Raw genomic sequence first — 57,230 nt, forward strand, 5'->3', positions numbered from 1 at the left:
TCTCTCGCACTACACCGACTGGACCATCGGCCACGTACACGCCGGCGCGCTCGGCTGGGTAGCGATGATCTCGATCGGCGCGATCTACCACATGATCCCGAAACTGTTCGGTCGCGTGCAGATGCACAGCATCGGCCTGATCAACACCCACTTCTGGCTCGCGACCATCGGTACCGTTCTGTACATCGCTTCGATGTGGGTCAACGGCATCACCCAGGGTCTGATGTGGCGTGCAATCAACGACGACGGCACCCTCACCTACTCGTTCGTCGAAGCGCTGCAAGCCAGCCACCCTGGCTACATCGTTCGCGCCCTGGGCGGTGCGTTCTTTGCCAGCGGCATGCTGTTCATGGCCTACAACGTATGGCGTACCGTACGTGCCTCGAACCCGGCTGAAGCCGAAGCCGCCGCTCAGATTGCTGTAGTTGGAGCTCACTGATGAAGCATGAAGCAGTCGAGAAGAACATTGGCCTGCTGGCCTTCTTCATGGTCATCGCCGTCAGCATCGGCGGCCTGACCCAGATCGTCCCGCTGTTTTTCCAGGACGTTACCAACAAGCCGGTCGAAGGCATGAAGCCTCGCCCGGCGCTTGAAGTCGAAGGACGCGACGTCTTTATCGCCAACGGTTGTGTCGGCTGCCACTCGCAGATGATCCGCCCGTTCCGTGCTGAAACCGAACGTTACGGCCACTACTCGGTCGCCGGTGAAAGCGTCTGGGACCACCCGTTCCTGTGGGGTTCCAAGCGTACCGGTCCGGACCTGGCCCGTGTCGGCGGTCGTTACTCCGATGACTGGCAGCGTGCGCACTTGTACAACCCGCGCAACGTAGTGCCTGAGTCGAAAATGCCGGCCTACCCGTTCCTCGTGGAAAACAAGCTCGACGGCAAGGACACCGCCAAGAAACTCGAAGTCTTGCGCACGCTCGGCGTCCCTTACACCGACGAAGACATCGCCGGCGCCAAGGATGCCGTGAAGGGCAAAACCGAAATGGACGCGCTGGTGGCCTATCTGCAAGGCCTGGGCACCATCATCAAAAGCAAACGGTGATTTAGATGGATATCGGGATGATTCGTGGCCTGGGCACCGTTGTCGTGATGGTTGCCTTTATCGGTCTGGCGTTGTGGGTGTTCAGCCCCAAGCGCAAGTCGGAGTTTGAAGACGCGACCTTGCTGCCTTTTGCGGATGATCCCGAAGCCATCAAGCACGTCGAGCAAGCTTCTAGGAGTAACAAAGAATGACTACGTTCTGGAGTCTGTACGTCACAGTCCTCAGTCTGGGTACTATCTTCGCCCTGACCTGGCTGCTGCTGTCCACCCGCAAGGGCCAGCGCAGCGAAGCCACCGAAGAGACTGTTGGCCACTCCTTCGACGGGATCGAGGAGTACGACAACCCACTGCCGAAATGGTGGTTCATGCTGTTCGTGGGCACCATCATCTTCGCCCTGGGCTACCTGGTGCTGTATCCAGGCCTGGGTAACTGGAAAGGCCTGCTGCCGGGCTACAACTACCTCGATAACGACAAGCAGACTGCGTTCGCCAACGGCCAGACCGGCTGGACCGGCGTTCACGAGTGGGAAAAGGAAATGGCCAAGTCGGACGCCAAGTTCGGCCCGATCTTCGCCAAGTTCGCTTCCATGCCAATCGAAGAAGTCGCCAAGGACCCGCAAGCCCTGAAGATGGGTGGCCGCCTGTTCGCCTCCAACTGCTCGGTCTGCCACGGCTCCGACGCCAAGGGCGCTTATGGCTTCCCGAACCTGACCGACGCCGACTGGCGCTGGGGTGGCGAGCCGGAAACCATCAAGACCACCATCATGGGCGGCCGTCATGCGGTCATGCCAGCGTGGGCTGAAGTGATCGGCGAGCAAGGCGTGGCAGACGTTGCCTCGTTCGTGCTGACCAACCTCGATGGTCGCAAGTTGCCGGAAGGCACCAAGGCCGATCCGGTTGCCGGGCAGAAACTGTTCGCCGCCAACTGCGCCGTGTGCCACGGCCCGGAAGGCAAAGGTACGCCAGCGATGGGCGCGCCTAACCTGACCCACCCGGCGGCGTTCATCTACGGTTCGAGCTTTGCTCAACTGCAGCAGACCATCCGTTACGGCCGTCAGGGCCAGATGCCTGCGCAAGAACAGCTGCAAGGCAACGACAAGGTTCACCTGCTGGCCGCTTACGTCTACAGCTTGTCTCACGGTGAGAAAGCTCCGGCGGCGGATGCCCAGTAAGGCAGACGCTTGAAGCAACAAAAAACGGCCCCGCCAATGTGAATTGGCGGGGCCGTTTTGTTTGTGCGCGTTGCACGCCTGACGACCAGTGGTAACCGCTCTGGCTCTTGGAAGGTTGCGAGGCCGACCGACGAGTAGTAACGTTGCTACAAAGCACTTACAAGAGGCGCCGCCATGATGGCCATCACCACGATTTCCAGCCGTGAATTCAACCAGGACACAAGTAGTGCCAAAAAAGCCACGCGTCAGGGCCCGGTAATCATCACCGACCGTGGCAAGCCTGCTCACGTACTGCTAAGCATTGAGGAGTATCAAAAACTGACCGGCATTAACGCCAGTATTGTCGACCTGTTGGTGATGCCGGAAGCGGCAGACATTGACTTCGAAACCGAGCGCGCCGTAATTACTCATCGACCCGTGGACTTGTCCTGATGTTCCTACTCGACACCAATGTGATTTCTGAACTGCGCAAACCTCAAGCTGACGCGAACGTTGTCGCCTGGGCCAAAAGTGTCATCGCACCCCGCCTGTTTATTTCGGCAATTACCCTGAAGGAACTGGAGACGGGAGTCCTGCGAATGGAACGTCGCGATCCCGCTCAAGGGAAGGTGCTGCGCACCTGGTTGAAGCGCCATGTCATACCGGCCTTCGATGCCAGAATCCTGCCAGTCGATGCCGCCGTGGCGTTGCGCTGTGCCCGCTTGCACGTTCCCGACCAAGCCAACGAAAGCGATGCTCTGATTGCTGCTACCGCACTGGTTCATGGCCTGACCGTAGTCACCCGAAACATCGGTGACTTTCAATCCAGCGGTGTCGCATTGATCAATCCATGGGATAAATGAACTCGCCGCACCGGCAAAACCGTCCATAATTCACAAGTCAATTGATTCAAGTCATTACACCATCAATTGATTTCCCCCAACGCGACCAAAGGTCGCACCCTTGAGCTAGAGCGACAGGCGTATCATTGCGCCACTGCAACACCTCTTTTTGACCGCGGTCGGCACGTACTGACCGAGGCATTTTTCCACTGCCGTGGGATGCAATGATGAGCAATCAGATTCCGGTACACGACGTTACCCCGCCTGCCAAGAACGCAAACAACAGCGTTGACCTCTACGCCTCTCGAGAAAAGATCTACACCCGCGCCTTCACCGGTCTTTTCCGCAACTTGCGGATGATGGGCGGGGCCGGTTTGTTCCTGCTGTATTTCGGCACGGTGTGGTTGAACTGGGGTGGCCACCAGGCCGTCTGGTGGAACCTGCCGGAGCGTAAATTCTTCATCTTCGGCGCGACCTTCTGGCCTCAGGATTTCATCCTGCTCTCGGGGCTGCTGATCATCAGCGCCTTCGGCCTGTTCTTCATTACGGTGTACGCCGGGCGCGTGTGGTGCGGTTATACCTGCCCGCAAAGCGTCTGGACCTGGATTTTCATGTGGTGCGAGAAGGTCACCGAAGGCGACCGCAACCAGCGCATCAAGCTCGACAAGGCGCCGATGAGCGCCAACAAATTCCTGCGCAAGTTCAGCAAACACTCGATGTGGCTGTTGATCGGTTTTGTCACCGGCATGACCTTCGTCGGGTACTTCTCGCCGATCCGCGAGTTGACCATCGACTTCTTCACCGGCGAGGCGGATGGCTGGTCGTACTTCTGGGTCGGTTTCTTCACCCTCGCCACCTACGGCAATGCCGGCTGGTTGCGCGAGCAGGTGTGCATCTACATGTGCCCGTACGCGCGCTTCCAGAGCGTGATGTTCGACAAGGACACCCTGATCGTCTCCTACGATCCACGTCGCGGTGAATCCCGTGGCCCGCGCAAAAAAGGCGTGGACTACAAGGCTCAGGGCCTGGGCGACTGCATCGACTGCACCATGTGCGTCCAGGTCTGCCCGACCGGTATCGACATCCGCGACGGCCTGCAAATCGAGTGCATCGGTTGCGCCGCGTGTATCGATGCCTGCGACAGCATCATGGACAAGATGGAATACCCGCGCGGCCTGATCAGCTACACCACCGAGCACAACCTGTCCGGGCAGAAAACCCATAAACTGCGCCCGCGCCTGATCGGCTATGCGGTAGTGCTGCTGGCCATGATCGGCTTGCTGGTGACCGCGTTCTTCATGCGTTCACTGGTGGGCTTCGACGTCAGCAAGGACCGTGTGCTGTACCGCGAGAACGCCGAAGGCCGGATCGAAAACGTCTACAGCCTGAAGATCATGAACAAGGACCAGCGCGACCACACCTACCTGCTGGAAGCCAGTGGCCTGCCGGACCTCAAGCTGCAAGGCAAGCGCGAGATCAAAGTCGCCGCCGGGGAAATTTTCAGCCAGCCGGTGGAATTGTCCAGCGCGCCGGAGCAATTGCCATCAAGCACCAATGAGGTGAAATTCACCCTCAAGGATGCCGATGACGACAGCGTCCACGTTGAAGCCAAGAGCCGATTCATCGGCCCACAAATTCGTTGAGAGAAGTGATCATGCCCGCAGCAACTGCCGCAAGCCCTTGGTACAAGCATCTTTGGCCGTGGATCATCATCGGGATTCTGGCCTGCTCGGTGACCCTGACCCTGTCCATGGTGACCATCGCCGTGAACAATCCGGATAACCTGGTCAACGACAACTACTACGAGGCGGGCAAAGGCATCAATCGTTCGCTGGACCGCGAACTGCTGGCCCAGACCCTGCAATTGCGCGCCAATGTGCATCTGGATGAACTGACCGGTGAAGTCGACCTGCGCCTGAGCGGCAACAGCCAGCCCAAGACCGTTGAACTGAACCTGATCTCGCCGACCCAGCCGGAGAAGGATCGCAAGATCACCCTGACCCGCAGTGAAACCGAACAGGGCCGCTATATTGGGCAGATGAGCGACCAGGTCGAAGGCCGTCGCTTTGTCGAATTGCTGGGTGTGCAGGACGACAAGACCTGGCGCATGTTCGAAGAAGAACAGGTCAGCCATGACAAAGAACTGCTGCTGGGCGATGAACCGCTGCAAGGCGCGGAAGATTTGAAGAAGTAATACCTCGATCTCCTGTGGCGAGCGGGCTTGCCCGCGTTCGGCTGCGCAGCAGCCGCAAGACCTGTGCACTCGATCTATCGGAAATTCGTGGTCGCAGGGTTTGGGACCGCTACGCGGTCCAACGGGGGCAAGCCCCCTCGCCACAGGGACTGAGTTGGACTTGCCACAATTGTTTCCATGGCGACAGACATGACCACCCCAACCCCCTGCTACCACTGCGCCCTGCCCGTCCCGGCCGGCAGCCGCTTCACCGCCGTCGTCCTCGGTGAAACCCGCGAGCTCTGCTGCCCGGGTTGCCAGGCTGTGGCTGAAGCCATCGTGGCCGGAGGTCTGGAAAGTTATTACCAGCATCGCAGCGAAGCCTCGGCCAATCCCGAATCCCTTCCCGTGCAACTGGTGGACGAACTGGCGCTGTATGACCGCGCCGACGTCCAGCAACCCTTCGTCCGTCACGAAGGCGAGCTCGCTGAAACCACACTGTTGATGGAAGGCATCAGCTGCGCCGCCTGCGGCTGGTTGATCGAGAAACACCTGCGCAGTTTGCCAACAGTGGCCGAGGCGCGGCTGAACCTGTCCAACCATCGCCTGCATGTGCGCTGGGCCGACGCCCAATTGCCGCTGAGCCAAGTGCTTGGCGAACTGCGCCACATCGGTTACGTCGCCCACCCCTATCAGGCCGACCGCGCCAGCGAACAACTGGCCAGCGAAAACCGTCTGGCCCTGCGCCAACTCGGCGTCGCCGGGCTGCTGTGGTTCCAGGCGATGATGGCGACCATGGCCACCTGGCCGGAATTCAATATCGACCTCAGCCCGGAACTGCACACCATCCTGCGCTGGATCGCGCTGTTCCTGACCACACCCATCGTGTTCTACAGCTGCGCGCCGTTCTTCAAAGGCGCGATGCGCGACCTGCGCACCCGCCACCTGACCATGGACGTTTCGGTGTCACTGGCAATCGGCAGCGCGTATCTCGCCGGGATCTGGACCTCGATCACCGGAGTCGGCGAGCTGTATTTCGATGCGGTCGGCATGTTCGCGCTGTTCCTGCTGGCCGGGCGTTACCTGGAACGTCGCGCCCGAGAACGTACCGCCGCGGCCACCGCGCAACTCGTCAATCTGTTGCCTGCTTCTTGCCTGCGTCTAAGCGCAGACGGTCAGAGCGAGCGAATCCTGCTCAGTGAATTGCGCGTCGGCGATCATGTGCTGGTGCATCCCGGTGCAGTCCTTCCGGCCGACGGCAAGATCCTCGACGGCCAGTCGAGCATCGACGAATCCCTGCTCACCGGCGAATACCTGCCGCAACCGCGCACGTTGGGCGATGCGGTCACCGCCGGGACTTTGAACGTTGAAGGCGCGTTGACCGTGGAAGTATTGGCCTTGGGGCATGACACGCGACTCTCCGCGATTGTTCGCCTGCTCGACCGCGCCCAAGCCGAAAAACCGCGCCTGGCGGAAATCGCCGACCGCGCCGCCCAATGGTTCCTGTTGCTGTCGCTGATCGCTGCCGCCGCCATCGGCCTGTTGTGGTGGGAACTGGATTCCTCGCGGGCGTTCTGGATCGTGCTGGCCATGCTGGTGGCGACTTGCCCGTGCGCCTTGTCGCTGGCCACGCCGACTGCGCTGACCGCCGCCACCGGCACGCTACACAAACTCGGCTTGTTGCTGACCCGAGGTCATGTGCTGGAAGGCCTGAATCAGATCGACACAGTGATTTTCGACAAGACCGGCACGTTGACTGAAGGTCGACTGGCGCTGCGTTCGATTCGCCCGCTCGGCTCACTCGGCAGCGATGAGTGCCTGAGCCTCGCGGCAGCCTTGGAAAACCGTTCCGAACACCCGATCGCCCGGGCATTTGGCCGCGCCCCTCTGGCCGCCGAAGAAGTCCTCAGTACGCCAGGGCTAGGCCTTGAAGGCTTGGTCGGTGAGCAACGCCTGCGCATCGGCCAGCCAGGTTTTGTCTGCGAACTCAGCGGCGCCAGCGTGCCGTTGATGCCGGATGAAGCTGGGCAATGGCTGCTGCTCGGTGACGGCTTCGGGCCGCTGGCGTGGTTTGTCCTCGATGACCGCTTGCGCGCCGACGCCCCGGCCCTGCTCGCGGCGTGCAAGGCGCGCGGCTGGCGCACGTTGTTGCTGTCCGGCGACAGCTCGCCGATGGTCGCCAGCGTCGCCGCCGAATTGGGTATCGACGAGGCCCGTGGCGGCTTGCGTCCCGATGACAAGTTGCAGGTGTTGCAACAGCTGCACAAGGAAGGCCGCAAGGTGTTGATGCTCGGTGACGGGGTCAACGATGTGCCAGTGCTGGCCGCCGCCGATATCAGCGTGGCCATGGGTTCGGCCACCGACCTGGCGAAAACCAGCGCCGATGCGGTGCTGCTGTCCAACCGCCTCGACGCCCTGGTGCAAGCCTTCAGCCTGGCGCGCCGCACCCGGCGGGTTATCATCGAGAACCTGCTGTGGGCCGGGCTGTACAATGGCCTCATGTTGCCGTTCGCCGCCCTCGGCTGGATCACTCCGGTGTGGGCCGCGGTCGGCATGTCGATCAGTTCGTTGACCGTGGTGCTCAATGCCCTGCGCCTGACTCGTATGCCGAGCACGCCCAAGGCCAGCGCCACGCCAGAAACCCGCCCGCTGCCGGCCTGAGCCGCGCGGGCATGGAGCCTTCCCATGCCAGCTCTTTACGTGATGATCCCGGCGGCACTGCTGATCGTGGCCATCGCCGTCTACATCTTCTTCTGGGCGGTCGACAGCGGTCAGTACGACGACCTCGACGGCCCGGCCCACAGCATTCTGTTCGACGACCAGGACCCGAACCACACCGCGGCGGTCGATGAGGCCAGCGGCCATCCGGCCAAACCGGACGACAAGGCCCCACCCCATGCTTGAACTGGCGCCACTGCTGGTGTCTGCGGTGATCCTCGGCCTGCTCGGCGGCGGGCATTGCCTGGGCATGTGCGGCGGCTTGATGGGCGCGCTGACCCTGGCGATTCCCAAGGAACAACGCAGCCGTCGCTTCCGCTTGCTGCTGGCCTACAACCTAGGGCGAATTCTCAGCTACGCCACTGCCGGCCTGCTGATCGGCCTGGCCGGCTGGGCGGTGGCCAACAGCCCGGCGGCGATGTTCATGCGCGTCATCGCCGGGTTGCTGCTGATCAGCATGGGCCTGTACCTGGCCGGCTGGTGGAGCGGACTGACCCGCATCGAAAGCCTCGGTCGCGGCCTGTGGCGGCATATCCAGCCGATTGCCAACAAACTGCTGCCGGTATCGAGCCTGCCCCGCGCCTTGTTGCTGGGCGCGCTCTGGGGCTGGTTGCCGTGCGGGCTGGTTTACAGCACGTTGCTGTGGGCGGCGAGCCAGGGTAATGCGCTTGATAGTGGGTTGTTGATGTTGGCATTCGGGTTGGGGACCTGGCCGGTGTTGCTCGCGACAGGACTGGCGGCCGAGCGCGTCACGGCGTTGTTGCGCAAGCGCAGTGTGCGCATGAGTGGCGGGCTGCTGGTAATTCTGTTCGGGATCTGGACATTGCCGGGGCCGCATCAGCATTGGCTCATGGGGCATTAGATCGCAGCCCTGTAGCAGCTGCCGAGCCTGCGAGGCTGCGTTCGGCGGCGAAGCCGTCGTGAAATCAGGCAGTGCGGTGTATCAGGATGATCTGGTTTTCAGGGTTTACGACGGCTTCGCCGCCGAACGCAGCCTCGCAGGCTCGGCAGCTGCTACAGGGCGATGGTTGGCAATGACACCGTTGATGCAAATCAAGATGCCCCAACGCCGCACCCCATAGACTCGCAGCCACTGCAAGCCTATCCGGGGGAATGCCCGCATGCTCGACGCCATTCGTTGGGACACCGATCTGATTCGCCGTTACGACCTGTCGGGGCCGCGCTATACCTCGTACCCGACCGCCGTTCAATTCACCAGCCAGGTCGGCACGTTCGACCTGTTTCATGCCCTGCGCGACAGCCGCAAAGCGCTGCGGCCGCTGTCGCTGTATGTGCACGTGCCGTTCTGCGCGAACATTTGCTATTACTGCGCCTGCAACAAAGTCATCACCAAGGACCGCGGTCGCGCACTCCCCTACTTGCAGCGCCTGGAGCAGGAGATCCAGCTGATCGCCTGCCACCTGGACCCCGCGCAGAAAGTCGAGCAACTGCATTTCGGCGGCGGTACACCAACCTTTCTCAGCCACGACGAACTGCGCCAGTTGATGGCTCAGTTGCGCAAGCATTTCAATCTGCTGGACGATGATTCCGGCGACTACGGCATCGAAATCGACCCACGTGAGGCCGACTGGTCAACCATGGGTCTGCTGCGGGAGCTGGGCTTCAATCGGGTCAGTATCGGCCTGCAAGACCTCGACCCGGCGGTGCAACGCGCGGTCAATCGCCTGCAAAGCCTGGAAGAAACCCGCGCCGTGATCGACGCCGCGCGAACCTTGCAGTTTCGTTCGATCAACATCGACCTGATCTACGGCTTGCCGCGCCAGACGCCCGAAAACTTCGCCCGCACGGTGGATGAAGTCATCGCCCTGCAACCGGACCGTCTCTCGGTATTCAACTACGCGCACCTGCCGGAACGCTTCATGCCGCAGCGGCGGATCAACACTGCCGAACTGCCAACCCCGGCGCAGAAACTGGAGATGCTCCAGGGCACCATCGAACAACTGACCAAGGCTGGCTACCGCTACATCGGCATGGACCACTTTGCCCTGCCCGACGACGAACTGGCGGTTGCCCAGGAAGAATTGTCCCTGCAACGCAACTTCCAGGGCTACACCACCCACGGACATTGCGATTTGATCGGGCTTGGGGTTTCGGCGATCAGCCAGATTGGCGACCTGTACTGCCAGAACACCAGTGATTTGAACCTGTACCAAAACACCCTGGCTTCGGCACAACTGGCGACCAATCGTGGCCTGCTGTGCAACGCCGACGACCGCTTGCGACGAGCAGTTATTCAGCAGTTGATCTGCCATTTCAGCCTGGAATTCGCCGGAATCGAACAGGCCTTCAACATCGATTTCCGTGGCTACTTCGCCGAACTCTGGCCGCAATTGCAGGCAATGGCCAAGGACGGCTTGATCGAACTGGACAGCGAGCGGATCACCGTTCTACCGGCCGGACGCTTGCTGGTGCGCTCGGTGTGCATGGTGTTCGATGCCTACCTGGAACAGCAGAATCGTCAGCGCTTCTCGCGGGTGATTTAAGACTTCATGGCCAGCGACGCCGCTTTGAGGACTTGCTCCGGCGTCAGGCCTGCTTGCTTCATCGCTTTACTGAGCGCGTTGTTGGCGACGATCAAACCTCCGTTGAGGTTGTTGATAAACGCTTGCAAGGCTCCGAGCTTGGCTTTTCTTTCTTCGGGGCTCAGCCGTTTATCTTTCATCACCGCCTGCATTTCGGCGAGTTTTTCGGCGATCTGCTGCTGCAGTTTACGAATCATCTTCAGGATCTGCTGAATGTTGTCCGGCAAACCGCTTTGTTCGATGTCGCTGTTTTCACCCTTGGCCTCGGCGGCTTTTTCGATGCCGGCACCGGACAGCGAGACCTTGATGCCTTCGACTTTAGTCGGGGTGTCGACACTCTGCGCCGTGACATCCGAGTCATTGACCGCAGGCAGTCTGGAGGTGTCGAGCAACGACGATAAGCCGCTGCTACCGGGGTTCAACGTGCCAATGGCGGACATGAATGCGGTTCCTTGCAGGCGATCAGTTGACAGGTTATCGGCCACCCGAGCCGTGGCTTTACACGCCTGCGGCAAAATTGCCGTGCGCTGGCCTGAATGTCCTCCCGTGAGTTACCCTTACGGCTTATGTGTGTTTTCCCACAAGGATTAAAGAAATGTCCGAGCCAGTTAAACTGCGCGCTCACAGCCAGGCCCATTGCAAGGATTGCAGCCTGGCCCCTCTCTGCCTGCCACTTTCTCTGAATCTGGAAGACATGGATGCGCTGGACGAAATCGTTAAACGTGGTCGCCCGCTGAAAAAAGGCGAGTTCCTGTTCCGCCAGGGCGACACCTTCGATTCCGTTTATGCAGTACGCTCCGGCGCCCTGAAGACCTTCAGCCTCAGCGATGGCGGCGAAGAACAGCTCACCGGTTTCCACTTGCCGAGCGAGCTGGTCGGCCTGTCGGGCATGGACACTGAAAAGCACCCGGTCTCGGCGCAAGCGCTGGAGACTACATCGGTCTGCGAAATTCCTTTCGAACGTCTCGACGAACTGTCCATTCAACTGCCGCAACTGCGTCGTCAGTTGATGCGAGTGATGAGTCGCGAGATTCGTGACGATCAGCAAATGATGTTGCTGCTGTCGAAGAAGACCGCCGACGAGCGCATCGCCACCTTCCTGGTCAACCTGTCCGCGCGCTTCCGCGCCCGCGGCTTCTCGGCCAACCAGTTCCGCCTGAGCATGTCGCGCAACGAAATCGGCAACTACCTGGGCCTGGCGGTGGAAACCGTGTCCCGGGTGTTCACGCGCTTCCAGCAAAACGAACTGATCGCCGCCGAGGGCAAGGAAATTCATATCCTCGACCCGATCCAGCTCTGCGCCCTGGCTGGCGGCTCTCTCGACTGACTAGTGCAATTGCGGCTGAGCGAAACGGTTCAGCCGCCGTTATACTGCGACGTTTGCAGCCCTGCCAGGACAACTCGACGATGGTCTTCGACTCCTTCGACATCAAATCCCTGATCCGCCCCGTGATCGACTTCCCCAAGCCGGGCGTGATCTTTCGCGACATCACTCCGCTGTTCCAATCGCCGACGGCCTTGCGCCTGGTGATGGACACCTTCGCCCATCGTTACGTTGAGGCCGACTTCACCCACATCGGCGCGATGGACGCCCGTGGCTTCCTGATCGGTTCGGTGTTGGCGTATCAGTTGAACAAGCCGCTGGTGCTGTTCCGCAAGCAAGGCAAACTGCCGGCGGACGTGCTGGCCGAAGGCTACGCGACCGAATACGGCGAAGCCTTTCTGGAAGTGCATGCCGACAGCCTGTGCGAGGGCGATTCGGTGGTGATGTTCGATGACCTGATTGCCACCGGCGGCACGCTGATCGCGGCGGCGAACCTGATTCGACGCATGGGTGCGCGGGTGCATGAAGCGGCGGCGATCATTGACTTGCCGGAGCTGCTTGGGTCGCAACGGCTGGAAGATATGGGGATCCCCACCTTCTGCCTGACGCAGTTTGCGTTGTCGGAAAAGTAAGCGGCGCTTTGACTGGCGCCTTCGCGAGCAGGCTCGCTCCCACATTTGATCTTTGTCGTTCACAGAGTTTGTGCACAGAGGAGATCTACTGTGGGAGCGGGCTTGCTCGCGAAAGCGCCGGCCGCCACACCGCAAAAACTAAAGCCCCATCTGCTTGCTGATAATCTCGTTCATCACTTCCCGCGTCCCGCCGCCAATCGACAGAATCCGGTTATCCCGATACAAGCGCTCCACCAGGCTTTCGCGCATATAACCCAACCCGCCCAGAATCTGCACCGCATCCGTGGTGATGCGATCCGCCGTGTCAGTGGCGAAATTCTTGGCCATGGAAATCTCCTTGATCACGCTCTGCCCCGCCGCCATTTTCGCCGCCTGGCGGTAGGTGAATTCCCGTGACACTTCCAGCGCCGTGGCCATTTCAGCGAGGCGATGCTTGAGCACCTGGAACTTGCCAATCGGCTTACCGAAGGCCTCACGCTGACGTGCCCATTTCAGGCTTTCTTCAAGGGCAAGCTGCGCGGTCATATTGGCCATCAGCGCCAGGGCCAGGCGTTCGCTCTGGAAGTTGCCCATGATGCAGGCGAAGCCCATGTTCTCGGCGCCGATCAGATTGCCTACAGGCACCAGGCAATTGTCGAAGAACAACTCGGCGGTGTCCGACGCCCACCAACCCATTTTCTTCAGTTGTCGGCCGACGGTGAAGCCATGGGTGCCCTTCTCGATCAACAACAGGCTGATGCCGCCAAAACCCGGCTCGCCAGTGCGCACCGCAACGGTGTAGTAATCCGCACGCACGCCGCTGGTGATAGAGGTTTTGCTGCCGCTGACCCGGTAGAAGTCGCCGTCGCGCCAGGCGCGGGTTTGCAGGTTGGCCACATCGGAACCGCCGCTGGGTTCGGTGATGGCCAGGGCGCTGATTTTCTCGCCGGACAACACTAGCGGCACCACTCGGTCGCGGACTTCGGGCCGCGCCCACTTGAGGATCGGCGGCAAGCCAATGTCCAGGGAACCGAGGCCCGCGACCAAACCGCCGAAGCCGCAACGCATCAGTTCTTCGCTGGCGGCGACTTTGGCGAACAGATCACCTTCATGGCTGCCGCCCAGGGCTTCGGGGTAACCGATCCCCAGGATGCCGGCGGCACCAGCCTTGCAGTAGAGCTCGCGGGGGAAGCTTTCAGATTCTTCCCACTGATCGATGTCCGGCAGGATCTCGCGCTCGACGAAACGCCTGACGCTGTCGCGGACCAATTGGTGGCTGGGGTCGAAGTATTCCTGAAAGGCAGGCATCGGCGAACTCCACTGAAGGGTTCAGCGACGTTAACCGAGCGCTTGCTTGGTTTTCAACAGGATTGTGTGAATCAGGTGGACCGTGGTGAATTCTTCGCGGGCAAGCCTCGCTCCTACAGGTCATGTGGCGTTCGCAAATATGCGGCTCGACGCGAAAACCCTGTAGGAGCGAGGCTTGCCCGCGAAGGCGCCCGCCCAGGCACTACAAAGCGATCGGCTTACGCCCCGCAAACGAATGCGCCAACGTCCCGCCATCTACCAATTCCAACTCGCCACCCAACGGCACGCCATGGGCGATACGCGAGGCGACCAGGCCTTTGTTGCTCAGCAACTGGGCGATGTAATGCGCGGTGGCTTCACCTTCCACGGTCGGGTTGGTCGCCAGGATAACTTCGGTAAACGTGCCGGCTTCTTCGATCCGGGCGAGCAATTGCGGAATGCCGATAGCCTCTGGCCCGAGGCCGTCGAGTGGCGACAAATGGCCCTTGAGCACGAAGTAGCGACCCCGGAAACCGGTCTGCTCCACCGCGTAGACGTCCATCGGCCCTTCCACCACGCACAGCAAGGTGTCGTCACGCCGGGTGTCGGCACATTGCGGGCAGAGGTCGTCTTCGGTCAGCGTGCGGCACAAGCGGCAGTGACCGACCCCTTCCATCGCCTGGCTCAGGGCCAGGGCCAGGCGCGAGCCGCCGCTGCGATCGCGCTCGAGCAGTTGCAACGCCATGCGCTGGGCGGTTTTCTGACCCACGCCCGGTAACGTTCGCAGGGCATCGATCAGTTGGCGAATCAGAGGGCTGAAGCTCATGGGGAAAAGTCCGACAAAACAACGAGACGCGGTTTATACCCGCGCCTCTGGCCAGCGTCAAATACTCAGTCCTGGGCGACCCGCACCACCAGTTTGCCGAAGTTGCGTCCTTCCAGCAGACCGATGAACGCCTCGGGCGCCTGCTCCAGGCCATCGACGATGTCTTCGCGGAACTTGACCTTGCCGTCGCGCACCCACGGCGCCATGGCACTGACGAATTCCGGCTGACGATCACCGTAGTCATCGAACACGATAAAGCCCTGGATGCGTACGCGCTTGGTCAGCAAGGTGCGCTGCAATTGCGGCAGGCGATCCGGCCCGCTCGGCGCTTCATGGGCGTTGTAGCCGGCAATCAGGCCACACAGCGGAATCCGCGCCTTTGGGTTGAGCAACGGGATGATCGCGTCGAAGACCTTGCCGCCGACGTTCTCATAATAGATGTCGACGCCTTTGGGGCAGGCCAGCGCCAGATCTTTGGCAAAGTCCGGGCTCTTATGGTCGATGCAGGCGTCGAAGCCCAGTTCCTCGACCACGTAGCGGCACTTCTCAGCACCACCCGCCACGCCAACCACTCGCAGGCCTTTGATCTTGGCCACTTGGCCGACCACCGAACCCACGGCACCGGATGCAGCGGCAACCACCAGGGTTTCACCGGACTTGGGCTGGCCGATGTCCATCAGGCCCATATAGGCCGTCATGCCCGGCATACCGAGCACTCCCAACGCCATCGACGGGCTCGGCAATCCGGACGGGATCGGAATGATGTTGCGGCCATCGCTGATGCTGTGGCTCTGCCAGCCCGTGGCGCCGACTACCAGATCACCTTCGTGAAATTTGGGATTGAGCGAACGCTCGACGCGACTGACGGCGCCACCGGTCATCACCTCGTCGATTTCCACCGGCGCGGCGTAGGACGGCGCGTCACTCATGCGACCGCGCATGTAGGGATCGAGGGACAGGTAAAGGGTCTTGAGCAACACCTGGCCGTCGGCCAGATCCGGCAGCGCGACGCGCTCCAGGCGGAAATTCTCCGGGGTCGGCGCGCCCACCGGGCGGGACACCAGGACGATACGTTGGTTGAGGGTCAATGCTTGTGGCATGTGAGCGTCTCCTTGATCGGTGAATTCAGCGGTATAGGGAGCAGACCTTCGTGGCGGTATGGCGTTCGATGTTTATTCGGGTAGACCGAGTCGACTTCTTCGCGGGCAAGCCTCGCTCCTACAGGTTTCGCGGCGCTGCTCTTGTAGGAGCGAGGCTTGCCCGCGAAGGCGGCCTATCCCCAACCACCAGAAACAAAAATGCCAGGCGCAATGCCTGGCATTTTTTTGTAGCCCATCCGACGCGCCTTGGCGAATCAGAATGGCAGTTTCATTCCCGGCGGCAGTTGCATGCCAGCGGTCACGCTGCCCATTTTGTCCTGGCTGTTGGCTTCGATCTTGCGCACGGCATCGTTGACGGCGGCGGCGAATACGGCCTCCAGCATCTCTTTGTCGTCTTCGCTCAGGCCTTCCACCAGGCTTGGGTCGATGGTCACGCGCTTGACGTCGTGACGACCGGTCATTACCACGGTGACCATATCGCCGCCGGCCTTACCGGTGACTTCGGCGTTGGCCAGTTCTTCCTGCATCTTGGCCATTTTTTCCTGCATCTGCTGCGCCTGCTTCATCAGGCCGGCCATGCCACCTTTCATCATGGTAATCACCTCAAAGTACTTGGATAAAAACAGTGTCCGGCGACGGTCGCCGAACGCCTTCAGTTATTAGCCCTGACTGACCAGGGCTTCGACAGGTTCAATAGTATCGTTACGGATCACTGCGCCGAACTGCTCCATCATCTGCTGGATGAACGGATCACCGTGGATCGACTCCTCGGCCTCGCGCTGGCGGTTCACACGACGGCGGGACGCAGCCTGGGCCGGGGTTTCCTGCTCAGGCTTGATCAGCTCCATGCTCAGGTTCAGCGTACGCCCGTGGAACTGGTTCAACGCATCGTTGAGACGACGTTGCTGGGTCGCGTTGAACAAGGCGCTGTGGGCCGGGTCCAGGTGCAACAGCCAATTGTCGCCATCGACGGCGATCAGCGTGCAGTTGGCGGCGATGCTACCGGTCATGCCGGAAATCGGCAGTTTCGGGAACAGCTCCAGCCATTGCAGCGCCAGACCGGTGGCCGGCATGGCGGCTGGCTCTGGCTCAGGCTCCGGCGTCGGCTCGGCGGTGTGCTCGCTGGCCAGCTCATCAAGATAGCTGTAGGCCGAGTCGATGTCCGGCTCGATGTAATCCTCGTCCAGCGGCGGCTCGTCATCCAGATCGATGCCCGGCGTGGCGGCGTCGACTTCGGCCACGGACGGCTCGGGAATCGGCGCAGCGGCCCATTCCGGCGCGTCCGGCACCACGCTGTCAGGCGTGGGCATCGGCATCGGTGGCAATTCGGGTTGCTCGCTGGCGGTTTCGAGTACGGGCTCGACCACGGGCTGCTGGACGACCTCGGGTTCAACCGGGTCATTCCACGGCAGATCGACAACGGCTTCGACCGCCACCGCTTCCACCACAGGCTCTGGCGCGACCACTGGCGCAACCGGTTCAGGCTCGGGCTCAGGCGCCGGCGCAACAACCGGTGCAGGCACAATCGGGGCAACTGCCGCAGGGGCTACCGGCGCGACTTTAGGCGCGGTAGCCACTGAATTTGCGGAATCAACTGTGGCCTGGCTGATCCCCACTGGCTTTAGCGGTTGCCTCGGGGCATCTGCCGTGTCCGCCGGCCGGAACGCCAGCATGCGCAGCAGGACCATTTCGAAACCACCGCGCGGGTCGGGTGCCAGCGGCAAATCGCGACGACCGATCAGGCCCATCTGGTAATAAAACTGCACATCTTCGGCCGGCAATGCCTGGGCCAGCGCCAGTACCCGATCACGGTCGCCGTGACCGTTGTCGACGCCTTCAGGCAAGGCCTGGGCGATGGCGACACGGTGCAGCACGTTGAGAATTTCCGAGAGCACTCCATTCCAGTCCGGGCCTTGTTCGGCCAGATGACGGACGGCTTCGAGCAACGCCTTGGCGTCGCCTTCGATCAGCGAATGCAGGACATCAAACACCTGGCCATGATCCAGCGTGCCGAGCATGGCGCGCACGTCAGCGGCCATGACCTTGCCTTCACCGAAGGCAATGGCCTGGTCGGTGAGGCTCATGGCGTCACGCATCGAACCGTCGGCGGCGCGACCGAGCAACCACAGTGCATCGTCTTCGAACGGCACCTGTTCGACACCCAGTACGTGGGTCAAATGCTCGACCACGCGTTCCGGGGTCATGTTCTTCAGGGAGAACTGCAGGCACCGGGAAAGAATAGTTGCCGGAAGTTTCTGCGGATCGGTGGTCGCCAGGATGAACTTGACGTAGGGCGGCGGCTCTTCGAGGGTTTTCAACAGCGCATTGAAGGAATGGCTGGAGAGCATGTGCACTTCGTCGATCAGGTAGACCTTGAAGCGCCCACGGCTCGGGGCGTACTGCACGTTGTCGAGCAGTTCGCGGGTATCTTCGACCTTGGTCCGGCTCGCGGCGTCGATCTCGATCAGGTCGACAAAGCGCCCTTCATCGATCTCGCGGCACACCGAACACTCGCCACACGGCGTTGAAGTGATACCTGTTTCACAGTTCAGGCATTTGGCGATGATTCGTGCGATGGTGGTCTTGCCAACGCCACGGGTACCGGTAAACAGGTAGGCATGGTGCAGCCGCTGGCTGTCCAAGGCATTGATCAGAGCCTTGAGCACATGGGTCTGGCCGACCATTTCGCGGAACGAGCGCGGACGCCATTTACGTGCAAGAACCTGATAACTCATCGAAAACCGTCGCAACTAAGGAACAGAAGCGGCTAATGCTAGCGGAGCAGGCCCGAAATTGCATCCGGTGTGCTCGTCTAATCTGACTAAGCTGCAGTTTGGGGGCTATTTTCGGCTCGGGGTTCATCAGTACCGGAGCGTTTATGCGGTTGGCCGTGGGGGCACTGTTGTGGATAAGTCTGAACGTCGCAGCCGCCGACACGCCTGTGCGCTTCGTCATGGCCGACAGTTGGGCCATGCCGATGGTGCAACTGGATCGCGGCCGGCCGACCCAAGGCATCCTTTACGACATCATGCTCAGCCTCGCCACCCAGGTCGGAGTGCCAGCCGAATTTCATGTGCTGCCCCGCGCGCGGGTGCAGGGCGCCATGGAGCACGGTGAAGTCGATGTGCGCTGCTATGCGGCGCAGTCGTGGCTGCCGAATCAGTCCGGGGATTACATCTGGAGCATTCCACTGTTTCTGCAACGCGACCTGTTGGTTACCCGGCAAGGCTCGCCCGCGTCGATTGTCCCGGCCAGCCTGAAACATGAATCCATCGGCACGGTGCTCGGCTATATCTATCCGACGCTGCAACCGCTGTTCGACAACGGCCAGTTGCAACGCGAAGACGCGCGCAATCAGGAACAGGTGCTGGATAAACTCCTGTTCGGGCGCTATCACTACGCAGTCACTAATCAGTGGACCCTGGACTGGTTCAACCAGCGCCTGATGCCGGGCCGACAGTTGCAGGCGGTGGCGGTGTTGCAGGAGCAGAATGTTGGCTGCTACCTGCGCAACGACCCGAAGGTGCCGGTGCAGCGGATTTTGCGCACGTTATTGCGGATGAAAATGTCCGGGGAGATTGATGACATTATTGGGCTTTACACGGGCGCGGAACCTCGTACGCCTTGAACAATTCCCCCAATCAACACTGCCCCCTGTGGGAGCGAGCTTGCTCGCGATTACGGTTTAACATTCAATATTTATGCTGGCTGACACTCCGCTATCGCGAGCAAGCTCGCTCCCACAGGTATTCAATGTGGACACAAAACTTCAGCCAACCTGATCCAGCACTTGCCATTCCACCGGCGCAACAAACCCCGCGACCCACCCCGGCACCTCGGCGGGCGGCATCGGTTTGGCAATGAAATAACCCTGGGCCACTTCGCAGCCGAGCTCCAGCAACAATCGACCATGCTCGATACTCTCCAATCCTTCGGCAATCACCTGCCGGCCAAACGCACGGGCGAGGCCGATCACGGCAGTGGTCAGGGCCAGATCGTCACGATCGTGAAGAATGTCGCGTACAAAGGATTTATCGATCTTGATGGTTTGCGTACGCAGGCGCTTGAGGTAGCTCAGCGACGAATAACCCGTGCCGAAATCCCCCAGTGAAAACTGCACCCCCAGCGCCTGGCAAGCCTGTAAACAGGCACTGACGTGCTGGATGTTCTCCACGGCCACCGACTCGACGATTTCCAGGTCCAGCAGTTGCGGCGCGACTTGATTATGTCGGGCAAGCACCTGCCTGAGCCGTTCAACGAAATCCGCCCGCTGAAAATGTCGAGCCGCAATATTAATACTGATTGGCCAGCCCTGCCCCGCCTGCTGCCAGTGGTGCAACTGTGATAAGACCTGATCCATCACCCATTCACCGATGTCGATGATCAGATCCGTTTCCTCCACCAACGGTAGAAACTCGCGCGGTAGAACCAGGCCGTTTTGCGGATGCTCCCAACGCAACAACGCCTCGAAACCGACCACCTCGCCGCGACGCATGTTCACCTTGGGCTGGAAATGCAGGCGCAACTCGCCGCCCGCCAAGGCCTGACGAACCCGCTCGACGGTCTGGTGCGTGGCTTTGACTTCCTGGTCGCGGGACACATCGAACAGATGAAAACGGTTACGTCCGCGCTGCTTGGCCACGTACATCGCCTGATCGGCGTGGCGCAACAGGGTTTCGGCATCTTCGTTGTCGTACGGAAACAAGGTCACGCCAATGCTGGCGAACACATTGACGTCCTTGCCATGCAGCGAATATGGCGCCGAGATCGCCCCCAACACCCGATTCAGAGCCGCGCGCAGTTCCGGCATGTCCCGCACGTAACGCAACACCAGCACAAACTCGTCGCCAGCCAGCCGTGCCACCACATCTTCGCCGCGCACAATCGTGCGTAAACGCTTGGCCACTTCCACCAGCAATAGATCGCCGCTGGCATGCCCGTAGCCGTCGTTGACGGCCTTGAAGCCATCGAGGTCGAGCATGCACACCGCCAGCGGGATGTTTTCCTGGCGGGAGAACTCCAGCGCCTGATCCAGCAAATCCGAGAGGAACGCGCGATTGGGCAGGCCGGTCAATACATCATGTCCTACCCGCCATTGCAGGGAATGCAGCAATTGACGTTTTTCGCTGATGTCGAAGCGAATCGACAAGTAGCGGTCAACCCGCCCTGTGGTGTCGTTGAGCACCGGCACCATGGTGCTTTCGACCCAATACAGGCTGCCATCCTTGGCGCGGTTACAGATTTCGCCCTTCCAGATCTCACCCAAGGCAATGGTGCGCCACAGCGTGGCGAAGAAATCGGCGGAGTGCAGGCCGGAATTCAGCAGGCGATGGTTTTGTCCGATCAGTTCCTCGCGGCTGTAGCCGGAGATGGCGCAGAACTGATCATTGACGTAGGTGATCCGGCCGCTCAGATCCGTTTCGGAAAAAATGGCGGCGGCGTCCACGGCCCTGCGGTATTTCTCATCCATGAGTCAGGCTCGCCTGTCGCTAGCGGTGGTACCGCTCGACCAGCACACAATGCCCGGAAGAGATGTTTTGAAACGGTCTGCGCAGAGACACGTGCTTACTCCATGACAGCATTTGATGGCCCCGGGACAGCCGAAGATCAACTAGGCTCAAAAGCCTCGGCGAAATTGGAAACGGCGATCCAGACACCATTTTGCAAGGCATCAGGCCACTCGCGGCAACCCCACACACCCGGCAATGGAACGCAACGCTGGCAGCTCCATGTCGCCTTAACTTCTGAAAGCAGGTCACCAAATGCCCCCTTTGAGCGGCGATTCTACGAAATGCATCACATTTTGCAAAGCAAGGTGATGGATCATGCAGTTGTCTAATGCAAAAATCTATCGTTAAGTTCTTGATTCTAAATGGGAATTGAGCGATGCAAATTTCAAGTTTGGGTCCAGCCATACGACGCTATCGCAAGGTCGCGGGGCTTACTCAGGCTGAACTCGGCGAAAAAACCGGTTTTGACCCCAAAACCATCAGCCGCTTCGAAACCGGCACCTATACCCCCAGCGTGGAAGCATTGTTCCTGCTTGCCGATGTGCTGGGCGTGAAGCTGAAAGCGTTTTTCGCAGATATGGGCGATGAAGACGAACAGCGGGCGTACCTGTTCAGCGTCATACACAAAGCCACCTCAAAGGATCTGGGAAAGCTGATCGCTGCGGTTGACCAGGCCTTGTCCAAGCCTTAGTGCCAGTAATAAAAAGGCAGATCTGTCGACTCGACCGATCTGCCTTTTGTTTATTCGGGCGCCAACAACCGTCTCGAAGAACGTGCACCGGTAATGGCCATCCGATATCCTTGCGTGAAATTAATTCAAAATGTAAGGGAATACGATGAAACGCCTCCGTCCGTTCTTGATGGCCGCAATGCTGTGCGCACTGCATAACTCCGCACAAGCCGCCACCACGCCCCCACCAGAAACCGTTGAAGCTGCCCAAGTCGAGCAAACGCCCGAGCAGTTTCTGGCCTCCCTGAAGAAACAGCACGGCACCATCACCCTGCCCAACGGCATTGCGACGATGAAGCTCAACGACGAGTTTTATTACCTCAACCCCAAAGACACCGAACGCTTGCTGACCGAAGGCTGGGGCAACCCACCGGGCACCGAGACGCTGGGCATGATCATCCCGGCCGGCGTGAACCCGCTGACCGCCAGCGGCTGGGGCGTGATTGTCAGCTACAGCGAAGACGGGCACGTTTCCGACGAGGATGCGGCAAAAATCGACTACGCCGACCTGCTCAAGCAAATGCAGGAAGAGGACGAGGAAGACAATAAGGAACGCCAGAAACAAGGCTATGCCGGCCTGCACCTGCTGGGCTGGGCCGAGCAACCGCATTACGACGGCGCCAGCCACAAAATGTATTGGGCACGGGAACTGAAATCCGACGATGCCAAAGACAGCACCCTGAACTACAGCATTCGGGTACTGGGCCGTAAGGGCGTACTGGAACTGAACGCGGTTGCCGCGATGGCGGACCTGCCGATGGTCAAGAAAGAACTGCCGAAAGTCATCGCCTTCACAAACTTCACCGACGGCAACCTCTATACCGACTACAGCCCAGCCACCGACAAACTGGCGTCTTATGGTCTGGCGGCATTGGTGGGTGGCGGCCTGGCGGCGAAGGCCGGGTTGTTTGCCAAGATCGGCATCTTCCTGCTGGCGGCGAAGAAGTTCCTGATCGTCGGGCTAGTGGTGATCGCAGGCTTCGTGCGCAAACTGTTCAGCCGTAAAAAGGCTTAAGGGCTTGCCCTTCTGCGCTGTCAGATAATCCTGGCAGCGCAGGATTCGCAAACGGCAGGCACAACAAAACCGCCGCAGGACAACGCAGCAGACAAAATAAACTTAGGGATTTTAAAACGAGGCGTATCGAAGGATGTTGCGCGCGCAAGCCTCGAAACTGAGGACTTGGCGTTATGGAGGCAACCCCACCAGCCACACCCCGGCACACAATGTTCCCGCTGTGGCTGCTTCCTTCCGGATCTGACCAGGTTCACGGGTAATCGTTGCGGGGGGACCGATGGAGTCACCATAACGACATTCACCTCACGGCGAACGGCGCCATTGTACCTATCTGAGTCGAAGTTACAACCGTTCGATCCAGATTAAAAATATGAATCAGGTCAAGGACATGCGCCGCGCCCGAAAACCCGCCTCGTAGCAGCTGGCAGCATCGCTCCTATTGCTGCGCCAACACCTCATCCGCCCTGCCGCCCTCCTGCTGGATCACCAAGTGGATAAAGTGCAGCTTGGCGATTACCGCTGGTGGCAGCACGAACGGATAGAAATCCGGCTGTCCCATGCTGCGCGACAACTCGTTGAGCATTCCGGCCAGTTCGATCCACGCATTGACGAACGACAGGAACGCCGCGCCGCCGGGATGCTGCGGGTCATAGAGCGTGCTGGACGGGAATGGCTGGTAATCGAAATCCATTTCCCGGGCGCTCATGCCGAAACCCAGGGCGGTGTCCACCGCGTCCATCATGTGCAGGTAGTGCGCCCAGGTTTCAGCCCAGTCTTCCCATGGGTGCATCGTCGCGTAGGCGCTGACGTACTGTTGCTGCCAGTCCAGCGGCGCGCCTTGCTGGTAATGCCGCTCAAGAGCATCGGCGTAGCTCGCGCGCTCATCGCCGAACAGACCACGAAACGGTTCCAGCCAGTGGCTGTTGGCGATCAAGCGATCCCAGTAGTAATGCCCGACCTCATGACGAAAATGCCCAAGCAACGTGCGATACGGTTCGTGCATCTGCACCCGGATCTGTTCACGGTGGGCGTCGTCGGCTTCCTTGATATCGAGGGTAATCAGGCCGTTGGCGTGACCGGTGGTGGGCGGCTTGCCTTCCAGATCGACGCCGATGAAATCGAAGGCCAGGCCGGTTTCTTCGTCCACGGTTTTCGGGATCACCTGCAAACCGAGGCTGACCAGTTGCGCGACCAGACGCCGCTTGGCCGTTTCGACCTTGCGCCAGCGTTCAGGGTTTTCGGGAATCGATAGATCAGGGATGGTGTGATTCAGGCTACACGCGATGCACAACGCGTCGTGGTCGTTGGCCGGCAGCAGCCAGTTGCAGGCGGCCGGAGAATCCAGATTGGCGCAGCGGCGGAACACGCCGGCCTCGGGATCGGCGTCGAGCAGCCAAGTGTCCGTTTGCGGGCCGGGTTGCAGGGATGACAAGCGACTCTGTTCCGGCTGATAGCCCAGCGCCGCCGAACAGGCCAGGCACTGACTGTTGCGAAAGAACAGTGACTGTCCGCAGCGGCACTGCCAGACCTTGCTGTTGCGCGAACTCTCGCCGATGAAGGGCGCGGCGATGCGGGAACTGAGCTGTTCGAAGAAACGGTACATGGCGAACTCTCCCTGAGGGGTGCCAAGACTAGATCATTTCAGCTCGCTGATCGTTCCCATAATTGTGCCGGAGAGCGTTTGTCTGTGGCGAGGGAGCTTGCTCCCGTTCGACTGCGCAGCAGGCGCCAGCATCGAGGGGGACCGCTTCGCGCTCCAGCGGGAGCAAGCTCCCTCGCCACAGGTCAGGTGTCAGATCGCAATGCCGTGTTTTTTCAGGAAGTCGACAAAAGCTTCCTCATCCAGCACCTTCAACCCCAACTCATTGGCCTTGGCCAACTTCGATCCGGCGCCCGGCCCCGCAACCACGCAATGCGTCTTGGCCGACACCGAACCCGCCACCTTCGCGCCAAGGCTCTCAAGCTTGTCCTTGGCCACATCGCGGCTCATCAATTCCAGCGAGCCGGTCAGCACCCAGGTCTGCCCAGCCAGCGGCAAGCCTTCGACGACTTTCTTCTCGCTCTGCCAGTGCATGCCGAAATCACGCAATTGCTTCTCGGCCGCTTCGGCAATCTGGCGATTCTCTGCCACCGCAGAAAACTCCCGAACCGAATTCGCCTGCTTCTCCGGCAACGCCTGGCGCATATCCAGCCAGTCAGCGTCGAACACGCCTTTGAGCGATCCAAACTTGTCCGCCAGTTTCTGCGCCCCGCCCGGCCCCACCGATGGAATGTGCAACTTGTCGAGGAACCCGCCGAGCGTAGTGCTCGCGGAAAACTCAGCGCCTAACTCGCCCTGATCCTGAATCTGCAAACCGTGTTTGAGCAGTTCCTCGATCACCTGCTGGTTATGCGCATCTTCAAAAAAGCTGTGAATCTCATACGCCACTTCCAGGCCGACGTCCGGCAAGTACGTCAACACTTGCGGCAACGCCTGTTGAACCCGCTCCAGCGAGCCCAGGGAGCGCGCCAGCACCTTGGCCGTCTCCTCGCCGACATCCGGGATCCCGAGGGCGTAGATAAAGCGCGCCAGGCTCGGTTGTTTGCTGTCTTCGATGGCGCCGAGCAGTTTTTTGCTCGACAGCTCGGCAAAGCCTTCCAGGTCGACAACGTCTTCGAACTTCAGCGCATACAGATCAGCCGGCGAACTCACCAGACCTTCATCGACCAATTGTTCGACGCTCTTGTCGCCCAGGCCTTCGATGTCCATGGCGCGACGGGAGACGAAATGGATGATCGCCTGCTTCAGTTGCGCGCCGCAGGCCAGACGCCCGACGCAGCGATACACCGCGCCTTCGCTGACGGTCTCGCGACCTTTGCTGCGCTTGACCAGTTGCGTGCGCTCCACGTGCGAGCCGCACACCGGGCACTGCTCGGGAATCTGCACCGCCCGGGCATTTTCCGGACGACGCTCCAGGACCACTTGCACCACTTGCGGAATCACATCGCCCGCGCGGCGGATGATCACGGTGTCGCCGATCATCAGGCCCAGGCGCGCGACTTCGTCCATGTTGTGCAACGTCGCGTTGGCCACGGTCACGCCGGCAACCTTGACTGGTTTCAAGCGTGCGACCGGCGTGACGGCGCCGGTGCGGCCGACCTGGAATTCCACATCGAGCAACTCGGTGAGTTCTTCCATCGCCGGGAATTTATGCGCGATCGCCCAACGCGGCTCGCGGGCGCGGAAACCCAGTTCACGCTGCGAGGCAATGCTGTTGACCTTGAACACCACGCCATCGATTTCATAGCCCAGCGCATTGCGGCGCTCGCCGATGTCGCGGTAGTAATCCAGGCATTCGCCGATGCCGTGCGCCAGTTTCAGCTCATGACTGATCGGCATGCCCCAGACCTGCAACTGCTTGAGATTGCCGATGTGGGTGTCGGCAATGTCCGCCGAAATCTGGCCGATGCCGTAGCAGCAGAATTCCAATGGGCGGTTGGCGGTGATCTTCGAATCCAGCTGACGCAAGCTGCCGGCCGCGGCGTTACGCGGGTTGGCGAAAGTCTTGCCGCCAACTTCCAGTTGCGTGGCGTTGAGCCGTTCGAAACCGGCCTTGGACATGAACACTTCGCCGCGCACTTCCAGGGTCGCTGGCCAGCCGCTGCCGTGCAGTTTGAGCGGGATGTTGCGCACGGTGCGCACGTTGACGCTGATGTCTTCGCCGGTGGTGCCGTCGCCGCGTGTGGCGCCGCGCACCAGCACGCCGTCCTGATACAGCAGGCTGACCGCCAGGCCATCGAGTTTCGGTTCGCAGCTGTATTCCACTGCCGCGCCACCGCCAAACAGATCACCGGCCGGCAGGTCCAGGCCTTCGGTGACACGGCGATCGAACTCGCGCATGTCGGTTTCTTCGAAGGCGTTGCCGAGGCTGAGCATCGGCACTTCATGGCGCACCTGGGTGAACGCCGACAGCGCTGCGCTGCCGACGCGCTGGGTCGGCGAGTCGCTGGTGATCAGTTCGGGATTGGCCGCTTCGAGGGCCTTGAGTTCATGGAACAACCGGTCGTACTCGGCGTCCGGAATGCTCGGCTCGTCCATCACGTGATAGCGATAGTTGTGCTGATCCAGCTCAGCGCGCAGCTCTAGAATGCGGGTTTTGGCGGCAGTCATGGGTGTTCTCTCATAAAGCAAAAGAGCAGCCGAGGCTGCTCAATCTCATCAAGATCAAGAGATCGCAGCCTCGTTTCACTCGACAGCTCCTACGGAAAATCGATCCCTGTAGGAGTTGTCGAGTGAAACGAGGCTACGATCTTTTGCCTTTATCGTTTCTGGGTCAGTGCGCGACGTTCGAACTCAACGATGCGCTGACGGTAGTGCTCAATCGTCTGGGCAGTCAGCACGCTGCGCTGGTCGTCTTTCAGTTCGCCGTTCAGCTCCTGGGACAGTTTGCGCGCTGCAGCCACCATCACGTCGAAGGCTTGCTTCGGATGACGCGGGCCTGGCAGGCCGAGGAAGAAGCTCACCGCCGGGGTGCTGAAATGGTCGATGTCGTCCAGATCAAAGATGCCCGGCTTGACCGCATTGGCCATGGAGAACAGCACTTCACCGTTGCCAGCCATGCTTTCGTGGCGATGGAAAATATCCATCTCGCCGAAACGCAGACCGCTTTCCAGAATGTTCTGCAACAGCGCCGGGCCCTTGAAGCCAGCGGCGTCGCGGCAGATCACGCTGATCACCAGCACTTCTTCAGCTTGCGGTTGTTCTTTGTCGCTGACAGCAGGCGAAGCCTTGGTGTCATCCGGGAAATCGTCATCACGGCTGCTGAAGCTCGGGCCGCCGTCCAGGTCCAGGCTGAGGTTCATGTCGCCCTGGGAAGGCTCGGCATGGCCACGCTTGCCGCGCTTGGAACCCGACTCACGGGGTTCCCGGGCCGGCATGCTCACCGACGGCAAATCATGCTCGTCCAGCTGCGGCTCTTTATGTGTATCCAGCACCCGTGGCGGGCCCAACAGCTCGGCGCTGGTGTCCTCGTCCGGCAGGTTGGACAGACTTCGATCAAGACGGAACTTCAGTTTTCCCTTGCCGCCGCGCATACGGCGCCAGCCATCGAAAAGAATACCGGCAATGACAATAATGCCGATGACGATCAGCCACTCGCGCAGACCGATTTCCATGTAATCCCGTGCCTCTATAAAAAATGCTGAAAAATAAGGGGTTTACAACGTGCAAACCGCTTTAAAACGTGGCGCCAACTCTATGTTCTGACAGGCGTTTTGCCCACGTATACGAAAAATTGACATTAAACTAGCACGACCAAAGGCAACTTTACACCGTCTGTCACAATGGCTTCAGCGAATATGTCGATTGGCCAGCAAGTAAAGGGGAAGTAAATAAGCCTACAGCTCCTGAATACTTGCCCTACAGGTAACGACTCAGGCATCCACCATCGCCATCGCCTCCTCGACATCCACTGCCACCAAGCGTGAGCAACCCGGCTCGTGCATCGTCACCCCCATCAGTTGATCAGCCATTTCCATGGCGATCTTGTTGTGGGTGATATAGATGAACTGCACCGTCTGCGACATCTCTTTGACCAGCCGTGCGTAGCGTCCAACGTTAGCGTCATCCAGCGGCGCGTCAACTTCATCGAGCATGCAGAACGGCGCCGGATTCAACTTGAAGATCGCAAAAACCAGGGCCAAAGCGGTCAGGGCTTTTTCGCCACCGGAGAGCAAATGGATGGTGCTGTTCTTCTTTCCTGGCGGTCGCGCCATGATCGTTACCCCTGTATCGAGTAGATCTTCGCCCGTCAGTTCCAAATACGCGCTGCCGCCACCGAAAACTTTTGGGAAAAGTGCCTGAATTCCGGCATTGATCTGATCAAAGGTATCTTTGAAGCGGTTGCGCGTCTCTTTGTCGATCTTGCGAATCACGTTTTCCAACGTATCCAGCGCTTCCACCAGATCGTCGTTCTGCGCATCCAGATAACGTTTACGCTCGGATTGTTGCGTGTATTCGTCGATGGCCGCGAGGTTGATCGCACCGAGTCGCGCAATGCGCGCGGCAATGCGTTCCAGTTCTTCCTCGGCCTCTTTCTCGTTGGCCTCGGCCACCAGGGTTGCGATCACGCCGTGAAGGTCGTAGCCGTCTTCCAGCAATTGATCTTCGAGGGTCTTGCGCCGCACGGTCAGGGCTTGCCATTCCATGCGCTGGTGTTCGAGTTGGCCGCGGATCAATTGCGATTGCTGCTCGGCCTGATTGCGGCGTTTCTCGGCGTCGCGCAATTCGCGGTCGGCATCTTCCATGGCGGTTTGCGCAGTCTTGAGTTCTTCGTCGACGGTCATGCGTTTGTCGAGCAACTCTTCGAGTTTCAGGCGCAACTCTTCAAGCGGCGCCTCGCCCTCCTCCAGATTCAGACTGAGCTGCTCGCGCTTCTCGGTCAGGCGCTCGGACTGCATTTCCAGACGCTCAAGGGCCTGGCGCGTCGAATCGTGTTGCGCCTTGAGCGAACCCAGACGCACCGCCAATTGATGCGCGTGATCCTTATGCTGCCGGGCCTCCTGGCGCACCCGGTCGAGGCGTTCACGCAAGCTGTCGCGCTGGGCCAACAGCAACTCGCGCTGCTCGGTATCCAGCGCCATGCTGTCGAGCGCTTCCTGCAATTGCAGGCGCGCTTCGCCGATGTTTTCGTGTTCCAACGCCCGTTGCTCGCCAAGCTCGGTGAGTTCTTCGTCGAGGCGGGTACGGCGCAGGGTCAGTTGTTCAGCCTTGGCTTTCCCAGCCGACAACTGCGCTTTCAATTCGCCTTGCTGACGGGCTTCGTCTTGCAGCAGACGGCGCAAATGTTCGCGACCGTTTTCCTGCTGACGCTGTTGTGCCCGCAAGTTTTGCAGCTGGGTTTCCAGGGTTTCGACCGAGGCTTCGCGCTCTTCGCGCTCAAGGCCCAGTTGCTGGATTTCCTGACCACGGGCAAGCACGCCGCTTTCCGCTTCACTGGCGCGACGCACGCGTAAAAAGTGTCGACCGACCCAGTAACCGTCGCGGCTGATCAGGCTTTCGCCAGGCTTCAATTGAGCGCGCGAGGCCAGGGCCTGCTCGAGGCTGTCCACCGGTTTGACCTGCCCCAGCCACGGCGACAGATCGATCTGCGCCTCGACCTTATCGAGCAAACTCCCGGCCACGCGCACGCCATCGCTGGCGGGGCTGAGCAAGCGCAGATCGCCCTGGGAAAACCCGGCCAGATCGAAATCGCCAAAGTCATCCACCAGCACCGCTTGCAGGTCGGCACCGAGCACGGTTTCCACCGCCAGCTCCCAACCGGCCTCGACCTTCAGGCCTTCGGCCAGGCGCGGACGCTCTGCCAGATTCTGTTCACGCAACCATTCGGCAGTGCCGGTGCCCGGATCGAGCGCGGCTTGCTGCAGGGCCTCAAGGGACGCGAGACGCCCGTTGAGACGCTGCAAATCGCCCTGCGCCTGTTGCTGCGCGGTCAATGCGTGCTGCAATTCCTGACGCAGTTGTTCAAGCTTTTCGACCTGAGCTTGTTCACTGGTCTGCAAATCCTCAAGCGTCGCTTCGGATTCAGCGAGCTGCTCGCTGAGTTCCATGATCGCCGCATCTTCCGGATCCGCCGAAAGCAGCGCGCGCTCTTCGCCCAAACGCTTCTGACGATCAGCCAGGCGCTCCATGCTGGTTTCCAGTTGCTGGATTCGCGATTGTTGCACTTCAGACTGACGACGCGGTTCGGCGGCGGTGAGGTTGAACGTGTCCCACTGCTCTTGCCAGGCGTGCATGGTGGTTTCGGATTCTTCCAGCGCGGCGGCGGCTTCTTCGGCGGCGGCGCTGGTGACTTCCTGCTCCGGCGTGAGCATGTCCAGCTCTTCGCCGAGGGTCAGCAGCAAGGTGCGGTCGTGGCCCAGGTGCGATTCGGTTTCCAGACGCGCGCGCTCGGCTTCTTTCAAATCGTCCTGCAACTGGCGCAAACGCTGCTGCCCGTGCTGGATGCTCTGCTCGACCCGGGCGATGTCGCCGCCGACCGAATAGAAACGCCCCTGCACCAGATTGAAGCGCTCGGAGAGGTCATGGTGACCGTCACGCAAGCGTTCAATCGCCGCATCGGCATTGCGCTGTTCAGCGACTAACGCTTCGAAAGTGATTTCCTGATTGCCGATGACGGCTTCGCGCTGCCCGACCTGTTCGTTCAACGCCTGCCAGCGCAGGGCCGACAACTGGGCCTTGAGCTGACGCTCCTCGCCTTTGTATTCCTGATACTTTTTCGCCGACTCAGCCTGACGGTGCAAACGTTCGAGTTGACGCTCAAGCTCCTCGCGCAAGTCAGTCAGGCGTGCGAGGTTTTCGTGGGTGCGGCGGATGCGGTTTTCAGTTTCGCGCCGGCGCTCCTTGTACTTGGAGATGCCCGCCGCTTCTTCAATAAAGTTACGCAGATCTTCGGGCTTGGCTTCGATCAGCTTGGAGATCATGCCCTGCTCGATGATCGAGTAGCTGCGCGGGCCCAGGCCGGTGCCGAGGAAGATGTCGGTAATGTCGCGGCGACGGCATTTGGTGCCGTTGAGGTAATAGCTGTTCTGGCTGTCGCGGGTGACTTTGCGGCGAATCGAGATTTCCGCGTAGGCGGCGTATTCGCCGACCAGGGTGCCGTCGGAGTTGTCGAACACCAGTTCGATGCTCGCCTGGCTCACCGGTTTACGGCTGGTCGAGCCGTTGAAGATGACGTCGGTCATCGACTCGCCGCGCAGGTTCTTGGCCGAGCTCTCGCCCATCACCCAACGCACGGCGTCGATGATGTTCGACTTGCCGCAACCATTGGGCCCGACCACCGCCGCCATGTTACTGGGGAAGTTCACCGTGGTCGGGTCGACGAAGGATTTGAACCCCGCCAGTTTGATGCACTTGAGCCGCACGCTTAAGCGTCCGTCAGGGCGGAAACCACCAGATCACAGCTGCGCTGGGCGTAAGCCGTCAGCACCACGCGGATCTGCGGGAAGTCACGGGCGATCACGGCGGCGAGCAGACGCTCGAACAGCTCCAGGAATTCGCTCATCTCGGCTTTGCGCTGTTCCAGAGCGAGGAAATACGCGCGGCTCATGGCCGGTTGCAGGTTCTCGACGGTTTCCTGCAGGTACGGATTGTTGGCGAACGGATACGCGGCGCGCATGACGCTGAAGCTGTCGTCGACGAACGTGCGGATGTCCTGGCGCTCGTAGCTGGCGGTCAGGCGCTGCTGAATCTGCACGAACGGCGCCAGGTCGGCCTGGACCTGCCAGCCAGTGGCCACGGCGTTGCCGAGCAAGATGTACAACTCGCTCATCAGCGTGCACAGGCTCTGGACCTTGTGCGCGGTCAGTTCGGTCACGTGGGCGCCACGTCGCGGCAGGATCGCGATCAGGTGGCGGCGCTCGAGAATCAGCAAAGCCTCACGGACCGAACCGCGGCTGACATTGAGGGCCAGCGTGACCTTCTGTTCCTGGATGCGCTCTCCCGGCTTCATTTCGCCGCGAATGATACGTTCGGCGAGGTGGTGAGCGATTTGCTCGGCGAGGCTGTCCGGCGCCTTGAACGTCATGGTTGTCCTTCAAACTCTTCGATCTGCACAAGCGGCGCAGTGTAGCGCAATTGGTACGTCATGGCGGAGTGCCCACCCGGCGGTTTTTGGCACGAATTAAGCAAAAAGCAAGCTTTCGAGTCAGGGTCAATACTGATGAAACGTACTGTTGATCGCCAAAACGGGTTTTCCTGACCTTTAAGTCAGAAAATCATTGACCGAAAAGTCAGACCTGATAAATTCGGCTCAATCGGTTAACAACAATAATGAGTCTGCGAGGCCTTCCGTGATCCAGTTTTTACTAAACCAGGAACTCCGTAGCGAGCACGCCCTGGACCCGAACCTGACCGTGCTCAATTACTTGCGCGACCATGTGGGCAAACCCGGCACCAAAGAAGGCTGCGCCAGCGGTGACTGTGGCGCGTGCACCGTGGTGGTTGGCGAGTTGCAAACGGATGACGACGGCCGCGAACACATTCGCTATCGCAGCCTCAACTCGTGCCTGACGTTCGTTTCGTCGCTGCACGGCAAACAACTGATCAGCGTCGAAGACCTCAAGCACCAAGGCGAACTGCACAGCGTGCAGAAAGCCATGGTCGAGTGCCACGGTTCGCAATGCGGCTTCTGCACCCCAGGCTTCGTGATGTCGTTGTTCGCGTTGCAGAAGAACAGCGACGAACCGGATTCCCATAAAGCCCACGAAGCGCTGGCCGGCAACCTCTGCCGTTGCACCGGCTATCGGCCGATCCTGCAAGCCGCCGAACAGTCCTGCTGCGGCAAGCAACCGGACCAGTTCGACGCGCGTGAGGCCGACACCATCGCCCGCCTGAAAGCCATCGCCCCCACCGACATCGGCGAACTCAACAGTGGCGACAAACGCTGCCTGGTGCCGCTGACCGTCGCTGATCTCGCCGACCTCTACGACGCTTATCCACAGGCGCGGTTGCTGGCCGGCGGCACTGATCTGGCGCTGGAAGTCACGCAGTTCCACCGCACCCTCCCGGTGATGATCTACGTCGGCAACGTCGCCGAGATGAAGCGCATCGAAACCTTTGACGACCGCATCGAAATCGGCGCTGCCACCGCATTGTCCGACTGCTACGAAGCGCTGAACGCCGAGTACCCGGATTTTGGCGAACTGCTGCACCGTTTCGCGTCGCTGCAAATCCGCAATCAGGGCACCCTGGGCGGCAACATTGGCAACGCTTCGCCGATTGGTGACTCGCCACCGCTGCTGATCGCGCTCGGCGCGCAGGTCGTGTTGTGCAAGGGTGAAACCCGACGCACGCTGAACCTCGACGATTACTTCATCGATTACAAAGTGACGGCGCGTCAGGAAAGCGAATTCATCGAAAAGATCATCGTGCCGCGTGCCAGCGCCGAACAACTGTTCCGTGCGTACAAGGTTTCCAAGCGTCTGGACGATGACATTTCTGCAGTCTGCGCCGCGTTCAATCTGCGCGTGGAGAACGGTGTCATCACCGACGCCCGCATCGCTTTCGGCGGCATGGCCGCAATCCCGAAACGCGCTGCCCATTGCGAAACCGTGCTGATCGGCGCGCCGTTCAATAGCGCGTTGGTCGAACGCGCCTGCGCCGCCCTGGCCGATGATTTCACGCCGCTCTCGGACTTCCGCGCCAGCAAGGAATATCGCCTGCTCAGCGCGCAAAACCTGCTGCGCAAATACTTCATCGAACTGCAAACGCCGCACATCGAGACTCGGGTGACCGCTTATGTCTAATCATCACGCTGTAGAGAAGACCCAAGCCGAACTGGCTGAACTGTTCGCCAAGGACCTGACCACCGGTGTCGGCCGTAGCGTCAAGCACGACAGCGCCGCCAAGCATGTGTCCGGCGAAGCGCAGTACATTGACGACCGGTTGGAATTCCCGAATCAACTGCACGTTTACGCACGCCTGTCGGACCGCGCCCACGCGAAGATCATCAGCATCGACACCAAGCCGTGCTATGCCTTCGAAGGCGTACGCATCGCCATCACCCACGAAGACGTGCCGGGCCTGAAAGACATCGGCCCGCTGTTGCCGGGCGATCCGCTGCTGGCAATCGATGATGTGCAATTCGTCGGGCAACCGGTGCTCGCCGTCGCCGCGAAAGACCTGGAAACCGCACGCAAAGCAGCGATGGCCGCGATCATCGAATATGAAGATCTGGAGCCAGTGCTGGACGTGGTCGAAGCCTTGCGCAAACGCCACTTCGTGTTGGACAGCCACACTCACCAGCGCGGCGATTCCGCCGGTGCTCTGGCGACTGCTGAACATCGCATCCAGGGCACGCTGCACATCGGCGGCCAGGAACACTTCTACCTCGAAACCCAGATCTCTTCGGTGATGCCGACTGAAGACGGCGGGATGATCGTCTACTGCTCCACGCAAAACCCGACCGAAGTGCAGAAGCTGGTGGCTGAAGTGCTGGACGTGTCGATGAATAAAATCGTCGTAGACATGCGCCGCATGGGCGGTGGTTTTGGTGGCAAGGAAACCCAGGCCGCGAGCCCTGCATGTCTGTGTGCAGTGGTTGCGCACCTCACCGGTCAGCCGACCAAGATGCGCCTGCCCCGGGTCGAAGACATGCTGATGACCGGCAAGCGTCACCCGTTTTACGTCGAATATGACGTGGGTTTCGACAGCACCGGTCGCCTGCACGGTATCGCGTTGGAACTGGCCGGCAACTGCGGCTGCTCGCCGGACTTGTCGGCGTCGATTGTCGACCGTGCGATGTTCCACGCCGACAACTCGTACTACCTGGGCGACGCGACCATCAATGGTCATCGCTGCAAAACCAACACCGCGTCGAACACCGCTTACCGTGGTTTCGGCGGCCCGCAAGGCATGGTCGCGATCGAAGAAGTGATGGACGCGATTGCCCGGCATCTCGCCCTCGATCCGCTGGCCGTGCGCAAGGCCAACTACTATGGCAAGACCGAGCGCAACATCACCCATTACTACCAGACCGTCGAGCACAACATGCTCGAGGAAATGACCGCCGAACTGGAAGAAAGCAGCCAGTACGCCGAGCGCCGCGAAGCGATCCGTCGCTACAACGCCAACAGCCCGATCCTGAAAAAAGGCTTGGCGCTGACCCCGGTGAAATTCGGTATTTCGTTCACCGCGAGTTTCCTCAACCAGGCCGGTGCGCTGGTGCACGTCTACACCGACGGCAGCATCCATTTGAACCACGGCGGCACCGAGATGGGCCAGGGCCTGAACACCAAAGTCGCGCAAGTCGTGGCCGAAGTGTTCCAGGTAGAAATGGACCGCGTGCAGATCACCGCGACCAACACCGACAAGGTGCCAAACACCTCGCCGACCGCCGCGTCCAGCGGTGCCGACCTCAACGGTAAAGCCGCGCAGAACGCTGCGGAAATCATCAAGCAACGCCTGGTGGAATTCGCTGCGCGCCACTACAAGGTCAGCGAAGAAGACGTGGAATTCCACAATGGCCATGTGCGGGTTCGCGATCACATTCTGACCTTTGAAGCGTTGATCCAGCAGGCGTATTTCAATCAGGTTTCGTTGTCGAGCACTGGGTTCTACAAGACCCCGAAAATCTTCTACGACCGCAGCCAGGCCCGGGGGCGTCCGTTCTACTACTACGCCTTCGGCGCGGCGTGCTGCGAAGTGATCGTCGACACCTTGACCGGCGAGTACAAGATGCTGCGTACCGACATCCTCCACGACGTCGGCGCCTCGCTGAACCCGGCCATCGACATCGGCCAGGTCGAGGGCGGTTTCATCCAGGGCATGGGGTGGCTGACCATGGAAGAACTGGTGTGGAACAACAAAGGCAAACTCATGACCAACGGCCCGGCGAGCTACAAGATCCCCGCCGTGGCGGACATGCCGCTGGACCTGCGGGTGAAGCTGGTGGAAAACCGCAAGAACCCGGAAGACACGGTGTTCCATTCCAAGGCTGTGGGCGAGCCGCCGTTCATGCTCGGCATCGCGTCGTGGTGTGCGATCAAGGACGCCGTGGCGAGCCTCGGTGACTATAAGCATCAGCCGAAAATCGATGCGCCGGCTACCCCGGAGCGGGTGTTGTGGGGTTGTGAGCAGATGCGCCAGTTGAAGGTGGCGAAGGCTGTTGAGGCTGAGCCGGAGTTGGCTTCGCTTTAAGGACCGAGGCGTGGCCTTCGCGGGCAAGCCTCGCTCCTACAGGTTTATGGTGATCTTGCGTACATCACCATTCCCGTAGGAGCGAGGCTTGCCCGCGAAGAGGCCCGAACAGACAACACAGATGTCGAGGTGAAACATGTACAACTGGATCGACGCCCTCGCCGACCTGCAATCCCAGGGTGAACCCTGCGTGTTGGTGACCATCATCGAAGAGCTCGGCTCGACGCCGCGCAATGCCGGTTCGAAAATGGTCATCAGCGCCCACCAGACCTTCGACACCATCGGTGGCGGGCATCTGGAATACAAGGCCATGCAGATCGGCCGCGAGATGCTCGCCAGCGGCAAGCAGGACACGCACCTGGAGCGCTTCAGCCTCGGCGCCAGCCTCGGTCAGTGCTGCGGCGGCGTGACCGTTTTGCTCTTCGAACCGATGGGCCAGGTCCAGGCGCAGATCGCCGTGTTCGGTGCCGGCCATGTAGGCCGCGCGCTGGTACCGCTGCTCGCCAGCCTGCCCTGCCGGGTGCGCTGGATTGATTCCCGCGAAGCGGAATTCCCGGAACAGATCCCCCACGGCGTGCGCAAAATCGTCGCCGAAGAACCGGTGGATGAAATCGATAATTTGCCCGCCGGCAGCTACTGCATCGTCATGACCCACAACCACCAGCTCGACCTCGAACTCACCGCCGCGATCCTCAAGCGCAACGATTTCACCTACTTCGGCCTGATCGGTTCGAAGACCAAACGGGTGAAGTTCGAACATCGCCTGCGTGATCGCGGTTTCGACAGCGACGTGCTGCAACGCATGCGCTGCCCGATGGGCATCGGCGAAGTCAAAGGCAAGTTGCCTGTGGAAATCGCCATCTCCATCGCCGGCGAAATCATCGCCACCTATAACGCGAATTTCGGCCAGCAGATCGCCAGCGCCGGATCATCGATTGCCAAACTGCTGCCTGCTTCACGCCGCAGCCAAGCCTCTAATTGATAAGCCTAGAAACCGGGAACCCACATGCCTTTCACTCGCAAAGCCTACCGCGCCGCCATCCTGCACAGCATCGCCGACCCTGCCGAAGTGGGAATCGAAGCGTCCTATGAGTATTTCGAGGATGGCCTGCTGGTAGTCGAGAACGGCCAGATCAGCGCCATCGGCCACGCCACCGAACTGTTGTCGACGCTGCCGGCAGACATCGAGATCACGCATTACCAGGATGCGCTGATCACTCCAGGCCTGATCGACACCCACATCCACTTGCCGCAAACCGGGATGGTTGGCGCTTACGGCGAGCAATTGCTGGACTGGCTCAACACCTACACGTTCCCGTGCGAAAGCCAGTTCGCCGACAAGGCTCACGCCGATGAAGTGGCGGACATTTTCATCAAGGAACTGCTGCGCAACGGCACCACCACCGCGCTGGTGTTTGGCAGTGTGCATCCACAATCGGTGAACTCGTTCTTCGAAGCCGCCCAGCAGCTGGACCTTCGGATGATCGCCGGCAAGGTGATGATGGACCGCAACGCGCCGGACTACCTGACCGACACCGCCGAATCCAGCTACGTGGAAAGCAAGGCGCTGATCGAGCGCTGGCACGGCAAGGGCCGCTTGCACTACGCGGTCACCCCGCGTTTCGCCCCGACCAGCACCCCGGAACAACTGACCCTCGCCGGCCAGTTGCTCGGCGAATACCCTGACTTGTACATGCAGACCCACATCAGCGAAAACCTGAAAGAAGTCGAGTGGGTAAAGGAACTGTTCCCGGAGCGCAAGGGCTACCTCGACGTCTACGATCACTACCAACTGCTGGGCGAGCGCTCGGTGTTCGCCCACGGCGTGCACCTGTGCGACGACGAGTGCGCGCGGCTGGCAGAAACCGGTTCGGCGATTGCCTTCTGCCCGACCTCGAACTTCTTCCTTGGCAGCGGCTTGTTCAATTTGCCAATGGCCGAGAAGCACAAACTGAATGTCGGTCTGGGCACGGACGTGGGTGGTGGCACCAGTTTCTCGCTGCTACAAACGTTGAACGAAGCGTACAAGGTCATGCAGCTGCAAGGCGCGCGGCTGAGCCCGTTCAAATCGCTGTACCTGGCGACCCTCGGTGGCGCGCGGGCGCTGCGGCTGGAAGACAAGATCGGTACGCTGCACGCGGGCACCGATGCGGACTTCCTGGTGCTGGATTACAACGCCACGCCACTGCTGAGCTATCGCTTGAAGCAGGCGAATAACATTGCCGAGACGTTGTTTGTGTTGATGACGCTGGGGGATGACCGGACCGTGTTGCAGACGTATGCGGCGGGGACATTGGTGCATCAGCGCTGAGGTTTTTTCGGGCATAAAAAAATCCCCCGCAATCGATGGTTGCGGGGGATTTTTTGTGTCCTTGAGGACGCCTTCGCGGGCAAGCCTCGCTCCTACAAGGTCACGCTGTACCTGTAGGAGCGAGGCTTGCCCGCGAAGGGAGCAACTCGGTCTGACTTATAACTTCGCGGTAGAACGCCCTGGCTTTTTGGTCTGCAACAAATGCGAGAACACCGCATGCAAATCATCCGACGCGCTTTCTTCGTCGAGGTTGAGTTTGCTGTCGATGTGATCCATGTGGTGCATCATCAGGTCCACTGCCAACTCACCGTTGCGCGCTTCGATCGCGTCGATCAACTGGGTGTGTTCATCGTAGGAACAGTGCGAGCGGTTGCCGCTTTCGTACTGGGCAATGATCAGAGAAGTCTGGGACACCAGGCTGCGCTGGAAGCTGATCAGCGGTGCGTTCTTCGCTGCTTCGGCGAGTTTCAGGTGGAACTCACCCGACAGACGGATGCCGGCGCCGCGATCGCCACGGGAAAAGCTGTCGCGCTCGTCGTTGACCATCTGCCGCAACTCGGCAATCTGCTCGGCGGTAGCGTGCTGCACCGCCAGCTCAGTGATCGCGCGCTCCACCAGACGGCGGGCCAGGAATACCTGACGGGCCTCTTCGACGCTCGGGCTGGCGACGACCGCGCCACGGTTCGGCCGCAGCAATACCACGCCTTCATGCGCCAGGCGCGACAGTGCGCGGCGAATGATGGTGCGGCTGACCCCGAAAATTTCCCCCAGCGCTTCTTCGCTCAACTTGGTGCCGGGCGCCAGGCGCTGTTCGAGGATGGCCTCGAAGATATGCGCGTAGACAATATCGTCCTGGGTACCGCTGCGGCCGGCTTTGCCTGCTCGCGGTTGTTTCTTTAGGGGCTGCAACTGTTCGTTCATGGGCACTCGAGTCGGGAGAACTGCGGCGAATAGACCGTGACTGTAATACGGCACAGTGGGTCGCTGGCAAGTATCGCGTAAAAAACACCGCGATTGTACACAATGGATGGTGGCAACACGACTGTATGGCTGATTGCGGCCACGGCTGTATTGCAACGGTCCGTTACATTTGAGTTTAGGCTTGAACCCGCAATTCGCCGCTGAAATGCAATTCCCTTGTAGGAGCGAGGCTTGCCCGCGAAGGCGTCGTATCAGTCGATATCAATGTTGAATGACCCGACGCCTTGGCGGGCAAGCCTCGCTCCTACAGGGTTCAGTTACAGCATCTTCACCAGAACAAGGAACACCGCTGTCATGAACGACGCCACGCAAACACAATTGCGCCCCCTGGCCGACACGTCGCCTTCGGCCATCGTCGCCGGTTTCATCGCGATGATGACCGGCTACACCAGTTCCCTGGTCCTGATGTTCCAGGCCGGGCAAGCGGCGGGCCTGACCAGCGGGCAGATTTCCTCGTGGATCTGGGCGATCTCGATCGGCATGGCCATCTGCTCGATCGGCTTGTCGTTGCGTTATCGCACACCGATCACCATTGCCTGGTCCACGCCCGGCGCGGCGTTGTTGATCACTAGCCTGGGCGGTGTGACCTACGGCGAAGCCATCGGCGCCTACATCACCTGCGCGGTGCTGGTAACGATTTGCGGCCTGACCGGCAGCTTTGAACGGCTGGTGAAAAAGATTCCGGCATCGCTGGCGGCGGCGCTGCTGGCGGGGATTCTGTTCAAGATCGGCAGCGAGATTTTCGTCGCCGCCCAGCATCGCACGGCGCTGGTGCTGACCATGTTCTTCACCTATCTGGTGGTCAAGCGCCTGTCGCCGCGCTATGCGGTGCTTGCCGCGCTGTTGATCGGCACGGCGCTGTCCGGGTTCATGGGGCTGCTGGATTTCAGCGGTTTCCACTTGGAATTGGCGACGCCGGTCTGGACCACGCCGCACTTTTCCCTGGCGGCGACCATCAGCATCGGCATCCCATTGTTCGTGGTGGCGATGACCTCGCAGAACATGCCGGGTATCGCTGTACTGCGCGCCGATGGCTATAACGTGCCGGCCTCGCCGCTGATCACCACTACCGGCATCGCTTCGTTGCTGCTGGCACCGTTCGGCTCCCACGGCATCAACCTGGCGGCGATCAGCGCGGCCATCTGCACCGGGCCGCATGCCCATGAAGACCGCAACAAGCGCTACACCGCGGCGGTCTGGTGCGGGATTTTCTACGGGATCGCCGGGGTGTTCGGCGCGACGCTGGCGGCGTTGTTTGCCGCGTTGCCGAAGGAGTTGGTGCTGTCGATTGCGGCGCTGGCGCTGTTCGGTTCGATCATCAATGGCCTGAGCATTGCGATGAGCGAAGTGAAGGAGCGGGAAGCGGCGTTGGTGACCTTTATGGTCACGGCGTCGGGGCTGACGCTGTTTTCCATCGGGTCGGCGTTCTGGGGGATTGTGGCGGGGGTGTTGACGCTGGTGATTCTGAACTGGCGCAAGGCTTGAGGGCCTCTTCGCGGGCAAGCCTCGCTCCTACAGGTTTAGCGCGAGCCCTTGTAGGAGCGAGGCTTGCCCGCGAAGGCATTCCCGCAATCAACATCGCAGGCCAAGCCATGCACTTACAAAACGCAGGCATAAAAAAACGGCGACCTTAAGGTCGCCGTTTTTTAGAACATCAAGCTACCGGATTGATCGGCTTTTCCGGGTACCAAACGTCGATCAGCGGGCTGACGGTTGCTTCGGTCAGTTCGCTGCGGCCTTTGAGCCAGGCTTCAACAGCTGCACGCTGCTCTTCGGACACCGAGCCACGTTTCTGCAGGCAAACCAGACCGAAGTCGTCGCCGCCAACATAACCCAGACCGTTGGCTTCCATGGCTTCTTTCAGGAACGCGTCGAGGAAAGCATCAATGGCTTCATCAGCCAAATCTTCTTTGAAATCCAGGTTCAGTTCGAAACCCAGCTCTTGAAATTCATCGACGCACAGTTTTTTGCGCAGACGCTGGGAACGGTTAGTCGCCATTGGAACAATCCTCATAAGTAATAACGGGCGGCACTTTAGCAGTTTAAGGCGCCAATTGCCCGTTTCACGGCGGGCACCTGCCTACCGTCGGTAAAAAAATAGCGAATTAGAGGGCCGGGGTTTGGCACACGCCGCGTCACCTTGGGGCATAATGCCGACACTTTCATGACCACTGAGGGATTTTATCTTCATGCCCTCGCCTTTTTTCCCCTCGCCCGTAGGGTTTTACTTCATATGATCAAATCTTTGCGTCCACTGTTACTCGCCAGTCTTCTTCTGCCCCTGGCCCTCCCGGTTTCCGCTGCTCAGATCAATACCTCGCTGACGCCCAACGTTGAAAAAGCCCTCAAGGCCAGCAAGTTGCAGGACAGCGCCCTGTCCCTGGTGATGCTCCCGCTCGACGGCCCCGGCACCCCGACCATTTACAACGCAGACGTCTCAGTCAACCCGGCTTCGACCATGAAACTGGTCACCACGTATGCGGCCCTGGAAATGCTCGGCCCGAATCATCAGTGGAAAACCGAGTTCTACACCGACGGCACCCTCAGCGGCGGCATCCTCAACGGCAACCTCTACCTCAAGGGTGGCGGCGATCCGAAGCTGAACATGGAAAAACTCTGGCTGCTGATGCGCGACCTGCGGGCCAACGGCGTGACCCAAGTCACCGGCAACCTGGTGCTGGATCGCAGCTTCTTCGTGCAGCCGCAACTGCCGGAATTCAATGACGACGGCAATGACGAGAACAAACCGTTCCTGGTCAAGCCCGACTCGCTGATGGTCAACCTCAAGGCCTTGCGCTTTGTGGCGCGCAACGACAACGGCAAGGTGCTGGTGTCGGTGGAGCCGCCGATTGCGACGATCAACATCGACAATCAGGTCAAGGCGATCAATTCCAAGCAATGCACCGGTGGCGTGCGCTACAACCCGGTGACTCAGGCCGATGGCAGCGTGACCGTGACGGTCGGCGGCCAATTGGGCGACGGTTGCAGCTCGCAGACCTACCTGTCGCTGCTCGACCACGCGACCTACACCGCCGGCGCCGTGCGTGCGATCTGGAAAGAACTGGGTGGCAGCATCCAGGGCAAGGATGTGCTGGGCGCGACGCCAAAAGACGCCAAGGTGCTGGCGCGGGCGTTCTCGCCGGATCTGGCGGAGATTATTCGCGACATCAACAAATACAGTAACAACACCATGGCCCAGCAGCTGTTCCTGAGCCTGGGCCAGAAGTTTCGCAACGATGCCGATGGCGACGATGCCAAGGCTGCCCAGCGTATCGTGCGCCAGTGGCTGGCCCAGAAAGGCATCACCGCGCCGCACCTGGTGATGGAGAACGGTTCCGGCTTGTCCCGCGCCGAACGAGTGAGCGCGCGTGAAATGGCCGGCATGCTGCAAGCCGCTTGGCATAGCCCGTACGCCGCCGAGTTCATCAGCTCGCTGCCGATCGCCGGCACCGACGGCACCATGCGCAAACGCCTGAAGACCACCGCCATGCGCGGCGAAGCGCACATCAAGACCGGCACCCTGAACACCGTGCGCGCTATCTCGGGATTCAGCCGCGACGTCAATGGCAACACCTGGGCGGTGGTGGCGATCCTCAACGACAAGGCACCGTTTGGCGCGTCGTCGGTGCTGGATCAGGTGCTGCTGGACCTGTATCGCCAGCCGAAAGTGGCGGCGACGGCTTCGGTCCTCTAAAAGCACCAAAAAATCCAAATGTGGGAGCGAGCTTGCTCGCGATGACGGTGGCACATCCAACATTGATGTGACTGACAGACCGCCATCGCGAGCAAGCTCGCTCCCACAGGGGTGCAGCGCTGACCACAATCTCCCTGATCGACTGCAGATTTTAATGTGGGAGCGGGCTTGCTCGCGAAAGCGGTGCGTCATTCAACATTAATGTCGACTGACACATCGCCTTCGCGAGCAAGCCCGCTCCCACAATGGATTGTGTGCATTCCGGCCTAATGAAGCTGCGCCTCAACCCGATCCCTGCCCGCCTGCTTCGCCGCGTACACCCCCGAATCCGCCCGCAGCAACAGCGCGTCAGCGCCCTCACCGACTTGCCAACTGGCAATCCCGAAACTGGCGGTCACCGTGCCGACGCCTTCAATCGGCGAGCTGCGCAGCGCTTGCCACAACTGCAAGGCCAGGACATGCGCGTGTTCGCCGTTGATGTCCGGGCACAGCACCATGAACTCCTCGCCGCCCAGGCGGCAGAATACGTCGGTGCGGCGCAGGCGATGGCCGATGCGTTCGCACACCGCTTGCAACACCCGGTCGCCCACCGCGTGGCCATGCTGGTCGTTGATGCGTTTGAAGTGGTCAATGTCGAGCATGATCACCGACAACTCGCCGCCGCCGCGTTCGACCCGGGCCATTTCAGTGGTCAGGCGTTCCTGGAAATAGCGGCGGTTATGAATGCCGGTCAGGGAGTCGGTCACCGATAGCGCCCGCAACTCCTCTTCAACCCGCTTCAGATCGGAGATGTCCGAGATGTAGCCGTGCCAGAGCACGCCGCCACCGGGCAATTCCTCGGGTGTCGCCTCGCCACGCACCCAACGCAGGCCGCCCACCGGCAGTTGCACGCGGTATTCCTCGCGCCACGGGCTGAGGGTGTCCGCCGAGGCGCGGATCGAGGCGCGGACCCGGGTCGAATCCTGTGGATGAATCCGCGTGAAGATCGCTTCTGCGTTGAGCAACAACACTTCCGGCTCAAGTTCATAGATGTCGCGGATGCCGTCGCTGGCGTAAATCACACTGAAACGCCCGTCGAATTCCATCTTGAACTGGTAAATGCCGCCCGGCACATGGGCGCTGAGTTTCTTCAGCAGCAAGTCCCGCGCCGCCAGGGCTTCGTGGACACGCTTGCGCTCGGTGATGTCGATGCAGATCGCCAGATGCCCGACCCACAATCCCTGCTCATCCAGCACTGGAGTCGCCAGCATGTTCACCGTCAGGTGGCTGCCATCCTGACGCACCAGGGTCCACTCGCGAGCTTCGTGACCACCCTCCTCGCCGCCCTCGACCAGCATCGCCTGGCAAGTCGGGATCAGCTTGCCGTAACGCGCGCTCAACTCCGCCGAACGGGCCACCAGCTCACGGGGAAAATGCAGGTTTTCCAGGGTCATGCGCCCGACCACGTCGGCGGCGCTATAGCCGAGCATCTGTTCGGCACCGGCATTGAAGGTGCTGATGACCCCGCGCAGGTCGGTGGCAATGATCGCCACTTGGGTCGCGGCGTTCAGCACGCCGCGCAACTGGCCATGGGTGCCGCGCAATTCCTGCTCGCGGGCGCGCAATTCCTCGGTGCGCTGCTCGACCATTTTCAACGCCCGTTGCCGCTGGCTGACTAACACGTAGAGCAAGGCGCTGAGCAACAGACTGAGCAAGCCACCGAGCACCACCAGACTGCTCACCGAAGAATGGTTGGCCGCCAGAAACGCCTCGCTGGGCTGAATGTCCACTTGATAGTCGTGGTCGGCCAGGCGCAGCAGGCGACTCGCGGTCAGCTCACTGGCGGCCGGCGGATTCGTCGATTCAAACAGCACTTCGTGTTGATCGCTGGTGGACAGGTCGAGAATGCGCACCGACAGATAATCGCGTCCGGCCTCCGGCAGTCCGTCGGCCAGCAACTGACGCATGCTGATCACCGCCATGACGTAGCCGAAGGGCTTGTCCGTCGCCGCTTCCGTACTTTGCCGACGATTGACCGGTGCCACCAGTAGCACGCCTCGTGCATAGGTCGGCTCGACACTCACCAGGTGCATCGGTTGCGACACCGCCATGCTGCCCCGATCCGCCCGTTCCAGGGTGGCGCGGCGCAACGGCTGGGCCAGCAGATCGTAGCCCAGCGGCGAACCGAGACGACTTTGCGTCTGGCTATAAAGCACCACCACATACTCATCGCGCTCGGCCGCGAGTTGCAGCTCGCCCGCTGGATTGAGTTCACGAATGGAAAAGTCGCTCAGCCCTTCTTCACGCACCTCACGTTCAAACGCCGGGCGCTCTTCACGCGTCACGCGCTTGGCGAATGAGTACGCCTGGGTGCGCTGCAATAAAGGTTGGGTGTAACCGTCGAATTCGGTGCGGGACACCGAATCGGAATTGGCAAAGAACCGGCGCAGGCCGTCGAGGCGCTGCTCCTGATCTTCGAAACGTTCTTCGATACGGCTGTAACGTTCACTGGCCAGCAGTTGGAAACGTTGCCGCAATTGATGGTGAAACAGATTCAGCGTCGCCCAGGCCAGCAATCCCGTGAGAATCCCGCCAGCGAGCAATACCAGCATCGCGACCAGCCAGGCCGAGACGTCTTCGCTGATAAAACCCAGGATCTTGGGGCGCACGGCGTGCAACGACATAAAACGCAACTCAAAACGCCAGGTGCCGGAAAAGCCCATTGGCAATGGGTTGAGTTATAGCTATTAGCCACTAATTTGGCCAGCCCTGAAAGAATCCAAGAGCCTTTAAAAATCAAGGCTCTGTGGATCCAATCAAATCAAGTGTCAGCGGGCCGTGATTTTCCAGGCACGATGGATCTTGCCGTTGCGGGCAAAGTCCGGATCAATGGTCTTGTCGGTGATTTCCTCAACCGCGTAACGGGTGGTGAGGTTCTCCTCCAGCACGAACTTGCGGAAGTTGTTGGAGAAGTACAACACGCCGCCCGGCGCCAGGCGCGCCATGGCCAGGTCAATCAACTGCACCTGGTCACGCTGCACGTCGAAGATCCCTTCCATGCGCTTGGAGTTGGAGAAGGTCGGCGGATCGATGAAGATCAGGTCGTACTCGTCACGGCAGGCATCCAGCCAAGCCATCACATCGCCCTGCTCCAGACGGTTCTTGTCGGAGAAACCGTTCAGCGACAGGTTACGACGAGCCCAGTCCAGGTAGGTTTTCGACAAGTCGACACTGGTGGTGCTGCGCGCGCCACCCTTGGCCGCGTGGACACTGGCGGTCGCTGTGTAGCAATACAGATTGAGGAAGCGTTTGCCCTCGGCCTCTTTCTGGATGCGCATGCGCATTGGCCGGTGATCGAGGAACAGCCCGGTGTCGAGGTAGTCGGTGAGGTTGACCAGCAGCTTCACGCCGCCTTCACTGACCTCGACGAACTTGCCTTGCGCAGCCTGGCGTTCGTACTGCTTGGTGCCGCTCTGACGTTCGCGACGCTTGACCACCACGCGGCTCTTGTCGATGTTCAGCGCCTGCGGAATGGCCGCCAGGGCATCGAACATCCGCGCCGAGGCTTTTTCCGGATCGATGGACTTCGGCGCAGCGTATTCCTGGACGTGGACCCAATCCTGATACAGATCGATGGCCATCGAGTATTCCGGCATGTCGGCGTCATACACGCGATAGCAGTCGATGCCTTCACGCTTGACCCACTTGCCCAGGGCCTTGAGGTTCTTTTGCAGGCGGTTGGCAAACATCTGCCCGCCTTCGCTCAAGCGCGGTTGCTCGATCACCACCGGGGCCGGTTTGATCGGGTTGCCGTTCTTGTTGTACTTCTCGTACTTGCCCGGCGCGACATCGTTGTCGGCGACTTCGACTTCGGCCTGCTCACGCTCGACCTGACGCTGTTCCGGGGTGCGACGCTCGCCGGTGACGAACTGATCCGGGGTGACCTTGATCAGCAACAGCTTGCACGGCAGCGCGCCGTTCCAGAACGAATACTGTTTGTGGCTGCGGATGCCCATGCGCTTGCCCAGGTCCGGAGCGCCGGTGAACACTGCGGCTTCCCAGTTCAGGCAGGCCTGACGCAGGCGCTCGCCGAGGTTCTGGTAGAGATAGAGCAAGCTCGCCTCGTCACCCAGACGCTCGCCGTACGGCGGGTTGCAGATAACCAGACCTTTCTGGTTCTGGTCTGGACGCGGCTCAAACGTGCCGACTTCGCCCTGGTAGATCTTGATCCACTCGCTCAGGCCGGCACGCTCGACGTTGTTGCGGCCCGGTTGAATCAGGCGTGGGTCAGCCTCGTAGCCGCGAATCCACAGCGGTGGCTTGGCCAGGCCAGCGGCGCAACGCTCGGTGGCTTCTTCGTGGAGTTTTTTCCACAGCGCCGGGACGTGGCCCAGCCAAGCGGTAAAGCCCCACTGCTCGCGACGCAGGTTCGGTGCCATATCGGCGGCGATCATTGCCGCTTCGACGAGGAACGTACCCACACCGCACATCGGGTCAGCCAGCGCGCCGCCTTCGGCCGCAATGCGTGGCCAGCCGGAACGGATCAGGATCGCCGCCGCGAGGTTTTCCTTCAGCGGAGCGGCGCCCTGCTGCAAGCGATAGCCACGCTGGTGCAGGCTGTGGCCGGACAGGTCGAGGGAGAGGATCGCTTCGCCACGGTCCAGGCGCAGGTGAATGCGCAGGTCCGGGTTGAGCTTGTCAATCGACGGACGGTCGCCTTGCGGGGTACGCAGTTTGTCGACGATGGCGTCTTTTACTTTCAAGGCGCCGAAGTGAGTGTTGTCGATGCCCGAGCCGTGACCGCTGAATTCAACAGCCAGGGTGCCGTCATTGAGCATGTGGTCTTGCCACTCGATGTCGAGCACGCCGTGGTACAGGTCTTCGGCGTCCTTCATCGGGAAACGCTTGAGCACCAGCAGCACCCGGTTCGCCAGACGCGACCACAGGCACAGGCGATAAGCGGTTTCCATGGTGGCCATGCCGCGCACGGCAGACGTGTGTTCACGCGCTTCTTCAAGGCCAAGCCCGACGGCTTCCTCGATGAGCAGGCCTTCAAGGCCTTTTGGGCAAGTGAGGAAGATTTCGAATTGATCGGACATTGGAATTTCAGAGCCTTTGGCTAAGTGAACCGACAACGCATTGCCGGTCCGGTTTTCAATCAGGCGCTTTTCTAAAAGAGCGCCCGCGTGGCACGAAGGTGTGCCGTCCCACCCTGACTGCTCGGTTAAAAGAGCTTAGATGCCAGGGCAGATAAAATAGTTGAAGCAACAAAATGTCATAAAGCGACCCTTCGTCGAATAGTACCCCAGCGCAAACGTGGGTCATTCTCACTAAAGGATTAACCTCGTCATACAGCGCGGAGCTGATCATACCGGGGTTTGGCCAATCAACACGGGTCAAACATCGTGTTACTTATGGCCATAGCATCTTTCTGGTTACGTCCTTATGACAAAACGATCATTCCATCAATGTGACGCATTGGTTAGAACTCAACACAGGTTGACGTCGCAACGGCGTCAACACCTTGGCTCGTGACGCCGGCAGCGAGCCGCCAACGGCAGAATTTTTCTGCCAGACCTCGATTGAGGTCGACGCGATGAAAACAGTCAACAAGTGAGGGCAACACCCTATGAGAAGACTTAAGCGTGATCCGTTGGAAAGAGCATTTTTACGCGGATATCAATATGGCGTTGGTGGCAAATCCCGTGAGCTTTGCCCATTTACTCTACCGTCGGTACGCCAAGCCTGGATTAACGGCTGGCGCGAAGGACGCGGCGACAACTGGGACGGTATGACCGGCACTGCGGGAATCCATAGACTCAACGAACTTCACGCCGTTGGCTAACAAAGGGCCTGACACTGCAACACAATCATCTGACTACGTAACACATTAACCACGCACGTCCCATCCGGACGGCGGGCTCCGGCCCAGGGGCACCTTCGAGGTGCCCTTTTTTATGTCTGCGCTTCCGGCCACCACTCCTGTAGCAGCTGCCGAGCCCCGCGAGGCTGCGTCCGGCGGCGGAGCCGTCGTAAAATCAGATACGCCGTCTCACAGTTGCACCGTGCATGCAGGTTTTACGGCGGCTTCGCCCCCGAACGCAGCCTCGCGGGGCTCGGCAGCTGCTACATCAGCGCAAGGCGGCTATGGCGTCAACGGATTCACGGATCAGCGCCGGGCCTTTATAGATGAAGCCCGAGTAGAGCTGCACCAGACTCGCACCCGCAGCGATTTTCTCAGCCGCGTGCTTGCCTTCGGTGATGCCACCCACCGCGATGATCGGCAATCGGCCGGCCAATTCTGCCGCCAGGACCTTCACGGTGTTGGTGCTCTTGTCGCGAACCGGCGCGCCGGACAGACCGCCCGCCTCGTCGCCATGTTCCAGGCCTTCGACACCGACACGGCTCAGGGTGGTGTTGGTGGCAATCACCGCGTCCATCCCGGTTTCGATCAGCGCTTGTGCGACCTGTGCAGTTTCTTCGTCCGTCATGTCCGGGGCGATCTTGATCGCCAGCGGCACGTGCTTGCCGTGACGCAGCGCCAGTTCAGCCCGGCGCTGGGCCAGGTCGGCGAGCAACTGCTTGAGCGAATCACCGAACTGCAGGCTACGCAGGCCCGGGGTGTTCGGCGAGCTGACGTTGACCGTCACGTAGCTGGCGTGGGCGTAGACCTTGTCCAGGCAGATCAGATAATCGTCCACCGCCCGTTCAACCGGGGTGTCGAAGTTCTTGCCGATGTTAATGCCCAACACGCCCTTGTACTTGGCGGCTGCGACGCGAGCCAGCAGGTGATCGACGCCGAGGTTGTTGAACCCCATGCGATTGATGATCGCCTCGGCTTCCGGCAAGCGGAAAATCCGTGGTTTCGGATTGCCTGGCTGCGGACGCGGGGTGATGGTGCCGATTTCGACGAAGCCAAAACCCAACTGGGCAAAACCGTCGATGGCCGCGCCGTTCTTGTCCAGACCAGCCGCCAAACCTACAGGGTTCGGAAACTCCAGGCCCATGACCTTCACCGGCACTTTCGCCGGCGCCTTGCACAGCAAGCCGTTGAGGCCCAAACGCCCGCCCGCGCCGATCAGGTCCAGGGACAGATCGTGGGAGGTTTCCGGGGAAAGTTTGAACAACAGCTGACGGGCCAGGGTGTACATGGGCGGGTTTGACTCGGATGGCGGCGAAATGAGGCGGCGATTATAGCCGGGCATCGGGGTCGCAAGCGAGGCGCACACACAAATCAGCGTTCGATGGCATATGCCTTGCACCGGCATAGCCATCAGTACTCATGCCAACGACGGGATGAGTCGACGGACAATGGCGTCGTCATCCGGTTCTGCTCGCGCGTGGACCTGGGACGACGTTTTTTTTGCAAGGTGTTAACGATGAATGAAACCACAGCCGGCCCGCTGGCCTGGGTCAACGGCAGCGATGCCCCGGAAAAGTCCGCAATCAATGTAGGCTTCATGGCCCTGAGCGACTGCGCCTCGGTGGTGGTCGCCGCCACCCAAGGCTTCGCCCAACCCTATGGCCTGACCCTGAATCTCAAGCGCCAGTCGTCCTGGGCCAACCTGCGGGACAAACTGGTCAGCGGTGAACTCGACGCCGCCCACAGCCTCTATGGGCTGATTTACGCGGTGCACCTGGGCATCGGCGGCGTTGCGCCTACGGACATGGCGGTGTTGATGGGCCTGAACCAGAACGGCCAGAGCATCAACCTGTCCCACGGCTTGCAAGCGCTGGGGGTGACCAGTCCTGAAGCACTGCACCGGCGCGTGCACCAAACTCGCCCAAAACTGACCTTCGCCCAGACCTTTCCCACCGGCACCCACGCCATGTGGTTGTATTACTGGCTGGCGAGCCAGGGCATTCATCCATTGCAGGATGTCGACAGCGTCGTGGTACCGCCGCCGCAAATGGTCGCGCACTTGCAGGCCGGGCGTATCGACGGCTTCTGCGTCGGTGAGCCATGGTGCGCCAGCGCGGTCGATCAGAATCTCGGCTTCACCTTGGCGACGACCCAAAGCATCTGGCCCGATCACCCGGAAAAAGTCCTCGGCTGCACCCGCGCTTTTGTCGAGCAATACCCCAACACCGCCCGGGCGCTGGTGATGGCGATCCTCGAAGCCAGCCGCTTTATCGAAGACAGCCAGGAAAACCGTCGCAGCACCGCGCAGTTGTTGAGCGCTCCGGAGTATCTCGACGCGCCTGTGGAGAGCATCGAACCGCGATTGCTGGGGGATTACGCCGATGGCCTGGGCAATCGCTGGCAAGACCCGCACGCGCTGCGTTTCCATGGCGGCGGCGAGGTCAATCTGCCGTACCTGTCCGACGGCATGTGGTTCATGACCCAATTCCGCCGCTGGGGTTTGCTGCGCGAAGACCCGGATTACCTCGGCGTGGCGCGCAAGGTCCAGCAACTAGACTTATACCGTGAGGCCGCAACAACGGTAGGCGTTGCCGCCTGGGGCCAGGAAATGCGCAGCAGTCAGTTGATCGATGGCAAAGTCTGGGATGGCTCGGACCCGGCCGGTTACGCCCGGGGCTTCAAGCTCCACGCCATGAGCGACAGCTCGCCCCTTCTCGCCAGCCGCTGACAGGAGACCGCCACATGTTGCGAATCCTGCTGATCAACGACACGGCAAAAAAAGTCGGCCGACTGAAAGCCGCCCTGACCGAGGCCGGGTTCGAGGTAATCGACGAATCCGGCCTGACCATCGACCTGCCCGCACGCGTCGAAACGGTGCGTCCGGACGTGATTCTGATCGATACCGAGTCACCGAGCCGCGATGTGATGGAACAAGTGGTGCTGGTAACCCGCGATCAGCCCCGACCGATCGTAATGTTTACCGACGAGCACGACCCCGGCGTGATGCGCCAGGCAATCAAGTCCGGGGTCAGTGCCTACATCGTCGAAGGCATTCACGCACAACGCTTGCAGCCGATTCTCGACGTGGCCATGGCGCGTTTTGAAAGCGACCAGGCCCTGCGTGCGCAACTGCATGCGCGAGATCAGCAATTGGCCGAGCGCAAGCGCATCGAGCTGGCCAAGGGGATGCTGATGAAGATGAAGGACTGCAACGAAGAAGAGGCCTACACCCTGATGCGCCGCCAGGCCATGAGCCGCCAGCAGAAGCTGATCCAGGTGGCGGAGCAGATTATTGCCATGAGTGAGTTGTTGGGTTGAAGGACGCCTTCGCGGGCAAGCCTCGCTCCTATAGCGATTTGCGTGATTAACAATTGGCGCAAGACCTGTAGGAGCGAGGCTTGCCCGCGAATGGCCACGACACGATCCCGGCTGTTGGCACAAATCTCGCTACGTAATCCACACAGGTAACCAACGGCGGTTGCCCCACCTACGACAAAGACGTCGCTCACCTCGTTCGCCCCATGGCGGATCAGGTGGCGGCGTTTTTTTGTTTTGGCCCCTGAGACCGGGGCCGGTGGTGCGGCCGTTGCGGCGCCCCACCTGCAAGCTCATGACTCCTTCTCGAGACGCTTAACAGCTGAGGTGCGCGATGAATTCAAGCTTCTGGAAATCCGGCCATGCCCCGACCTTGTTCGCGGCCTTCCTCTATTTCGACCTGAGCTTCATGGTCTGGTACCTGCTCGGCCCTCTGGCGGTGCAAATCGCCGCCGACCTGCACCTGACCACGCAACAACGCGGGATGGTGGTGGCCACGCCGATTCTGGCTGGCGCGGTATTGCGCTTTGCGATGGGCCTGCTGGCTGATCGCCTGTCGCCAAAAACCGCCGGGCTGATTGGCCAGGTGATCGTCATCTGCGCATTGTTCGGCGCCTGGAAACTCGGGATCCACAGCTACGAACAGGCGCTGGTGCTGGGGCTGTTCCTCGGCATGGCCGGCGCGTCCTTCGCCGTCGCCCTGCCGCTGGCGTCGCAATGGTATCCGCCAGAGCATCAAGGCAAAGCGATGGGCATCGCCGGTGCCGGTAACTCGGGCACTGTCTTGGCAGCGTTGATCGCCCCGGTATTGGCCGCATCCTTTGGCTGGAGCAACGTGTTCGGCTTCGCCCTGATCCCGTTGATCCTGACCATCATTGTCTTCGCCTGGCTGGCCAAAAACGCTCCGGAACGGCCGAAAGCCAAGTCCATGGCCGACTACCTAAAAGCCCTGGGTGACCGCGACAGCTGGTGGTTCATGTTCTTCTACAGCGTGACCTTCGGTGGCTTCATCGGCCTGGCCAGCGCCTTGCCCGGCTACTTCAACGACCAATATGGCCTGAGCCCGGTGACCGCCGGTTACTACACCGCCGCCTGCGTGTTCGGTGGCAGCCTGATGCGTCCGTTGGGCGGCGCCCTGGCGGATCGATTCGGCGGCATCCGTACCTTGCTCGGAATGTACACAGTGGCGGCAATCTGCATCGCGGCGGTGGGTTTCAACTTGCCGAGCTCCTACGCGGCGCTGGCGCTTTTCGTCTGCACCATGCTCGGTCTGGGTGCGGGTAACGGCGCGGTGTTCCAATTGGTGCCGCAGCGTTTTCGTCGGGAGATCGGCGTGATGACCGGGCTGATCGGCATGGCCGGCGGCATCGGTGGCTTCGCCCTTGCGGCGGGCATGGGCGCGATCAAGCAAAGCACCGGCAGCTATCAAATGGCCCTGTGGTTGTTCGCCAGCCTGGGCGTGCTCGCCTGGTTCGGCCTGCACGGCGTGAAACGTCGCTGGAGAACCACTTGGGGTTCGGCAGCGATGACGGCCGCTCGGGTCTGAGGCGTCGTCAATGAGCCTGCAACTGAGTTTCGCCGAAGCCAGCGCTATCGGCCCGCGCGAGGAAAACCAGGACGCCTTGCGCCTGGTGACCCCGGCCCCGGCGCTGGCGGCGAGCAAGGGTTACCTGTTCGCCATCGCCGACGGCGTCAGCCAGTGTGCCGATGGTGGTCTCGCCGCCCGTTCGACCTTGCAGGCGCTGGCGCTGGATTACTACGCCACCCCGGAAACCTGGGGCGTGGCCCAAGCGCTGGATCGCCTGCTGTCGGCGCAGAATCGCTGGTTGCAGGCCAATGGCGGTGGCCAGCCGCTGCTGACCACGGTCAGCGCTCTGGTCATGCGTGGCAGGCGTTTTACCCTGGCGCATGTTGGCGATTGCCGAGTGTATCGCTGGCACGCCGATCAGTTGCAGCGAGTCAGCGAGGATCACGTCTGGGATCAGCCGGGCATGCAGCATGTGCTCAAGCGCGCGCTGGGGCTCGATCAGCATCTGGTGCTGGATTTCCTCGATGGCGAACTGCTGCTCGATGAGAGCTTCGTTTTGCTCAGCGACGGGGTTTGGGCGGTATTGGGCGATACCGCGATAGCCGGGATCTTGCGCGATCAGCCTGATCTGCAAAGCGCCGCGCAGACCCTGGTCAACGCCGCGCATCTGGCTGGTAGCCAGGACAACGCCAGCGCCCTGCTGGTGCGGGTCGATGCCCTCGGTGAAACCAGCATCGGCGATGCGCTGATCCATTTGCAGCAATGGCCGCTGCCGCCCGCACTGAAACCAGGGCAGTTCTTCGAAGGCTGGCAGGTCGAGGGTGTCCTTGCCCAGAGCCAGCAATCGCTGCTTTACCGGGTGCGGGATGCGCAGCAACAACCCTGGCTGCTGAAAACCTTGCCCGGGCATCTGCACGACGATCATCTGGCCGGGCAGGCCTTGTTGTCGGAGGAATGGTTTCTCAAACGCGTGGCCGGGCGGCACTTTCCTGAAGTGCATGCCGCCAGCCAGCGTCAGCATTTGTACTACGTGATGCGTGAATATTCTGGATCGACCCTGGCGCAATTGCAGGACCGAACCGGCCCGCTGCCCTTGGCGCAGTGGCAAGAACTTGCCGAGCGCCTGCTGCGGGCAGTGGGCATGCTGCATCGGCGGCAGATCCTGCATCGCGACATCAAACCGGAGAACCTGCTGCTGGGGGACGACGGCGAATTGCGGTTGCTGGACTTCGGCCTCGCCTACTGCCCTGGCCTGTCCGAAGACCAACCAAGCGCCCTGCCCGGCACACCCAGTTATATCGCGCCGGAAGCCTTTCGCGGCGAAGCACCGACGCCGCAGCAGGATTTGTATGCGGTCGGCGTGACCCTGTTTTTCCTGCTGACCGGGCAGTATCCCTACGGCGAAATCGAAGCCTTCCAGCGTCCGCGGTTCGGCGTGCCGGTCAGCGCCAGTCGCTATCGTCCCGACTTGCCGGAATGGCTGGCGCAGAGCCTGGAGCGCGCGGTCGCGGTTGATCCGCTGCAGCGCTTCGAAACGGCTGAAGAATGGTTGTTGCTGCTGGAGCAAGGCGAGCGCCGGAGCTTGAGTGTGAGGCCCAGGCCACTGCTGGATCGCGAGCCACTGAAGGTGTGGCGGACGCTGGCCTTGGGTTCGCTGGTGGTGAATCTGCTGCTGTTGTTTCTGCTGTTTCATAACTGAGTGTTGGCACAGCCGACGCCGTTATCCTGTGAGGAAAATTCGATGAGCGCAAAAGTCTGGCTGGTGGGTGCGGGTCCCGGCGATCCTGAATTACTGACCCTGAAGGCTGTTCGGGCCTTGCGGGAAGCGGATGTGGTGCTGATCGACGACCTGGTCAACGAAGCGGTACTGGAACATTGCCCTAAAGCGCGGATTATTCCCGTCGGCAAGCGCGGCGGCTGTCGCTCCACGCCGCAAGCGTTCATTCATCGGCTGATGCTGCGTTATGCCCGCCATGGCAAATGCGTGGTGCGGCTCAAGGGTGGCGATCCGTGCATTTTCGGGCGTGGTGGTGAAGAGGCGCAGTGGCTGCGCGAGCGTGGCGTTGATGTGGAGCTGGTGAATGGCATCACCGCCGGACTGGCTGGCGCGACGCAATGTGATATTCCACTGACCCTGCGCGGTGTGGCGCGGGGCGTGACGCTGGTCACCGCGCACACGCAGGACGATAGCAGCCTGAATTGGCAGGCCTTGGCCCAAGGCGGGACGACGCTGGTGATCTATATGGGTGTAGCGAAACTGAGCGAGATCCGCGAGCAACTGCTGGCGGGCGGCATGGCGGTAGATACGTCAGTGGCGATGATCGAAAACGCTTCACTGCCGCATCAGCGCGAATGTCGCAGCGTTCTGACAGCCATGGAAGACGATGCCCACAGCTTCGAGCTCAAGAGCCCGGCAATCCTGGTGATAGGTGCGGTGGCAGCGTGTGCCGCGTCCTCCATGTGGGAGCGTGGCTTGCCCGCGATGGCGGCCGATCAAACAGCCTGAACCCACCTGATTCAACTTCCCCTTCATCAAATCGCAGACAAAGAAAAGCCCGGCCTAAGCCGGGCTTTTCAGAGCTGCAAGATAATTACTTACCTTGGGCTTCAACCTGCGCTTCTACGCGACGGTTTACAGCGCGGCCAGCTTCAGTTTTGTTGTCAGCAACTGGGCGGGATTCGCCGTAGCCAACAGACTGAACGCGGGACGATTCAACACCGTACTGGTTGGTCAGAACTTGTTTAACGGCGTTTGCACGACGCTCGGACAGTTTCTGGTTGTAAGCGTCAGGACCGACGGAGTCAGTGTGACCTTCAACAGTAGTGGTGGTGGATGGGTACTGTTTCATGAAATCAGCGAGGTTTTTGATGTCGCCGTAGCTGTTAGGCTTGACTACCGACTTGTCGAAGTCGAATTTCACGTCCAGCTCAACACGAACAACTTCAGCAACTGCTGGGCAGCCATCAGCGTCAACAGTTACGTTGGCTGGGGTGTCCGGGCACTTGTC

General features: G+C 60.5%; 47 protein-coding genes and 1 other RNA gene. 29 read left to right on the forward strand and 19 right to left on the reverse strand.

What is annotated here, in order from left to right; all coding sequences use genetic code 11:
* From ACIOYV_RS17880 to hemN, 12 genes are all read left to right on the forward strand, one after another.
* Positions 1 to 439 (forward strand): cbb3-type cytochrome c oxidase subunit I (locus tag ACIOYV_RS17880; RefSeq protein WP_401325633.1); only part of this gene is annotated, 439 nt, incomplete at its 5' end.
* Positions 439 to 1,047 (forward strand): cytochrome-c oxidase, cbb3-type subunit II, encoded by a 609-nt coding sequence (gene ccoO, locus ACIOYV_RS17885; protein ID WP_054054085.1) that lies wholly within the window; start codon positions 439 to 441, stop codon positions 1,045 to 1,047. The genes ACIOYV_RS17880 and ccoO, both read left to right, overlap by 1 nt.
* 5 nt (positions 1,048 to 1,052) lie before the next feature.
* Positions 1,053 to 1,238, forward strand: a complete 186-nt coding sequence (locus tag ACIOYV_RS17890) for a CcoQ/FixQ family Cbb3-type cytochrome c oxidase assembly chaperone (protein WP_003175465.1) — start codon at positions 1,053 to 1,055, stop codon at positions 1,236 to 1,238.
* Positions 1,235 to 2,218 (forward strand): cytochrome-c oxidase, cbb3-type subunit III, encoded by a 984-nt coding sequence (ccoP, locus tag ACIOYV_RS17895; RefSeq protein WP_123599364.1) that lies wholly within the window; start codon positions 1,235 to 1,237, stop codon positions 2,216 to 2,218. Before ACIOYV_RS17890 ends, ccoP begins: the two co-directional genes overlap by 4 nt.
* Positions 2,219 to 2,395: 177 nt before the next feature.
* A complete protein-coding gene (locus tag ACIOYV_RS17900) occupies positions 2,396 to 2,650 on the forward strand; it encodes a type II toxin-antitoxin system Phd/YefM family antitoxin (protein WP_401325963.1) in 255 nt (84 codons plus the stop codon).
* Positions 2,650 to 3,060, forward strand: coding sequence for a type II toxin-antitoxin system VapC family toxin (locus ACIOYV_RS17905; RefSeq protein WP_401325637.1), 411 nt, complete (start codon positions 2,650 to 2,652; stop codon positions 3,058 to 3,060). Before ACIOYV_RS17900 ends, ACIOYV_RS17905 begins: the two co-directional genes overlap by 1 nt.
* Before the next feature lie 206 nt (positions 3,061 to 3,266).
* On the forward strand, positions 3,267 to 4,682 hold the full coding sequence (gene ccoG / locus ACIOYV_RS17910; RefSeq protein WP_401325640.1) for a cytochrome c oxidase accessory protein CcoG: 1,416 nt from the start codon (positions 3,267 to 3,269) through the stop codon (positions 4,680 to 4,682).
* Positions 4,683 to 4,693: 11 nt separating this feature from the next.
* The gene (locus ACIOYV_RS17915) at positions 4,694 to 5,233 is read left to right on the forward strand and encodes a FixH family protein (protein ID WP_401325642.1); all 540 of its coding nucleotides are present in this window, start codon (positions 4,694 to 4,696) and stop codon (positions 5,231 to 5,233) included.
* A gap of 189 nt (positions 5,234 to 5,422) precedes the next feature.
* On the forward strand, positions 5,423 to 7,873 hold the full coding sequence (locus ACIOYV_RS17920; RefSeq protein WP_401325644.1) for a heavy metal translocating P-type ATPase: 2,451 nt from the start codon (positions 5,423 to 5,425) through the stop codon (positions 7,871 to 7,873).
* A gap of 24 nt (positions 7,874 to 7,897) precedes the next feature.
* Positions 7,898 to 8,116 carry a cbb3-type cytochrome oxidase assembly protein CcoS gene (ccoS, locus tag ACIOYV_RS17925; protein WP_047531427.1) on the forward strand — a complete coding sequence of 73 codons (219 nt, stop codon included), beginning with the start codon at positions 7,898 to 7,900 and terminating at the stop codon, positions 8,114 to 8,116.
* On the forward strand, positions 8,109 to 8,792 hold the full coding sequence (locus ACIOYV_RS17930; protein WP_054615626.1) for a sulfite exporter TauE/SafE family protein: 684 nt from the start codon (positions 8,109 to 8,111) through the stop codon (positions 8,790 to 8,792). The genes ccoS and ACIOYV_RS17930 overlap by 8 nt, the downstream gene beginning before the upstream one ends.
* Before the next feature lie 259 nt (positions 8,793 to 9,051).
* Complete coding sequence (gene hemN, locus ACIOYV_RS17935) at positions 9,052 to 10,434, forward strand: oxygen-independent coproporphyrinogen III oxidase (protein WP_401325647.1); 1,383 nt, start codon at positions 9,052 to 9,054, stop codon at positions 10,432 to 10,434.
* Here the strand turns inward: hemN and ACIOYV_RS17940 are convergent.
* Entirely contained in the window at positions 10,431 to 10,913 is a 483-nt protein-coding gene (locus tag ACIOYV_RS17940) for a hypothetical protein (protein WP_054054069.1), read from the reverse strand. The two genes, hemN and ACIOYV_RS17940, sit on opposite strands and share 4 nt — an antisense overlap.
* Positions 10,914 to 11,068: 155 nt before the next feature.
* On the opposite strand from ACIOYV_RS17940, the gene fnr reads away from it, so the two are divergent.
* Both fnr and ACIOYV_RS17950 read left to right on the forward strand, forming a co-directional pair.
* Entirely contained in the window at positions 11,069 to 11,800 is a 732-nt protein-coding gene (gene fnr, locus ACIOYV_RS17945; RefSeq protein ID WP_054615628.1) for a fumarate/nitrate reduction transcriptional regulator Fnr, read from the forward strand.
* A gap of 80 nt (positions 11,801 to 11,880) precedes the next feature.
* A complete protein-coding gene (locus ACIOYV_RS17950; protein WP_054054065.1) occupies positions 11,881 to 12,429 on the forward strand; it encodes an adenine phosphoribosyltransferase in 549 nt (182 codons plus the stop codon).
* Between the two features lie 138 nt (positions 12,430 to 12,567).
* Here ACIOYV_RS17950 and ACIOYV_RS17955 read toward each other — a convergent pair whose 3' ends face one another.
* From ACIOYV_RS17955 to dnaX, 5 genes are all read right to left on the reverse strand, one after another.
* Positions 12,568 to 13,716, reverse strand: coding sequence for an acyl-CoA dehydrogenase family protein (locus ACIOYV_RS17955; protein WP_401325652.1), 1,149 nt, complete (start codon positions 13,714 to 13,716; stop codon positions 12,568 to 12,570).
* A gap of 202 nt (positions 13,717 to 13,918) precedes the next feature.
* Positions 13,919 to 14,521: a recombination mediator RecR gene (recR, locus tag ACIOYV_RS17960; protein ID WP_163909218.1), complete on the reverse strand. Its 603-nt coding sequence runs from the start codon at positions 14,519 to 14,521 to the stop codon at positions 13,919 to 13,921.
* A 65-nt stretch (positions 14,522 to 14,586) separates the two neighbouring features.
* Complete coding sequence (locus tag ACIOYV_RS17965; RefSeq protein WP_401325656.1) at positions 14,587 to 15,621, reverse strand: NADP-dependent oxidoreductase; 1,035 nt, start codon at positions 15,619 to 15,621, stop codon at positions 14,587 to 14,589.
* Between the two features lie 254 nt (positions 15,622 to 15,875).
* Entirely contained in the window at positions 15,876 to 16,214 is a 339-nt protein-coding gene (locus tag ACIOYV_RS17970; RefSeq protein ID WP_123403312.1) for a YbaB/EbfC family nucleoid-associated protein, read from the reverse strand.
* A 66-nt stretch (positions 16,215 to 16,280) separates the two neighbouring features.
* Positions 16,281 to 18,356: a DNA polymerase III subunit gamma/tau gene (dnaX, locus tag ACIOYV_RS17975; protein ID WP_401325659.1), complete on the reverse strand. Its 2,076-nt coding sequence runs from the start codon at positions 18,354 to 18,356 to the stop codon at positions 16,281 to 16,283.
* 143 nt (positions 18,357 to 18,499) lie between these two features.
* Here dnaX and ACIOYV_RS17980 point away from each other — a divergent pair, with 143 nt between their 5' ends.
* Positions 18,500 to 19,249 carry a substrate-binding periplasmic protein gene (locus tag ACIOYV_RS17980; RefSeq protein ID WP_401325662.1) on the forward strand — a complete coding sequence of 250 codons (750 nt, stop codon included), beginning with the start codon at positions 18,500 to 18,502 and terminating at the stop codon, positions 19,247 to 19,249.
* A gap of 141 nt (positions 19,250 to 19,390) precedes the next feature.
* Here ACIOYV_RS17980 and ACIOYV_RS17985 read toward each other — a convergent pair whose 3' ends face one another.
* Entirely contained in the window at positions 19,391 to 21,091 is a 1,701-nt protein-coding gene (locus tag ACIOYV_RS17985; protein ID WP_401325665.1) for a putative bifunctional diguanylate cyclase/phosphodiesterase, read from the reverse strand.
* A 416-nt stretch (positions 21,092 to 21,507) separates the two neighbouring features.
* On the opposite strand from ACIOYV_RS17985, the gene ACIOYV_RS17990 reads away from it, so the two are divergent.
* Positions 21,508 to 21,822: a helix-turn-helix domain-containing protein gene (locus ACIOYV_RS17990; protein WP_054054050.1), complete on the forward strand. Its 315-nt coding sequence runs from the start codon at positions 21,508 to 21,510 to the stop codon at positions 21,820 to 21,822.
* Between the two features lie 145 nt (positions 21,823 to 21,967).
* Complete coding sequence (locus tag ACIOYV_RS17995; RefSeq protein ID WP_401325668.1) at positions 21,968 to 22,876, forward strand: DUF2167 domain-containing protein; 909 nt, start codon at positions 21,968 to 21,970, stop codon at positions 22,874 to 22,876.
* A 183-nt stretch (positions 22,877 to 23,059) separates the two neighbouring features.
* Here the strand turns inward: ACIOYV_RS17995 and ffs are convergent.
* The 6 genes from ffs to ACIOYV_RS18025 all read right to left on the reverse strand — a co-directional run bounded on the left by ffs (position 23,060) and on the right by ACIOYV_RS18025 (position 32,439).
* An RNA gene (ffs, locus tag ACIOYV_RS18000) (signal recognition particle sRNA small type) lies at positions 23,060 to 23,156 on the reverse strand.
* Positions 23,157 to 23,312: 156 nt separating this feature from the next.
* Positions 23,313 to 24,479, reverse strand: coding sequence for a putative zinc-binding metallopeptidase (locus ACIOYV_RS18005; RefSeq protein ID WP_401325671.1), 1,167 nt, complete (start codon positions 24,477 to 24,479; stop codon positions 23,313 to 23,315).
* 189 nt (positions 24,480 to 24,668) lie between these two features.
* Entirely contained in the window at positions 24,669 to 27,026 is a 2,358-nt protein-coding gene (ligA, locus tag ACIOYV_RS18010; RefSeq protein ID WP_401325674.1) for an NAD-dependent DNA ligase LigA, read from the reverse strand.
* A 149-nt stretch (positions 27,027 to 27,175) separates the two neighbouring features.
* Positions 27,176 to 28,030: a cell division protein ZipA gene (zipA, locus tag ACIOYV_RS18015; protein WP_054054043.1), complete on the reverse strand. Its 855-nt coding sequence runs from the start codon at positions 28,028 to 28,030 to the stop codon at positions 27,176 to 27,178.
* Positions 28,031 to 28,288: 258 nt separating this feature from the next.
* Entirely contained in the window at positions 28,289 to 31,777 is a 3,489-nt protein-coding gene (gene smc / locus ACIOYV_RS18020) for a chromosome segregation protein SMC (RefSeq protein WP_163909210.1), read from the reverse strand.
* Positions 31,778 to 31,779: 2 nt separating this feature from the next.
* Entirely contained in the window at positions 31,780 to 32,439 is a 660-nt protein-coding gene (locus ACIOYV_RS18025) for a GntR family transcriptional regulator (protein ID WP_163909209.1), read from the reverse strand.
* A gap of 265 nt (positions 32,440 to 32,704) precedes the next feature.
* Between ACIOYV_RS18025 and xdhA the strand changes: the two genes are divergently transcribed.
* The 4 genes from xdhA to guaD all read left to right on the forward strand — a co-directional run bounded on the left by xdhA (position 32,705) and on the right by guaD (position 38,862).
* Positions 32,705 to 34,159: a xanthine dehydrogenase small subunit gene (gene xdhA / locus ACIOYV_RS18030; protein WP_163909208.1), complete on the forward strand. Its 1,455-nt coding sequence runs from the start codon at positions 32,705 to 32,707 to the stop codon at positions 34,157 to 34,159.
* The gene (xdhB, locus tag ACIOYV_RS18035) at positions 34,152 to 36,551 is read left to right on the forward strand and encodes a xanthine dehydrogenase molybdopterin binding subunit (RefSeq protein ID WP_401325680.1); all 2,400 of its coding nucleotides are present in this window, start codon (positions 34,152 to 34,154) and stop codon (positions 36,549 to 36,551) included. Before xdhA ends, xdhB begins: the two co-directional genes overlap by 8 nt.
* A gap of 136 nt (positions 36,552 to 36,687) precedes the next feature.
* Complete coding sequence (xdhC, locus tag ACIOYV_RS18040) at positions 36,688 to 37,533, forward strand: xanthine dehydrogenase accessory protein XdhC (protein ID WP_401325683.1); 846 nt, start codon at positions 36,688 to 36,690, stop codon at positions 37,531 to 37,533.
* Between the two features lie 24 nt (positions 37,534 to 37,557).
* Positions 37,558 to 38,862 carry a guanine deaminase gene (gene guaD, locus ACIOYV_RS18045; RefSeq protein WP_163909205.1) on the forward strand — a complete coding sequence of 435 codons (1,305 nt, stop codon included), beginning with the start codon at positions 37,558 to 37,560 and terminating at the stop codon, positions 38,860 to 38,862.
* Between the two features lie 156 nt (positions 38,863 to 39,018).
* Here the strand turns inward: guaD and ACIOYV_RS18050 are convergent, their stop codons facing one another.
* On the reverse strand, positions 39,019 to 39,783 hold the full coding sequence (locus ACIOYV_RS18050; protein WP_054054029.1) for a GntR family transcriptional regulator: 765 nt from the start codon (positions 39,781 to 39,783) through the stop codon (positions 39,019 to 39,021).
* A 354-nt stretch (positions 39,784 to 40,137) separates the two neighbouring features.
* On the opposite strand from ACIOYV_RS18050, the gene ACIOYV_RS18055 reads away from it, so the two are divergent.
* Entirely contained in the window at positions 40,138 to 41,328 is a 1,191-nt protein-coding gene (locus ACIOYV_RS18055; protein WP_401325687.1) for a benzoate/H(+) symporter BenE family transporter, read from the forward strand.
* 169 nt (positions 41,329 to 41,497) lie between these two features.
* Here the strand turns inward: ACIOYV_RS18055 and ACIOYV_RS18060 are convergent, their stop codons facing one another.
* A complete protein-coding gene (locus tag ACIOYV_RS18060) occupies positions 41,498 to 41,842 on the reverse strand; it encodes a YggL family protein (protein WP_007896965.1) in 345 nt (114 codons plus the stop codon).
* Between the two features lie 234 nt (positions 41,843 to 42,076).
* Between ACIOYV_RS18060 and dacB the strand changes: the two genes are divergently transcribed.
* A complete protein-coding gene (dacB, locus tag ACIOYV_RS18065) occupies positions 42,077 to 43,537 on the forward strand; it encodes a D-alanyl-D-alanine carboxypeptidase/D-alanyl-D-alanine-endopeptidase (RefSeq protein ID WP_401325690.1) in 1,461 nt (486 codons plus the stop codon).
* 266 nt (positions 43,538 to 43,803) lie between these two features.
* Here dacB and ACIOYV_RS18070 read toward each other — a convergent pair whose 3' ends face one another.
* Complete coding sequence (locus tag ACIOYV_RS18070; protein ID WP_401325693.1) at positions 43,804 to 46,200, reverse strand: diguanylate cyclase; 2,397 nt, start codon at positions 46,198 to 46,200, stop codon at positions 43,804 to 43,806.
* Positions 46,201 to 46,344: 144 nt separating this feature from the next.
* A complete protein-coding gene (gene rlmKL / locus ACIOYV_RS18075) occupies positions 46,345 to 48,615 on the reverse strand; it encodes a bifunctional 23S rRNA (guanine(2069)-N(7))-methyltransferase RlmK/23S rRNA (guanine(2445)-N(2))-methyltransferase RlmL (RefSeq protein ID WP_401325696.1) in 2,271 nt (756 codons plus the stop codon).
* 530 nt (positions 48,616 to 49,145) lie between these two features.
* Between rlmKL and rmf the strand changes: the two genes are divergently transcribed.
* Entirely contained in the window at positions 49,146 to 49,361 is a 216-nt protein-coding gene (gene rmf, locus ACIOYV_RS18080) for a ribosome modulation factor (protein ID WP_003223300.1), read from the forward strand.
* Between the two features lie 286 nt (positions 49,362 to 49,647).
* On the opposite strand, the gene ACIOYV_RS18085 is transcribed toward rmf, so the two are convergent.
* On the reverse strand, positions 49,648 to 50,667 hold the full coding sequence (locus ACIOYV_RS18085; RefSeq protein ID WP_054054022.1) for a quinone-dependent dihydroorotate dehydrogenase: 1,020 nt from the start codon (positions 50,665 to 50,667) through the stop codon (positions 49,648 to 49,650).
* 228 nt (positions 50,668 to 50,895) lie between these two features.
* On the opposite strand from ACIOYV_RS18085, the gene ACIOYV_RS18090 reads away from it, so the two are divergent.
* The 5 genes from ACIOYV_RS18090 to cobA all read left to right on the forward strand — a co-directional run bounded on the left by ACIOYV_RS18090 (position 50,896) and on the right by cobA (position 56,728).
* Positions 50,896 to 52,107, forward strand: coding sequence for a CmpA/NrtA family ABC transporter substrate-binding protein (locus ACIOYV_RS18090; RefSeq protein WP_401325699.1), 1,212 nt, complete (start codon positions 50,896 to 50,898; stop codon positions 52,105 to 52,107).
* Between the two features lie 14 nt (positions 52,108 to 52,121).
* The gene (locus tag ACIOYV_RS18095; RefSeq protein ID WP_123403267.1) at positions 52,122 to 52,697 is read left to right on the forward strand and encodes an ANTAR domain-containing response regulator; all 576 of its coding nucleotides are present in this window, start codon (positions 52,122 to 52,124) and stop codon (positions 52,695 to 52,697) included.
* A 331-nt stretch (positions 52,698 to 53,028) separates the two neighbouring features.
* On the forward strand, positions 53,029 to 54,240 hold the full coding sequence (locus tag ACIOYV_RS18100; protein WP_054054016.1) for a NarK/NasA family nitrate transporter: 1,212 nt from the start codon (positions 53,029 to 53,031) through the stop codon (positions 54,238 to 54,240).
* Between the two features lie 10 nt (positions 54,241 to 54,250).
* The gene (locus ACIOYV_RS18105; protein ID WP_401325703.1) at positions 54,251 to 55,921 is read left to right on the forward strand and encodes a protein kinase; all 1,671 of its coding nucleotides are present in this window, start codon (positions 54,251 to 54,253) and stop codon (positions 55,919 to 55,921) included.
* A gap of 42 nt (positions 55,922 to 55,963) precedes the next feature.
* The gene (gene cobA / locus ACIOYV_RS18110) at positions 55,964 to 56,728 is read left to right on the forward strand and encodes a uroporphyrinogen-III C-methyltransferase (RefSeq protein WP_401325706.1); all 765 of its coding nucleotides are present in this window, start codon (positions 55,964 to 55,966) and stop codon (positions 56,726 to 56,728) included.
* Positions 56,729 to 56,813: 85 nt separating this feature from the next.
* On the opposite strand, the gene ACIOYV_RS18115 is transcribed toward cobA, so the two are convergent.
* A partial coding sequence (locus ACIOYV_RS18115) for an OmpA family protein (RefSeq protein ID WP_401325708.1) occupies positions 56,814 to 57,230 on the reverse strand: 417 nt, incomplete at its 5' end.

It is taken from the genome of Pseudomonas sp. NPDC087342 (assembly GCF_044744265.1).
Taxonomy (GTDB): Bacteria; Pseudomonadota; Gammaproteobacteria; order Pseudomonadales; family Pseudomonadaceae; genus Aquipseudomonas; species Aquipseudomonas nunensis.

Excerpts from the sequence above, each read along its gene's own strand:
- ccoO (WP_054054085.1), top strand. The coding sequence starts at position 439 with ATGAAGCATGAAGCAGTCGAGAAGAACATTGGCCTGCTGGCCTTCTTC.
- ACIOYV_RS17890 (WP_003175465.1), top strand. The coding sequence starts at position 1,053 with ATGGATATCGGGATGATTCGTGGCCTGGGCACCGTTGTCGTGATGGTT.
- ccoP (WP_123599364.1), top strand. The coding sequence starts at position 1,235 with ATGACTACGTTCTGGAGTCTGTACGTCACAGTCCTCAGTCTGGGTACT.
- ACIOYV_RS17900 (WP_401325963.1), top strand. The coding sequence starts at position 2,396 with ATGGCCATCACCACGATTTCCAGCCGTGAATTCAACCAGGACACAAGT.
- ACIOYV_RS17905 (WP_401325637.1), top strand. The coding sequence starts at position 2,650 with ATGTTCCTACTCGACACCAATGTGATTTCTGAACTGCGCAAACCTCAA.
- ccoG (WP_401325640.1), top strand. The coding sequence starts at position 3,267 with ATGAGCAATCAGATTCCGGTACACGACGTTACCCCGCCTGCCAAGAAC.
- ACIOYV_RS17915 (WP_401325642.1), top strand. The coding sequence starts at position 4,694 with ATGCCCGCAGCAACTGCCGCAAGCCCTTGGTACAAGCATCTTTGGCCG.
- ACIOYV_RS17920 (WP_401325644.1), top strand. The coding sequence starts at position 5,423 with ATGACCACCCCAACCCCCTGCTACCACTGCGCCCTGCCCGTCCCGGCC.
- ccoS (WP_047531427.1), top strand. The coding sequence starts at position 7,898 with ATGCCAGCTCTTTACGTGATGATCCCGGCGGCACTGCTGATCGTGGCC.
- ACIOYV_RS17930 (WP_054615626.1), top strand. The coding sequence starts at position 8,109 with ATGCTTGAACTGGCGCCACTGCTGGTGTCTGCGGTGATCCTCGGCCTG.
- hemN (WP_401325647.1), top strand. The coding sequence starts at position 9,052 with ATGCTCGACGCCATTCGTTGGGACACCGATCTGATTCGCCGTTACGAC.
- ACIOYV_RS17940 (WP_054054069.1), bottom strand. The coding sequence starts at position 10,913 with ATGTCCGCCATTGGCACGTTGAACCCCGGTAGCAGCGGCTTATCGTCG.
- fnr (WP_054615628.1), top strand. The coding sequence starts at position 11,069 with ATGTCCGAGCCAGTTAAACTGCGCGCTCACAGCCAGGCCCATTGCAAG.
- ACIOYV_RS17950 (WP_054054065.1), top strand. The coding sequence starts at position 11,881 with ATGGTCTTCGACTCCTTCGACATCAAATCCCTGATCCGCCCCGTGATC.
- ACIOYV_RS17955 (WP_401325652.1), bottom strand. The coding sequence starts at position 13,716 with ATGCCTGCCTTTCAGGAATACTTCGACCCCAGCCACCAATTGGTCCGC.
- recR (WP_163909218.1), bottom strand. The coding sequence starts at position 14,521 with ATGAGCTTCAGCCCTCTGATTCGCCAACTGATCGATGCCCTGCGAACG.
- ACIOYV_RS17965 (WP_401325656.1), bottom strand. The coding sequence starts at position 15,621 with ATGCCACAAGCATTGACCCTCAACCAACGTATCGTCCTGGTGTCCCGC.
- ACIOYV_RS17970 (WP_123403312.1), bottom strand. The coding sequence starts at position 16,214 with ATGATGAAAGGTGGCATGGCCGGCCTGATGAAGCAGGCGCAGCAGATG.
- dnaX (WP_401325659.1), bottom strand. The coding sequence starts at position 18,356 with ATGAGTTATCAGGTTCTTGCACGTAAATGGCGTCCGCGCTCGTTCCGC.
- ACIOYV_RS17980 (WP_401325662.1), top strand. The coding sequence starts at position 18,500 with ATGCGGTTGGCCGTGGGGGCACTGTTGTGGATAAGTCTGAACGTCGCA.
- ACIOYV_RS17985 (WP_401325665.1), bottom strand. The coding sequence starts at position 21,091 with ATGGATGAGAAATACCGCAGGGCCGTGGACGCCGCCGCCATTTTTTCC.
- ACIOYV_RS17990 (WP_054054050.1), top strand. The coding sequence starts at position 21,508 with ATGCAAATTTCAAGTTTGGGTCCAGCCATACGACGCTATCGCAAGGTC.
- ACIOYV_RS17995 (WP_401325668.1), top strand. The coding sequence starts at position 21,968 with ATGAAACGCCTCCGTCCGTTCTTGATGGCCGCAATGCTGTGCGCACTG.
- ACIOYV_RS18005 (WP_401325671.1), bottom strand. The coding sequence starts at position 24,479 with ATGTACCGTTTCTTCGAACAGCTCAGTTCCCGCATCGCCGCGCCCTTC.
- ligA (WP_401325674.1), bottom strand. The coding sequence starts at position 27,026 with ATGACTGCCGCCAAAACCCGCATTCTAGAGCTGCGCGCTGAGCTGGAT.
- zipA (WP_054054043.1), bottom strand. The coding sequence starts at position 28,030 with ATGGAAATCGGTCTGCGCGAGTGGCTGATCGTCATCGGCATTATTGTC.
- ACIOYV_RS18025 (WP_163909209.1), bottom strand. The coding sequence starts at position 32,439 with ATGACGTTCAAGGCGCCGGACAGCCTCGCCGAGCAAATCGCTCACCAC.
- xdhB (WP_401325680.1), top strand. The coding sequence starts at position 34,152 with ATGTCTAATCATCACGCTGTAGAGAAGACCCAAGCCGAACTGGCTGAA.
- xdhC (WP_401325683.1), top strand. The coding sequence starts at position 36,688 with ATGTACAACTGGATCGACGCCCTCGCCGACCTGCAATCCCAGGGTGAA.
- guaD (WP_163909205.1), top strand. The coding sequence starts at position 37,558 with ATGCCTTTCACTCGCAAAGCCTACCGCGCCGCCATCCTGCACAGCATC.
- ACIOYV_RS18050 (WP_054054029.1), bottom strand. The coding sequence starts at position 39,783 with ATGAACGAACAGTTGCAGCCCCTAAAGAAACAACCGCGAGCAGGCAAA.
- ACIOYV_RS18055 (WP_401325687.1), top strand. The coding sequence starts at position 40,138 with ATGAACGACGCCACGCAAACACAATTGCGCCCCCTGGCCGACACGTCG.
- ACIOYV_RS18060 (WP_007896965.1), bottom strand. The coding sequence starts at position 41,842 with ATGGCGACTAACCGTTCCCAGCGTCTGCGCAAAAAACTGTGCGTCGAT.
- dacB (WP_401325690.1), top strand. The coding sequence starts at position 42,077 with ATGATCAAATCTTTGCGTCCACTGTTACTCGCCAGTCTTCTTCTGCCC.
- ACIOYV_RS18070 (WP_401325693.1), bottom strand. The coding sequence starts at position 46,200 with ATGTCGTTGCACGCCGTGCGCCCCAAGATCCTGGGTTTTATCAGCGAA.
- rlmKL (WP_401325696.1), bottom strand. The coding sequence starts at position 48,615 with ATGTCCGATCAATTCGAAATCTTCCTCACTTGCCCAAAAGGCCTTGAA.
- rmf (WP_003223300.1), top strand. The coding sequence starts at position 49,146 with ATGAGAAGACTTAAGCGTGATCCGTTGGAAAGAGCATTTTTACGCGGA.
- ACIOYV_RS18085 (WP_054054022.1), bottom strand. The coding sequence starts at position 50,667 with ATGTACACCCTGGCCCGTCAGCTGTTGTTCAAACTTTCCCCGGAAACC.
- ACIOYV_RS18090 (WP_401325699.1), top strand. The coding sequence starts at position 50,896 with ATGAATGAAACCACAGCCGGCCCGCTGGCCTGGGTCAACGGCAGCGAT.
- ACIOYV_RS18095 (WP_123403267.1), top strand. The coding sequence starts at position 52,122 with ATGTTGCGAATCCTGCTGATCAACGACACGGCAAAAAAAGTCGGCCGA.
- ACIOYV_RS18100 (WP_054054016.1), top strand. The coding sequence starts at position 53,029 with ATGAATTCAAGCTTCTGGAAATCCGGCCATGCCCCGACCTTGTTCGCG.
- ACIOYV_RS18105 (WP_401325703.1), top strand. The coding sequence starts at position 54,251 with ATGAGCCTGCAACTGAGTTTCGCCGAAGCCAGCGCTATCGGCCCGCGC.
- cobA (WP_401325706.1), top strand. The coding sequence starts at position 55,964 with ATGAGCGCAAAAGTCTGGCTGGTGGGTGCGGGTCCCGGCGATCCTGAA.